A 56,723-nucleotide genomic window follows, 5' to 3' on the forward strand; every position below is an offset into this window, starting at 1 on the left:
CCGGATGCGCCATTTTCGAGGCCATTCGGCGGGCTTTTCCCTGTGAGCGATTGCGCGTGGCCGATCGGGGCCTGCGCGAAGGATTATTGGTGCAGATGATGCAGGAGGATCGCGTCTGGCGTCACAACGGTGCGGGGCGCAACCCGTGAGTGGTGGAGCAGGCAAGGGCGGAGGTCCCGGCAAGGGCAAGAACAGTTCCGGCCGGGGCAGCGGTGCGCGCGAACTCGGTGTGCGGCTGAAGACGGCGCGCGGGCGCACGCATTCCTCGCAGCTCTGGCTCGAACGCCAGCTCAACGATCCCTATGTCGCCCGCGCCAAGCGCGAAGGGCGGCGCTCGCGCGCGATCTACAAGCTGATCGAGATCAACGACAAGGCCAAGCTCCTCAAGCCGGGCCAGCGCGTGCTCGATCTCGGTGCGGCCCCGGGCGGATGGTCGCAATTGGCGGCGGAGATCACCGATTCCGTCAATGGCCGCGGCAAGGTGGTGGCGATCGACCTGCTGCCCATCGATCCTATCCCCGGCGTCGATTTCGAGCAGATGGATTTCATGGACGACGCCGCGCCCGACCGGCTGAAGGCGATGCTCGGCGGCCCGGCCGATCTCGTGCTCTCCGACATGGCTGCCAACACGGTGGGCCATCGCGCCACGGACCATCTGCGTATCATCGCTCTGGTGGAAGCGGCAGCCCATTTCGCCGTGGAAGTGCTGGCCCCGGGCGGGGCTTTCCTCGCCAAGGTCTTCCAAGGGGGCACGGAAGGCGACGTTCTTGCCTTGCTCAAGCGTGACTTCGCGGTGGTGAAACATCTCAAGCCGGCGGCGAGCCGCGCGGGCTCCAGTGAGATGTATGTGCTGGCCACGGGTTTCCGCGGCCGGAAGGAAACTGTTTCCGCCGATTGAGCGCCGGTCCCCTGCATGTCGGGAGGTCCGTTCTTTTCGGCGCAGGCGGTGTTTTCAGGAGCGGACAGGATGTCCGCGCTCCGGCAGGAGTGAGGCGCTATCCATCAAAGTTGGAAAGTTCATCGCGAGAAATCCCTGTCCGGATGACTTGATCCCGGCGGCGCGCCATTGCACAAGTGCGCAATCTCAAGTTCGGACTGATGATGGCTGACCCTCTCAAAATCGGTATTGCCGGCCTTGGCACCGTCGGTGCCTCTACCATTCGCCTTCTCGATCGTCGTGCCAATGCCCTTGCCGCCAGTTGCGGTCGGGGTGTGACGGTCACCGCCGTTTCCGCTCGCTCGCGAACGCGCGACCGCGGCCTGCCGATGGAGCGTTTCCGTTGGTTCGACGATCCGATCGCGCTGGCCCGCGATCCCGGGATCGATGTCTTCGTCGAATTGATGGGGGGCGAGGAAGGAGCCGCGCACGAAGCGGTGAAGGCGGCCCTCGATGCCGGCAAGCCGGTGGTCACGGCCAACAAGGCGCTGCTGGCGCGTCACGGCGTCGATCTCGCCAGGCGGGCCGAGAAGGCCGGCGTCGCGCTCAATTTCGAGGCGGCCGTCGCCGGCGGCGTGCCGATCATCAAGACGCTGCGCGAGGCGCTGATCGGCAACAATATCGATCGGGTCTATGGCATCCTGAACGGCACCTGCAACTACATCCTGACCAAGATGGAGGCCGAGGGGCTGTCCTTCGACGCCTGCCTGAAGGAGGCGCAGCGCCTGGGCTATGCCGAGGCCGACCCGACCTTCGACATTGGCGGCTTCGATACCGCTCATAAGCTGGCCCTGCTCACCAGCCTCGCTTTCGGGACACAGGTGAACGCCGAAGCCATTCATGTGGAAGGCATCGAGCGCATCACCACCGAGGACCTGCTGGCCGCCGACGAGCTTGGCTATCGCGTCAAGCTTCTGGGCGTGGCCACGCGCTCCGAAGCGGGCGTCGAGCAGCGTGTCCATCCCACCATGGTGCCCAAATCGACCCCGATCGCGCAGGTCGACGGCGTCACCAATGCGGTGGCGATCGATGCCGACGCCGTGCCGGAACTGACCTTGGTCGGCCCCGGAGCGGGCGGCGAGGCCACGGCCTCGGCCGTGGTCGGCGACATCGCCGATATCGCGCGAGGCCAGGCCGGAGCGCCGTTCGGGCGCAAGACCGGCGATCTCGAGCCCCTGCCGGCTGCTGCCATGCAGGCGCACAAGGGCGGGTATTATGTCCGTCTTTCGGTGGCGGACCGGCCGGGCGCGGCGGCGGGCATCGCCACGCGCATGGCCGAGCGCGGGATCTCGCTGGAGTCGATCGTACAAAAGCATCGGGGCGGCAAGGTCTATGGCGGCGACGACCCGAGCAAGGTCGCCGGTGCCGTGCCCGTCATCCTCATCACCTACGCCACCACCGAGGCAGATATTCGCGGCGCCGTCGATGCCATGGTCTCCGATGGCTACATCGTGGAAACGCCGCAGTTGATCCGCATCGAGCGCGAATAAGCAATATCCCAGGGCGTGTCGTCAGTTATGGTTTGATCGAGCGCCAAATCATAACTGACGACGCGCCGCAACAACGGAGGAAGCCATGTCGGAGATTATTCAGGTCAAGCCGACGGATGTCATCGAGCGCATCCTTTCACTTGAACTGGTCCGTGTAACCGAGCGCGCCGCCGTTGCCTCGGCATTGCTGCGCGGGCGGGGCGATGAGAAGGCCGCCGACAAGGCGGCGGTCGACGCCATGCGGCGCGAACTCAACAAGATGCCGATCGACGGTACCGTGGTGATCGGCGAGGGCGAGCGCGACGAGGCGCCGATGTTGTTCATCGGCGAGAAGGTCGGCAACGGCCTGGGCCCGAAGGTCGATATCGCGGTCGATCCGCTCGAAGGCACCACGCTGTGCGCCAAGGACATGCCGGGATCGATCGCGGTGATGGCGATGGCCAGCGCCGGTTCGCTGCTCAATGCTCCCGACGTCTACATGGACAAGATCGCCATCGGGCCCGGCTATTCCGAGGGCATCGTCGATCTCGATGCCAGCGTAGAAGACAATCTCCACGCCCTTGCCAAGGCCAAGGGCGTCAAACCGCGTGAACTGACCGCGCTGGTTCTCGATCGTCCGCGCCATGCTCCGATCATCGAGGCGATCCGCAAGGTTGGCGCATCCATCCGCGTCATCACGGATGGCGACGTCGCCGGCGTCATCTTCACGACCAATGCGCATGAGACCGGCATCGACATCTATCTGGGAACGGGCGGCGCTCCCGAAGGCGTGCTGGCGGCGGCGGCGCTGCGCTGCGTCGGCGGCCAGATGCAGGGGCGCCTCATCCTCGACACAGAGGCCAAGCGGGAACGTGCCCTGAAGATGGGTGTCACCGACCCGAGCCGCAAATACAAGATGGAGGAACTCGCCTCCGGCGACGTCATCGTCGCAGCGACCGGCGTGACCGACGGCGCACTGCTGCAGGGCGTGAAGTTCCGCGGCCCGGTGATCACCACCGAGACGGTGATCTACCGTTCGCTCAACGGCACGGTGCGCCGCATCCATGGCGAGCATCGCCAGATGTCGAAGTTCAATCTCGACTGATGGATATCCGCGCGCTCACCGCGGAGGAACGCCCTGCCTGGGAGCCGCTCTGGCAGGGCTATCTCACTTTCTACAAGGCGTCGGTGCCGGAGGAGACGACGGCGCTGACCTGGGCTCGCTTCCACGATCCCGCCGAACCGATGTCCGCTTATGGTGCCTTCATCGATGGCCGGCTTGCCGGCATCGTGCACCTGATCCTGCATCGCTCGACCTGGACGCCGGGCCCCTATTGCTACCTGCAGGATTTGTTCACCGCCGAATGGGCGCGCAGGAGAGGCGTTGCCCGCGCGCTGATCGAATGGTCCTATCAGGAGGCCACGCGCCTGGGCGCCAGCCGCGTCTATTGGCTGACGCACGAAAGCAATGTCGAGGCACAGGCCCTCTACGACCAGGTAGCCTCCCGTTCGGGCTTCATTCAGTATCGAAAGATGCTGCCGGCCTGACCGGCACGGCATAATTACTCACCTCCTGGTCATCCCGTGTCTGCGCCGCATCAGTCCGTGGTGCGGAGCGTCCGGGATGACCCGCCGTGTAATTCCGGCCGGCAGCGCCTGTATCGCCTCACGGCCTGGCTTCGAGGATGAGGTTGAACGGTGTTTCCGTGGCGCGGCGGAAGCGGGTGAAGCCGGCTTCGGCCGCGACCTTGCGCAGGCGCGCCTCGCCGGCCTGGGCACCGAGCGCTAGGCCGACCTCCTGATCCAGCGAAGCCGGCGTGCAGATCACGGTGGAGGCGGCGTAGTAGACGCGCCCGACGGGATTGAAATTGTCCTCGAGCCGGTCATTGGCGAAGGGTTCGACCAGCATGCAGGTTCCTTCCGGTGCCATCGTGGACCTGACATGGCGCAGGGCCCCGACGGGATCGCCCATGTCGTGCAGGCAATCGAAGAAGCAGACAAGATCGTAGCCGCGCGCCGGCACCGTCTTGGCCGTGCTCACCTCGAAGGTGATGCGATCGGCCATGCCCGCGGTTTCGGCGGCGGCCGTGGCATCGTCGATCGAGCCCGGGTGATAGTCGAAGCCATAGAAGCGCGAATTGGGGAAGGCTCGGGCCATGATCATGGTCGAGACACCGTGCCCGCAGCCGATATCGGCCACGCTCGCGCCTCGCTCCAGCTTTTCCACCACGCCCTCCAGGGCGGGCAGCCAGTCCTGCACGAGATGATGGCGATAGGCGGTGCGGAAGAAGCGTGCCGTGCCGCAGAACAGGCATTTGTCCCGCTTGTCCCAGCCGACGCCTCGGCCTGTGCGGAACGCATCGGAAATGGCGGGCTCGTCTCGCAGGGTCGCCGCGACGAGATCCCCCACGGCTCCCAGGAACACCGGGCTGTCCTCGTCGGCGAAGACCGCCGCCTGTTCAGGCTGCATGGAAAAACGGGCGGTTCCGGGATCATAGACCACATAGTCCGAGGCGGCCTGCGCCGCGAGCCATTCGCGTATGTAGCGCTCGGAGGTCCCGGTCTTCTCGGCAAGTTCCTGCGAGGTCAGCGGCCCGGCCTCGGCGAGGGCCTTGTAAAGGCCGAGCTTGTCGCCGATGAGCAGCAGCGACGCGTTCATCGCAGCACCGACATCATTGAGCATCTTGCCCATGAAGGCGTTGAGTTTGTCCGGATCTACCGTTCCATTCTGTAAGGCCATCGCTGCTCTCCTATCGTCGAATGCGGCCTGTCGTAGCCGGCATCGGACTCCCTTGACGATGCGATCCCTGCGTCCTTCGTTTCGAGACGGCCATGAGGCATCGCTGCCGGAAGACGGCGATCCGCGACGTGCACGATGAAAACTGCCGATGCCTGACCTGGCTCGATCCCGAGACGAAAGCGGAAGGCTTGCATGACGCCTGCGCCGGGAACCCATGCCGGCGACGATGACATCTTCGTCCTTGCTGGATCTTTCGTTACAACCCCAACGTGGGCACGATGAATATTACCACGACAGGAGGCGTGCCGCTCTTGGCCATTAGGCGGATGCCGCAGCGTCGCGAGGAACAAAATCACCGGCCCGCGGCCGACGGGCTGGCCATTTTTCGGGGCTTCGATTAGATCACCGCCATGTCGCCACCCGCATCACCGTCCGGGCTGCCCGGCCCGCCGCCATTGTCCGTCTTCATCATCGCCTTCAACGAGGCCGATCGCATCGGCGCGACCATCGAGGCCGTGCGCGGTCTCACGGACGATCTGGTCGTGGTCGATTCAGGGTCGACCGACGGGACGCAGACAATCGCCGAAAAGCTCGGCGCCCGGGTGATCCACAATTCCTGGCCGGGCTACGGTCCGCAGAAGCGCTTTGCCGAGACGCAGTGCCGCCATAACTGGATCCTCAACATCGATGCGGACGAAGTGGTGTCGCCGCAGCTCTCGGCGGAGATCCGTGCCCTGTTCGCGGGCGGGGAGCCCAAGGCCGACGGGTATGAGATCAACATCGCCGAGGTCTTTCCGGGGGAAAGGGAGCCTCACCCCTGGGGGTACACGCTGGCGCCGGTGCGGCTCTATCGATTCGATCGTGGCCGTTATGCCGAATCGACCGTGCACGATCGCGTGCATTTCAGCGGTCAGCCGCGGATCGCGCGGTTGAAGGGGCGCATCCATCATTATTCGATCCGCTCGCTCGGCGATGAAATCGCCAAGTTGAACGCCTATACCGAGCAGCAGGCCGAAGATCTCGACAAGAGGGGCAAGACGCTCGGCAGTTGGCGAATTCTGACTGAATTCCCCCTCAACTTCCTCAAGGCCTATATAGTGCGTCGTCATTTCGTTCGCGGTCTTTACGGCATCGCGACGGCGACGAACTATGCTTATTTCCGTTTTCTTCGCCTGGCCAAGCATATGGAAAGGCGGCGCCTACGCAAACTTCGGGGATGACGCATCATTTGGCTTGTCTTCGGGAAGCGAAGGGGGGACAGTCCGCCTACATCATTCTCGAGGGGCGATGCGATGAGCGGCAAACCCGAATTCGATGCGCAGGCGGTCATCGATGCGATGGCACCGATGATCGGAATCGAGATCGATCCTGATTTTCGCGAAGGCGTTGCCGCCAATCTGAAGCTGACGGCCGATCTGGCACAACTGGTGCTGTCCTTCCCGATCGAGGACGGCGATCAGCCCGCTGCGGTCTTCGAAGCATGACCAGCCTGCTCGATCAGGGCTGCTCGCCGCAACTGGGCATTCTGGAAATCTCCACCGGCATCCGCAGTGGGCGTTTCACGGCGCGCGCGGCGATCGAGCATACCCTGGCGCGCATCGAAAGGCTGGACGGCAGGGTAGGGGCATTCACGGCGGTGCTCGCCGAGCGTGCCCTGGCGCGAGCCGATGCCATCGATGCCCGTCATGCCGCCGGCAAGCCTGTCGGAGCCCTGGCCGGCGTCCCCTTCGCCGTGAAGAACCTCTACGACATTGCCGGCCTCGTCACCCTCGCCGGTTCCAGGATCAATCGCGACAATCCGCCAGCCACGCGGGATGCGGCGCTGATCGAACGCCTGGAAGGGCAGGGGGCGATCTGCGTGGGTGCGCTCAACATGGGCGAATACGCCTATGATTTCACCGGCCAGAACACGCATGGGGTGCCCTCGCGAAATCCTCATGCCCTCGACCACTTGGCCGGCGGGTCTTCCAGCGGCCCCGCAAGCGCCGTGGCGGCGGGCTTCGTGCCGTTGGCCCTGGGCAGCGATACCAATGGCGCCATCCGCGTGCCGGCCTCCCTATGCGGGCTGTTCGGCATGAAGCCGACCTTCGGGCGGCTCAGCCGCGCACGCAGTTTTCCTTTCGTCGCCAGCCTCGACCACATGGGCCCGCTGGCCCGTTCGGCTCGCGACCTCGCCTTTGCGTATGATGCCATGCAAGGACCCGATCCGGACGACCCGAGTTGCGCTCAACGCCCGGCGCAGCCGGCCCTGTTCGAACTCGGCCGCGGCATCGAGGGGCTGCGTATTGCCGTGGCGGGCGGCTATTTCCACCCGGAGGGCAACCGCGATGCGCTGGACGCGGTGCGGCGCTGCGCCAAGGCGCTCGACGCCAGCGAAACCATCGAGATCCCGCAGGCGGCGGTTGCCCGGGCAGCGGCCTTCCTGATCACCATTACCGAGGGCGGGGCACTGCATCGCAACAGGCTGCGGGAGCGTGCCAAGGATTTCGCGCCAGGGGTGCGGGACCGGCTGATCGCGGGCAACATGGTGCCGGCGACCTGGGTGAATGCGGCGCATCGCTTTCGCCATTGGTTCCGGGCCGAGATGCATCGCATCTTCGAGCGAATCGATCTGATTCTAGCGCCGGCGACGCCCTGTCGTGCCCCCAGAATCGATGCGACCACCATCGAGGTCGGTGGCCAGGCTATGCCGCTTCGTGCGAATCTGGGGCTGTTCACGCAGCCGATTTCCTTTATTGGACTGCCTGTGGTCACGGTACCGCTCTGGAACGAGGGCGAGAAACTCCCGATCGGCGTGCAGATCATCGCTCCCGCCTGGCGGGAGGATCTTGCCCTGCGGGCTGCCTGGGCGCTGGAAACGGCGGGAGTCGTGCGGGCTCCGGTTGCCGATATCGAATAAAGGTCGATTCGCCGGGCCTTGGCCGCAGCGCCGGGAACGCCGCGACGCGCGGTATCAAAGAGTGAGAGCAAACAAACGCCAAGCGAGCTTCGCTCGAAGGAAAAGCAGACATAATGGTTAGGTCTTTGTTGCGTGCCATCGGGTTGGGGGCGCTTGCGGTGGGGCTGTGCTGGAGCGCCTCGTCGCGGCCGGCTCTTGCTGCCGCCATGGATTTCAAGGTGGTGAGCCTCTCCTTCGGCACCAAATGCAGCAAACGCTGCCCCAGCCTGATGGTCGCCAAGGGCGAGATGACGAGCGGCACGGTGGAGCGTTTCCTCGCCTTCGCCCAGCAGGCTTCCAAACTCGGCGCCAGCAACGTGCTGATCATCGATTCGCCCGGCGGCCATCTGGTCGAGGGCGTCAATCTGGGTCATGTGCTGCGGAAATTGCGCACCAGCGTCTTCGTCGGGCAGGTCGTCACCCTGGGCGGGCAGCCAATTGCGGTCAACGGCTCATGCATGTCGGCCTGCGTCTATGCGCTGATGGGGGGCAATAAGCGATTCGTCCCCGCGGGATCGCGAGTCGGCGTGCATCGCGAATATCTGCCCAACAGTTCCGGGAGCGATCCAATGTCGGTTCTGCGCAGCACGCGGCGATTCCCCGAGGTGACCGAGATGCTGCGGAGCTACTCGAAAAAAATGGGCGTGAATCCCGCTCTGATCGATCTGGCCGAGCAATATGGCGTCGGAAGTATCCGAATTCTGACGCCCGAGGACATCCGGCGCTTCCGGCTGGCGCGCATTGCGAACTGAATTTCGGGTGCGTTGCGAATTGACGCTTGACACTGTGCGGGAGGCCCTCTAATCACCGCGCCACGCCAGCACGGTTCGCCGCCGCTGGCGAGAGACGGGGGTGTAGCTCAGTTGGTTAGAGCGTCGGCCTGTCACGCCGAAGGTCGCGGGTTCAAGTCCCGTCACTCTCGCCATTTTGTGACAAAAAGCCAGCCTTCGGGCTGGCTTTTGCATTTTCAGCCCGGCAAGTCGCGGATGGGGTTGGTTGTAACCAGGTCATGTCTTGCAACTCATACCCGCTATGCGCCAAGATCATGCCAGAATCGCCCGGTATTCTGCCGCACTGCGGTAGGAATCTCTTGGCTGGAACGCTTCCAAGCTTGCGCCTCCCATAGCCGTGGTTTAAGGCTCGCTGCAGGTCGTCCACGACGCAGCGCGAAGGTGCTTTTCCAAAGCGCTGTGGAGGGATGGCCGGCGTGAGCACCGCTTTCAAGCGCACTCATGCCCGTATCGTCCAAACGTGGCGGCCGCGAGTCCAAGCGCTCCTGGTCGATCACAGCTGGAGCAAAGCGCGTTTCAGCGGAAACGCTGCAGTGTTCCAACTCTTTGTCTCGACGCGTTCTTGCGAGTGCTGGTGAACCCACCGGATCGCAAAACGCTATTGGGTTCGTGCTGATGGACAACCTTCTCGCCGGCTATCTGCCGCTTATCATCTTCATCGGGGTCTCGGCCGTCATCGGCCTGGCGCTTCTGGTGGCGCCGTTCCTCGTGGCGTATCAGCGCCCGGATCCGGAAAAGCTCTCGGCCTATGAGTGCGGGTTCAACGCCTTCGACGACGCACGCATGAAGTTCGACGTGCGCTTCTATCTGGTGTCGATCCTGTTCATCATCTTCGATCTCGAAGTGGCATTCCTGTTCCCCTGGGCGATCACGTTCAAGGAAGTCGGCCTGTTCGGCTTCACCTCGATGATGATTTTCCTGGCCGTGCTGACCATCGGCTTCGTTTATGAGTGGAAGAAGGGTGCTCTCGAATGGGATTGAACCTGGAGACATCAGGCGGCACGCTGGTGGCGCCGGCGCCCAAGGGCATCATCGACCCGAACACCGGCAAGCCGGTCGGGTCGACGGACCCGTTTTTCGTCGACATCAACGCCGAGCTGGCCGACCGCGGCTTTCTCGTCACCTCGGCTGACAATCTGATCAACTGGGCCCGCACCGGCTCGCTGATGTGGATGACCTTCGGCCTTGCCTGCTGCGCGGTCGAGATGATGCAGGTCTCCATGCCGCGCTACGACGTCGAGCGCTTCGGCTTCGCCCCGCGTGCTTCGCCGCGCCAGTCCGATGTGATGATCGTGGCGGGCACGCTGACCAACAAGATGGCGCCGGCCCTGCGCAAGGTCTACGACCAGATGCCCGAGCCGCGCTACGTCATCTCCATGGGCTCCTGTGCCAATGGCGGCGGCTACTACCACTATTCCTATGCTGTGGTGCGCGGCTGCGACCGCATCGTGCCGGTCGACATCTATGTGCCTGGCTGCCCGCCCACGGCCGAAGCGCTGCTCTATGGCGTGCTGCTGCTGCAGAAGAAGATCCGCCGTACCGGCACCATCGAGCGTTGAGCGGAGCTGACATGGCAAACTCTGAAACTCTGCAGGCGATCGGCGAGGCCCTCCAGGCCGTCTTTCCGCAGGCCGTCTCCAGCGTGGTACATGCGTTCGGCGAACTGACCGTCACCACCGATCCCGACAACATCCTGGCCGTGCTCAAGCACCTTAGGGATGACGCCGGCACGCGTTTCGTCTCGATCATCGATGTCTGCGGGGCCGACTACCCGGCGCGCGAAAAGCGCTTCGACGTGGTCTATCACCTGCTGTCGCCGACCAAGAACGTCCGCATCCGCGTGAAGGTGGAAACCGACGAGGCGACCCCGGTTCCCTCCGCCGTCCAGTTGTTCCCCGGCGTGCTCTGGTTCGAGCGCGAAGCCTACGATCTCTATGGCATCCTCTTCACCGGCCATCCGGACCTGCGCCGGCTGCTGACCGACTACGGCTTCGACGGCCATCCCTTGCGCAAGGACTTCCCGATGACGGGGTTCGTCGAGGTGCGCTGGGACGACGAAGCCAAGCGTGTGGTCTATGAGCCCGTCAGGCTCAACCAGGAATTCCGCAACTTTGATTTCCTCTCGCCATGGGAAGGCACGGATTATGTCCTGCCCGGCGACGAGAAGGCGAAGGCGGGCTGACGCGCTCCCGCGCGCCGGATCAGGACTAGCAAGACTCTCGAAATGGCTCCGAACCAGCTGGCCAACTCGGAAAGTTTGGAAACGACATGAACGACCAACCGCATCTGCGCAATTTTGCGATCAATTTCGGCCCGCAGCATCCGGCGGCCCACGGCGTGTTGCGTCTGGTCATGGAGCTCGACGGCGAAGTGGTCGAACGTGTCGATCCCCATATCGGCTTGCTGCATCGTGGCACTGAGAAGCTGATCGAGGCCAAGACCTTCATGCAGGCCATCCCCTATTTCGATCGGCTCGATTACGTCGCGCCGATGAACCAGGAGCATGCCTATTGCCTGGCCATCGAGCGCCTGCTCGGTATGGAGGTTCCCAAGCGGGGGCAGCTCATCCGCGTGCTCTATTCCGAGATCGGGCGCCTGCTCTCGCATCTGCTCAACGTCACCACGCAGGCCATGGACGTCGGTGCGCTGACGCCGCCGCTGTGGGGCTTCGAAGAGCGCGAGAAGCTGATGATCTTCTACGAGCGTGCTTCGGGCAGCCGCATGCACGCCGCCTATTTTCGCGCCGGCGGCGTCCATCAGGACCTTCCGCCGGAGCTGATCGACGATATCGAGGCCTTCTGCGATCCTTTCCTCAAGGTTTGCGACGACCTCGAGGGCCTGCTCACCGACAATCGCATCTTCAAGCAGCGCAATGTCGATATCGGCATCGTCTCGCTGGATGACGCCTGGGCCTGGGGCTATTCGGGCGTGATGGTGCGCGGCTCGGGCGCCGCCTGGGACCTGCGCAAGTCGCAGCCCTATGAATGCTATGCCGAGCTCGATTTCGATATTCCGATCGGCAAGAACGGCGACAATTACGATCGCTACTGCATCCGCATGGAAGAGATGCGCCAGTCGATCCGCATCATGAAGCAGTGCTGCACGCTGCTGCGCACGACGACCGGACCGGTTTCGGCCACCGACAACAAGGTCGTGCCGCCCAAGCGTGGCGAGATGAAGCGCTCGATGGAAGCGCTCATCCATCACTTCAAGCTCTACACCGAGGGCTACCACGTGCCCGCCGGCGAGGTTTACGCGGCCGTCGAAGCGCCCAAGGGCGAATTCGGCGTCTACCTGGTCTCCGACGGCGGCAACAAACCCTATCGCTGCAAGATCCGCGCGCCGGGCTTTGCGCATCTGCAGTCGATGGATTGGCTGTGCCGCGGCTACATGCTGGCCGACGTCTCCGCCATTCTCGGTTCTCTCGACATCGTGTTCGGCGAAGTCGATCGTTGATTTTGGGTCGCAGCCGGCTTCCAGGCGGCTGCAAAAGCGTCTTGCGATTTGAGGGGGCACCACGAATCGCAAAGACGCGTCGAAACCAGGAGTGAGAGTAAAAGTGCGTTTGCCAAAACGCACTTTGCTCTAGCAGTAAAGAGGTATGCGCATGTCCGTCCGCAGGCTCGCGCCCCAGGAACTTCAGCCGGCAAGCTTTGCCTTCACGCCCGAGAACGAGGCGTGGGTGGACCAGCAGATCGCCAAATATCCGCCCGGCCGCCAGGCGTCGGCGGTGATTCCGCTGCTGTGGAAGGCGCAGGAACAGGCCGGCGGCTGGGTGTCCCAGGCGGCGATCGAAGTGATCGCGGCGCGCCTGGGCATGGCGAAGATCCGCGTCCTGGAGATCGCGACCTTCTACACCATGTTCAACCTGGAACCGGTGGGCAAGTATTTCATCCAGCTCTGCGGCACCACGCCCTGCCAGCTGCGCGGCGCCGAGGCGATCCGCGACGTCGTCAAGAAGCGCATCGGCCCCGAGCGGCACGTGACGGAAGACGGCAAGTTCTCCTGGCTCGAGGTCGAGTGCCTGGGCGCTTGCTGCAATGCGCCGATGGTCCAGATCAATGCCGATTTCTACGAGGATCTCACGCCTGAGATCATGGAACGCATCATCGACGATCTTGCCGCCGGCAAGGAAGTGAAGCCCGGCCCGCAGAACGGCCGCTTCTCGTCCGAGCCGGAAGGTGGTGCGCAGACCCTGACCGATCCGGCGCTCTATGACGGCTCGGTGATCGGCTCCTGGAAGCAGCGCCTCGCCGAGGAGAAAGCCAAGCTCGAGGCGGCCAAGGCCGCTGCTGCCGAAGCCGCCGCGGCGGCGCCGGCCAAGTCTTGAATTCAAGGGGAGGGCGCCGCAAACGAGGCTTCCTTCCCGACAACAGGTCCTGCCGCCAGCCTCCGGCCAGCGACAGGGCGCTCCCCACTCTCAGATTTCCGGATCCGCCATGCTTGCTGATCGCGACCGCATCTTCACCAATCTCTACGGCCTCCAGTCGCCCGGACTGCAGGCGGCCATCAAGCGTGGCTCGTGGGATGGCACCAAGCAGATCCTCGAGATGGGCCAGGACTGGATCATCAACGAGATGAAGGCGTCGGGCCTCAGGGGACGCGGCGGCGCTGGCTTTCCCACCGGCCTGAAATGGTCGTTCATGCCGAAGAAGTCCGATGGCCGGCCGAGCTATCTCGTCGTTAATGCCGACGAATCCGAGCCCGGCACCTGCAAGGACCGCGAGATCATGCGGCATGACCCGCATCATCTGGTGGAAGGCTGCCTGATCGCCTCCTTCGCCATGAATGCGCATGCCTGCTACATCTATATCCGCGGCGAATATATCCGTGAGCGCGAGGCCCTGCAGCGCGCCGTCGACGAGGCCTACGAGGCCGGCCTGATCGGCAAGAACAACAAGAACGGCTGGGATTTCGACCTCTACGTGCACCACGGCGCCGGCGCCTATATCTGCGGCGAGGAGACCGCGCTGCTCGAAAGCCTCGAAGGCAAGAAGGGCATGCCGCGCATGAAGCCGCCCTTCCCGGCGAATATGGGCCTCTATGGCTGCCCGACCACGGTGAACAATGTCGAGTCGATCGCCGTCGCCCCCACCATCCTGCGCCGCGGCGCAGGCTGGTTCGCCGGCATCGGCAATCCCAACAATGTCGGCACCAAGCTCTTCTGCGTCTCGGGCCATGTGAACAAGCCGTGCAACGTCGAAGAGGCGATGGGCATTCCTTTCCGCGAGCTGATCGAGCGCCATTGCGGCGGCATCCGCGGCGGCTGGGACAATCTGAAGGCCGTGATTCCGGGCGGCTCGTCGGTGCGCATGGTACCGGCCGAGCAGATCATCGACACGCCGATGGATTTCGACTCGCTGTCGAAGCTGCGCTCGGGCCTCGGCACCGCCGCCGTCATCGTGATGGACAAGTCGACCGACGTGGTGCGCACCATCGCTCGGCTTGCCTATTTCTACAAGCATGAGAGCTGCGGCCAGTGCACGCCGTGCCGCGAGGGCACGGGCTGGATGTGGCGCGTGCTCACCCGCATGGCCGAAGGACGCGCCCAGAAGCGCGAGATCGACATGCTGCTCGACGTTACCAAGCAGGTCGAAGGGCATACGATCTGTGCTCTCGGCGATGCGGCCGCCTGGCCGATCCAGGGGCTGATCACCCATTTCCGTCATGAGATCGAAGCGCGCATCGATCAATATGCCGCAAACCCCCATTCCACCCCTGTTCTGCAGGCGGCGGAATAACAGGCCGGCTCCCGTCGGCTGCAATTTATCAGGGCCGGGATCGCCCCCGTTTCCGGCCTGTCACAGCGCTGAATTTTCGTGTTCCCGATGTTGATCGCGGCGCGGAATTTTGCGAAGTCGAGTTTGGAAAGAGTCTGGATTGCGTCTCGCTATCCAGGCCTGATCGTCAAGGTTATCCATGGCCAAGTTGATCGTCGACGGACAGGAAATCGAGGTCCCGGCGGAGTACACGCTCCTCCAGGCCTGTGAGGTCGCGGGTGCAGAGATCCCGCGTTTCTGCTTCCACGAGCGCCTGTCAATTGCCGGCAATTGCCGCATGTGTCTGGTCGAGGTGAAGGGCGGCCCGCCCAAGCCGACGGCGTCCTGTGCCATGGCGGTACGGGACCTGCGTCCGGGCCCGAACGGCGAGCCACCGGTGGTGCTCACCAAGAGCCCGATGGTCAAGAAGGCCCGCGAGGGGGTGATGGAGTTCCTCCTCATCAACCATCCGCTGGATTGCCCGATCTGCGACCAGGGCGGCGAGTGCGACCTGCAGGACCAGGCCATGGCCTACGGCGTCGACAAGAACCGCTATGCCGAGAACAAGCGCGCGGTCGAAGACAAATATATCGGCCCGCTGGTCAAGACGGTGATGAACCGCTGCATCCATTGCACGCGCTGCGTCCGCTTCACCACCGAGGTGGCCGGCGTCTCCGAGCTCGGCGCTATCGGCCGCGGCGAGGACATGGAGATCACCACTTATCTCGAACGGGCGATGAGCTCGGAGCTGCAGGGCAATGTGATCGACCTCTGTCCGGTCGGCGCCCTGACCTCCAAGCCCTATGAATTCCATGCCCGCCCCTGGGAGCTCTCCAAGACCGAATCCGTCGACGTGATGGATGCGGTGGGCTCCGCCATCCGCATCGATGCGCGCGGCCGGGAAGTGCTGCGCATCGTGCCACGCACCAATGAGCTGGTGAACGAGGAGTGGATCTCGGACAAGACCCGCTTCATCTGGGATGGCCTGCGCACCCAGCGCCTCGACCGGCCTTATCTGCGTGTCGACGGCCGCCTCAAGCCGGTGAGCTGGCAGGACGCCTTTGCCGCCGTCGCCGCCAAGGTGAAGGCCGCCAAGCCCGAGCGCATCGGCGCCATCGCCGGCGACCTCGCCGCGGTGGAGGAACTGTTCGCGCTCAAGGATCTCATCGGCAAGCTGGGCTCGAAGAACCTCGACGCCCGCCAGGACGGCGCCAAGATCGATCCTGCCCTGGGCCGCGCCGGCTATCTGTTCAACCCGACGATCGCCGGTCTCGAGGAGGCGGACGCGATCCTGCTGGTCGGCACCAATCCGCGCAAGGAAGCCTCGGTTCTCAATGCCCGCATCCGCAAGCGCTGGCTGCGTGGCGTCAAGATCGGGCTGATCGGCGAGCAGGCCGATCTGACCTACACCTATGATTATCTGGGCGCCGGACCTGATAGTTTGGCCGAGCTGGCTGCCGGCAAGGGCGCCTTCGCCGAGCTGCTGAAGGAGGCCTCCAAGCCGGTCATCATCGTGGGTGGCGGTGTCTATGCCCGCGCGGACGGCGCGGCGCTGCTGTCGCTGGCCGCCAAGGCGGCCCAGGCGCTCGGCGTGGTCAAGGACGGCTGGAACGGTTTCGGCGTGCTGCACAATGCCGCCTCGCGCGTGGGTGCCCTCGATGTCGGCTTCGTGCCGGGCGAGGAGGGGCTCGACGCCGCCGGCATGGCCAAGGCCGGAGCGCTTGACGTGCTCTTCCTGCTGGGTGCCGACGAAATCACCGTCGAGCCGGGTGCCTTCGTGGTCTATCAGGGCAGCCATGGCGATCGCGGCGCGCATCGCGCCGACGTCATCCTGCCGGCCGCTGCCTATCCCGAGCGCTCGGGCCTGTTCGTCAACACCGAGGGCCGGGTCCAGCTCGCCAACCGCGCGGCGTTCCCGCCTGGCGAGGCGCGCGAGGACTGGGCGATCCTGCGGGCATTGTCGGAAGCCCTCGGCGCCAAGCTCGGCTATGACTCGCTCACTGCCCTGCGCAAGGCGCTGTTTGCCGCCATTCCCCATCTCGGCCAGATCGGTCAGGTTGCCGCTGCCGATGCCGCCGGCATCTCGGCTCTGGCGAATGTCGGCGGCGAGGTCGACAAGGCAGCTTTCGCGGCTGCGATCAGCGATTTCTATTTGACCAACCCCATCGCGCGCGCTTCGGCCGTGATGGCGCAGTGTTCGCAGCTCGCCTCGGGCGCGCTGCCGCTGGCGGCGGAGTAAGGACGGGCCATGACGATCTGGGAAACACTCCTGTGGAAGGTGGGCCTGCCGGCGCTGCAAAGCGTGGTTCTGCTGGTCTGCCTGCTTGTCTTCATCGCCTATTACCTGCTGGCCGACCGCAAGGTCTGGGCGGCCGTGCAGCTGCGTCGCGGTCCCAATGTCGTCGGGCCGTTCGGGCTGTTCCAGTCCTTCGCCGACCTGATCAAGTTCGTGCTCAAGGAGCCGGTGATCCCGGCGGGCGCGAACAAGGGCGTCTTCCTGCTCGCGCCCTTCGTCACCTGCGTTCTGGCGCTGGCCGGTTGGGCTGTGCTGCCGGTCGCGGCCGGCACGATGATCGCCGACATCAATGTCGGCATCCTCTATGTCTTCGCCATCTCCTCGCTCGGTGTCTACGGCACCATCATGGCGGGCTGGGCCTCGAACTCGAAATATCCCTTCCTCTCGGCCCTGCGCGCCGCGGCCCAGATGGTGTCCTATGAAGTCTCCATCGGGTTCGTCATCATCACCGTGCTGCTCTGCGCCGGCTCGCTGAACCTGACGGCCATCGTCGAGGCGCAGCACAGCCGCGGCCTCGCCAGCCTGATCGGTCTGCCCTGGCTGACCTTCCTGAACTGGTACTGGCTGCCGCTCTTCCCGATGTTCATCATCTTCTTCATCTCGGCCCTGGCCGAGACGAACCGGCCGCCCTTCGATCTGGCCGAAGCCGAGTCCGAGCTCGTGGCCGGCTTCATGGTCGAATATGCCTCGACGCCCTACCTGCTGTTCATGCTGGGCGAGTATGTGGCGATCATGACCATGTGCGCCCTGACCACCATCCTGTTCATGGGGGGCTGGAGCGCGCCGATCGACCTGCCGCCCTTCACCTGGATCCCGGGCTTCATCTGGTTCCTGGTCAAGGTGACGTTCGTGTTCTTCATGTTCGCGATGGTGAAGGCCTTCGTGCCGCGCTACCGCTACGACCAGCTGATGCGTCTCGGCTGGAAAGTCTTCCTGCCGCTGTCGATCGCCATGGTCGTGATCGTCGCAGGCTTCCTCCAGATTACCGGATGGGCACCATGACCGCAGCCAATCCCAGCCGGCCGCGTGTCGGCTTAGATCAGGCCGCCAAGGCCCTGTTCCTGAAGGAATTCGTTTCGGCCTTCTTCCTGTCGATGCGCTATTTCTTCAAGCCGAAGGCGACGTTGAACTATCCCTTCGAGAAGGGCCGGCTGTCGCCGCGTTTCCGGGGCGAGCACGCTTTGCGGCGCTATCCCAATGGCGAGGAACGCTGCATCGCCTGCAAATTGTGCGAGGCGATCTGCCCGGCGCAGGCAATCACCATCGAGGCGGGGCCGCGCGGCAATGACGGTACGCGGCGCACCACGCGCTACGACATCGACATGGTCAAGTGCATCTATTGCGGCTTCTGCCAGGAAGCCTGCCCGGTGGATGCCATCGTCGAGGGGCCGAACTTCGAGTTCGCCGTCGAGACGCGCGAAGAGCTGTTCTATGACAAGGACCGTCTTCTGGCCAATGGCGACCGCTGGGAGCGGGAAATCGCCAAGAATATCGCCAAGGACGCGCCTTATCGCTGACGCGCTTTGCTCTAGGGCATAAGAGACCGGCCCGGCCGGAGTTTGTTTTTGCTTCAGCCAGGCTGGAGCGGTTGAGACTAGACGGCACGGAAACGGGCCGGAGAGGGGTTTGAACATGAATGTGGCGACAGCCTTCTTCTACCTGTTCGCCTTTGTTTGCGTGGCATCGGCCTTGATGGTCATCCTGTCGCGCAACCCTGTGCATTCGGTGCTCTATCTGATCCTGGCCTTCGTCAATGCGGCCGGCCTGTTCATGCTTACCGGGGCCGAGTTTCTCGCGCTGATCCTGATCGTGGTCTATGTCGGTGCCGTCGCCGTGCTCTTCCTCTTCGTGGTGATGATGCTCGACGTCGACTTTACCGAGCTGCGCCAGGGCTTCCTGCAATATCTGCCGATCGGCTTCCTGGTCGGCCTGATCGTTCTGATCGAATTGCTGATGGTGGTGGTCGGCTGGGCGATCTCCCCCGGCATCGTCGTCAATCCGCAGACGCAGATCGATACCTCCGTCACCAACACCGAGGCGCTCGGTCGCGTGCTCTACACGCAATATGCCTTCTTCTTCCAGGGCGCCGGCCTGGTGCTGCTGGTGGCCATGATCGGCGCCATCGTGCTGACGCTGCGCCACAAGGAAGGCGTCAAGCGCCAGAATCCGGCCCTGCAATCGGCGCGCACCAAGGCGCAGTCGGTTGAGGTCATCAAAGTTCAGCCAGGGCAGGGGATCTGACACATGGCCGTCGATCTTTCCCATTTTCTCGCTGTCGCCGCCGTTCTCTTCACCATCGGCGTGCTCGGGATTTTCATCAACCGCAAGAACGTCATCGTCATCCTGATGTCGGTGGAACTCATCCTGCTTGCGGTGAACATCAATATGGTCGCCTTCTCCGCGGCGCTGCACGACATTACGGGCCAGGTCTTCACCCTCCTGATCCTGACGGTCGCCGCCGCCGAGGCCGCGATCGGTCTGGCCATTCTGGTGGCGTTCTACCGCAACCGCGGTTCGATCGCCGTCGAAGATATCAACGTGATGAAGGGCTGAGGGCGTGTATAACGCAATTGTCTTCCTGCCGCTCCTCGGCTTCCTGATTGCCGGCATCGCCAACATGCTGACGTGGCGCCTGGCGCCGGCCGATGCTGCCGAGACCTCCGGGCATGGTCACGACGACCATGGCCATGGTGCTCACGCCGCGCATGGCCATGATGACCATGCTCATGACTCCCATGGTCACGACGATCACCACGCGGTCGAGGAATCCCCGCATTCGCCCGGCAAGATCCGCTTTGCCGAATATGTCACGACCGGCCTGCTGTTCGTGTCCTGCCTGCTGTCCTGGGTCGCGTTCATCAATGTCGGCTTCAACGGCGCCACCACCACGGTGCCGGTGCTCGACTGGATCCATGTCGGCAAGCTGCAGATCGATTGGGCCCTGCGCGTCGACACGCTGACCGCGGTGATGCTGGTGGTTGTCACCACCGTGTCCTCGCTCGTTCACCTCTATTCCATCGGCTATATGGAAGAGGACCCCTCGCGGCCGCGCTTCTTCGCCTATCTGTCGCTGTTCACCTTCGCCATGCTCATGCTGGTGACCTCCGACAATCTGGTGCAGATGTTCTTCGGCTGGGAAGGCGTGGGTCTGGCCTCCTATCTCCTGATCGGCTTCTGGTACAAGCGCCCCACGGCCAACGCCGCCGCCATCAAGGCCTTCGTGGTCAACCGCGTCGGCGATTTCGGTTTCTCGCTCGGCATCTTCGCGGTGTTCGTCATCTTCGGCCAGGTCGGCTTCGAGGGCATCTTCAAGGAAGCCGCCAGCAAGGCGGAGACCAGCATCCACTTCCTCGGCTATAACCTGCCGGCCCTGGAAGTTGCCTGCTTCCTGCTGTTCATGGGGGCCATGGGCAAGTCCGCCCAGTTCCTGCTGCACACCTGGCTGCCGGACGCGATGGAAGGGCCGACGCCGGTCTCCGCGCTCATCCATGCCGCCACCATGGTCACGGCGGGCATCGTGATGGTGGCGCGCCTGTCGCCGCTGTTCCAGCATGCCGAGCACGCCCTGGCCTTCGTCACCTTCATCGGCGCCACCACGGCCTTCTTCGCCGCCACGGTGGGCCTCGTCCAGAACGACATCAAGCGCGTCATCGCCTATTCGACCTGTTCGCAGCTCGGCTACATGTTCGTGGCCCTGGGCGTGGGCGCCTACAATGTCGGCGTGTTCCACCTGTTCACGCACGCCTTCTTCAAGGCGCTGCTGTTCCTCGGTGCCGGCTCGGTCATCCATGCCATGCACCACGAGCAGGACATGCGCCACATGGGCGGCCTGAAGTCGAAGATCCCGCTGACCTACTGGGCCATGGTGATCGGCACGCTGGCGCTCACCGGCGTCGGCCTGCCCTTGACGCAGATCGGCTTCGCCGGCTTCAACTCCAAGGATGCCGTGATCGAGGCGGCCTGGGCCGGCTACGCCGAGAGCGGCCACCTCATTCCGCTCTATGCCTTCTGGATGACCATCGTCGCGGCGCTGATGACGTCCTTCTATTCCTGGCGCCTGATCTTCATGACCTTCCATGGCCAGACCCGGGCCGATGCGCATACCTATGACCATGCGCATGAATCGCCGATGCCGATGATGATCCCGCTCGCGGTTCTGTCGGTCGGCGCGGTCTTCGCCGGCATGGTCTTCTACGGCCCCTTCGCCAGCGAGCACGGGCTCGAATCCTTCTGGCGTGAGGCCGTGTCGCTGGGCGAGGGCACCAAGATCCTTGAAGGCATGCATCACGCCCCGCTCTGGGTGAAGCTGTCGCCCTTCGTCATGATGCTGATCGGCTTCTTCACGGCCTATTACATGTATATCGTCAAGCCGACGGTGCCGGCGGCCATCGCCGCCCGCAACCCGCTGCTCTACAATTTCCTGCTCAACAAGTGGTACTTCGACGAGCTCTATGACTGGGCCTTCACCCGCCCGGCCAAGTGGCTCGGCCGCTTCCTGTGGAAGAAGGGGGATGGCGCCACCATCGACGGCCTCGGCCCGGATGGTGTCTCCGCCCGAGTCGTTGACGTCACCCGCGGCGTCGTCAAGCTGCAGACCGGCTATCTCTATCACTATGCCTTCGCCATGCTGATCGGCATCGCGGCCTTGTTCACCTGGTCCATGCTCGGAGGCACGCACTGATGTCCTGGCCGGTTCTTTCCGTCACGACCTTCCTGCCCTTGGTGGGTGTGGTGCTGATGCTGGTGCTTCGGGGTGATCCCGAAGGCGTGAAGCGCAATTCGCGCATCATCTCGCTGTGGACCACCATCGCGACCTTCATCGTCTCGCTATTGCCGCTGTTCGCCTTCGATCCGGCCAACACCAGCTTCCAGTTCGTCGAGAACACCAACTGGCTCGGCGGCACCACGGGTGGGGCGATCAACTATCGGATGGGCGTCGACGGCATCTCGCTGCCCTTCGTCATCCTGACGACCTTCCTGATGCCGTTCTGCATCCTCGCCTCCTGGCGCTCGATCCAGAACCGCGTGCGCGAATACATGATCGCCTTCCTCGTGCTGGAGACGCTGATGATCGGCGTGTTCTGCGCGCAGGACATCGTGCTGTTCTACCTGTTCTTCGAAGGCGGCCTGATCCCGATGTTCCTGATCATCGGCATCTGGGGCGGACAGCGGCGCATCTATGCCAGCTTCAAGTTCTTCCTCTACACGCTGCTCGGCTCGGTGCTGATGCTGATCGCCATCATGGCGATGTATTGGAACGCCGGTTCCTCCGATATCGCCGTGCTGCTCAAGCACCCGTTCCCGGTGCAGATGCAGACCTATCTGTGGCTGGCCTTCTTCGCCTCCTTCGCCGTGAAGATGCCGATGTGGCCGGTGCACACGTGGCTGCCCGACGCGCACGTCGAAGCACCCACGGCGGGCTCGGTCATCCTGGCCGGCATCCTCCTGAAGATGGGCGGCTACGGCTTCATCCGTTTCTCCCTGCCGATGTTCCCGGCGGCCTCCGAATATTTCGCGCCGCTGGTGTTCACCCTCTCCGTCATCGCCATCGTCTACACCTCGCTGGTGGCGCTGATGCAGGAGGACATCAAGAAGCTGATCGCCTATTCGTCGGTAGCCCATATGGGCTTCGTCACCATGGGCCTGTTCTCGATGAACGAGCAGGGCGTGCAGGGCGCGATCTTCCAGATGATCTCGCACGGCATCGTCTCCGGCGCGCTGTTCCTCTGCGTCGGCGTGGTCTATGACCGCATGCACACCCGCGAGATCGCGGCCTATGGCGGCCTGGTCAACCGCATGCCCTGGTATGCGCTGGTCCTGATGGTGTTCACCATGGCCAATGTCGGCCTGCCCGGCACGTCGGGCTTCGTCGGCGAGTTTCTCACGCTGGTCGGCGCCTTCTCGACCAATACCTGGGTGGCTTTCTTCGCTACGTTCGGCGTGATCCTGTCGGCGGCCTATGCGCTCTGGCTCTATCGCCGCGTCGTCTATGGCGCGCTGGAAAAGCCGAGCCTGGCCGGGATCGCCGACCTCACCGGCCGGGAGTTCATCATCCTGGCGCCGCTGGTTCTGCTCACGATCTATTTCGGCGTCTATCCCAAGCCGATCCTGAACATGAGCGAAGCCGCCGTCACCCATCTCATCCAGGCGGCGAAAGCTGCCAGCGTTGCGCTTAACTGATCCGAAGGCGAGCCATGTCTGCTTCTGAAATTGCAACGGCGCTTCCGGAAATCGTTCTGGTTCTTGGCGCCATCGCTTTGCTGATGATCGGTGTCTTCTCGGCGCCGCGTGGCTACGGCCTGGTCACCACCCTTTCGGTGGTGCTGCTTGCCGTGGTCGTGGTGCTGGTGGCCATGAGCACCGACGGCAAGGCCTTCAACGGTTCCTTCAGCGTCGATGCCTTCGCCCGCTTCACCAAGATCCTGGTCCTGATCGGCTCGGGCACGGCGATCGTGATGTCGAGCGACTTCCTGCGCTCGCGCGGCATCGAGAAGTTCGAATATCCGGTGATGATCCTGCTGGCGACAACCGGCATGATGATGATGCTGTCGGCCAACGACCTCATCGCCCTCTATATCGGGCTCGAACTGCAGTCGTTGGCCCTTTACGTCATCGCTTCCATTCATCGCGACGACCTGAAGTCCACCGAAGCGGGCCTGAAATATTTCGTCCTCGGCGCGCTCTCCTCGGGCATGCTGCTCTATGGCGCTTCGCTGATCTATGGCTTCGCCGGCACGGTGTCGTTCACCGGCATCGCCACGGCGGTGCAGGGGCATGTCGGGCTCGGCCTGGTCTTCGGTATCGTCTTCCTTCTCGCTGGCCTGGCCTTCAAGATCTCGGCCGTGCCGTTCCATATGTGGACGCCCGACGTCTACGAGGGTGCTCCCACGCCGGTGACCACCCTGTTTGCCGGTGCGCCGAAGATTGCCGCCATGGGGCTGCTGGTCCGCGTGATCATCACCTCCTTCCCGGCGGCGCTCGCCCAGTGGCAGCAGATCGTGGTGTTCATCGCTATCGCTTCGATGGCCCTCGGCTCCTTCGCGGCCATCGGCCAGAGCAACATCAAGCGCCTGATGGCCTATTCGTCGATCGGCCATATGGGCTTTGCCCTGGTCGGCCTGGCGGCAGGCACCTCCGAGGGCGTGCAGGGCGTGCTGATCTATCTGGCGCTCTATCTGGCCATGACGATCGGCACCTTCGCGGTGATCCTCTCGATGAAGCGCAAGGGCGCCTATGTCGAGAATGTCAGCGATCTCGCCGGCCTGTCGAGCACGCAGCCGATCATGGCCTATGCGCTCGCCGCGCTGATGTTCTCGCTGGCGGGCATTCCTCCGCTCTCGGGCTTCTGGGCCAAGTGGTATGTGTTCGTTGCCGCCGTGCATCAGGGCCTGTGGCCGCTGGCGATCCTCGGCGTGCTTTCCAGCGTGGTGGGCGCCTTCTATTATCTGCGCATCATCAAGGTGATGTTCTTCGACGAGCCGGCCGAGGCGTTCGAGCCGATGCCGACCCCGCTCGCCGGCGTGCTCGCCATCGCGACGATCGTGACGGTGTTCTTCATCGTCTGGCCGACGCTGGTGACCGGCCCGGCCGCGGCGGCCGCCGCCTCGCTCCTACCCTCGGGCTGATGCAACCGGGGCAATGAAACTCGGCGCAGGAGCACAGGCGGCAGGCTTCCGTCACCTTCACTTCGACTCGATTGGCTCGACCAATATCGAGGCTCTGCAGCGCGGGCAGGACCGCCTGTGGGTGACGGCCGGCGAACAGGTTTCCGGCAAGGGGCGGCGCGGCCGCCCCTGGAGTTCTCCTCGGGGCAACCTTTATGCCTCGCTCCTGCTGGTCGATCCCGCCGAGCCGAGGCGGGCGGCCGATCTTTGCTTCGTCGCTGCCCTCGCGCTCAGCGATGCCGTCATCGCCACCGCACCCAGGGCCGCCGTGGGCCTGGCCTTGAAATGGCCCAATGACGTGCTGATCGGCGGAGCCAAGCTTGCCGGTATCCTCGTCGAGGGCGCCCATGCCGGCGGGGTCTTTTCGGCAGTGATCGGCTGCGGGGTCAACATTGCCAGCCACCCGGAAGGCACACCCTATCCGGCCACCCATCTGGCGGCGAGCGACGCCGCCATCAATGTCGAAACCTTCTTCGCTGCGCTGACGGACGGCTTTGCCCGGCGCCTGGAGCAATGGCAGCGCGGTGCCGGCTTTGCCGCCATCCGGGAGGCCTGGCTGCAGCGGGCCGCCGGTCTCGGGCGCCGCATCGTCGTGCGTTTGCCCTCGGGGGATATCGACGGCGTGTTCGAGGCCCTCGATGCCGAAGGCGTGCTGATCCTGCGCGACGATGCCGGGGCGCGGCGCGAAGTTTCAGCCGGCGAAATCTTCTTTCCGGGCTTGTTCCCGAATTCATCCGATTCTTGAAGAGTTTGGCTGCCTTCGCTGCAGTCCGATACGAATAATAGGGCCACCGCGCCCGTAAGGAACCAGACATGGCACGCGATACCACCGATCTCGTCTTCTGCGCCTTGGGCGGCATCGGCGAGATCGGCATGAACATGGCTCTCTATGGCTATGGCCCGGCAAACAAGCGCCAATGGCTGATGGTCGATTGCGGCGTGTCCTTTGCCGATGACAACCTGCCCGGCGTCGACCTCGTAATGCCCGACACCCGCTTCATCGAGGCCCAGCGCAAGAATCTCGTCGGCATCGTGATCACCCACGCGCATGAGGACCATTTCGGCGCCTTGATCCATCTGTGGCCCAAGCTGCAGGTGCCGGTCTACGCCACCAAGTTCACGGCAGCGCTGCTGGAAGCCAAGCGGCTGCACGAGCCCGATGCGCCCAAGCTCGATCTGCGCATCATTCCGTCCCAGGCGCGCCTCAATCTCGGGCCGTTCGATGTCGAACTGATCAACGTCGCCCATTCCATTCCGGAATCCAACGCGCTGGCGATCCGCACCCCCGCCGGCATGGTCATCCATACCGGCGACTGGAAGATCGACGAGACGCCGGTGATCCCACCTTTGACCGATGCCGCACGTCTCAAGGCGCTGGGCGATGAAGGCGTGCTGGCGCTGGTCTGCGATTCCACCAATGCCATTCGCGAGGGGCGTTCGCCCTCCGAGCGGGACGTCGCCAAGAGCCTGGGCGAGATCATCGCCGCCAAGAAGGGCAGGGTAGCGGTGACCACCTTTGCCTCCAATGTCGGGCGCATCCGCTCGATCGCCGAGGCGGCCATGGCCAATGATCGCAGCGTGGTGATCGTCGGGCGGGCCATGGAGCGGGTCTGCCAGGTCGCGCGCGAATGCGGCCTGCTCGATGGCATTCCCGATTTCCTCAGCCCGGAAAGCTACGGCTTCCTGCCGCGCGAGAAGGTCGTGTGTGTGCTCACCGGCAGCCAGGGCGAGCCGCGCGCCGCGCTGGCGCGCATCGCCCGCGGCGAGCACCCCGAGGTGACCCTTGCCAAGGGCGACACGGTGATCTTCTCCTCGCGCACCATCCCGGGCAATGAGAAGGCTGTCGGCAACATCATCAACGGGCTCGTCAAGCAGGGCGCGGAGATCGTCACCGACCGCAACCAGCTCGTGCATGTCTCCGGCCATCCGCGGCGCGGCGAACTCACCGATATGTATCACTGGACGCGCCCGAAGATAGCCATTCCCGTGCATGGCGAGGCCTGGCACTTGGCCGAACATGCCGAACTCGCTCGTTCGCTCGGCGTGCCGGAAGTGGTCGCGGCCGGCGACGGCCAGATCATCGCGCTGCGCGAAGGCGACACCAGGGTGGTGGACGAGGCGCCGACCGGTCGTATCTGCCTGGATGGCGACGTGCTCATCAATGCTTCCGAGGAGACCATCCCCCAGCGCCGACGCCTATCCTGGTCCGGCGCGGTTTCGGTCGCGCTCGCTCTGTCGGAGAAAGGCGAGATCGTCAACGAGCCGGATGTGAAGTTCTCCGGCCTGCCGCTGCGTGTCGGCGATGGCCGCCTGATGGATGACGTCATCGCCGATGCCGCCCTGCTGGTGATCGACAGCCTGCCCAAGCCCAAGCGGCGCGATCCGGACGCCGTGGAACTGGCCGTGGAGCGCGCCGTGCGCTCGGCCGTGAACGCGGTATGGGGCAAGAAGCCGGTTTGTCATGTGATCGTGCTGGTGGTCTGATAGCCGGCCAGGAACCGCAGCATGGAAGCTCGCCGTGACAGCTGCAGATCGAACCAGTGCCGGCACCCGTCATAGTCGCAAGCCCGACGATGCCGAGGAGGGGCGCAACGGCTTTCAGCGCATCGCCCTGCTCTTGCAGGGCGGGGGCGCGCTCGGCGCCTATCAGGCCGGCGCCTATCAGGCGCTTGAGGAGCGGGGCGTTCAGCCCAACTGGATCGCCGGCATTTCGATCGGCGCCATCAACGCTGCCCTGATCGCCGGCAACGCACCCGGCGAGCGCGTTGCCAAGCTCCGGCGCTTCTGGGAGATGGTGACGGACCCGCCCTTCGAACCGGCCCTCGAGTGGGTTCGCCTATTCGCCCAGGAGGGGGATCGCCAGCACAAGCTGGTGAACCAGCTCCAGGCCGGCCAGGTTCTGCTGAAGGGCGCGCCGAAATTCTTCGAGCCCCGCTTTCCGCCGCCTTATTTCATGCCGGCCGGCTCGATCGGCGCCACCAGCTTCTATGATACCGCTCCCCTGAGGCAGACTCTGCTGCAACTGGTCGATTTCGATCGGCTCAACAGCGGCGAGACCCGCTTTGCCATCGGGGCCGTCAACATCGCCACTGGCAACTTCGCCTATTTCGACAATGGCAACGGCACGGCGCGCATCACGCCGGACCATATCATCGCAAGCGGCGCCTTGCCGCCGGGCTTTCCGCCGATCGAGATCGACGGGCAGTTCTACTGGGATGGCGGCCTGGTCTCGAACACGCCGCTGCAATGGATCCTGGAGCAGCAGGATCTCGATACGCTCGCCTTCCAGGTCGATCTGTGGAATGCCCGCGGCGACATTCCCAAGGACATGGCCGAGGTCGAGGTCCGGCAGAAGGAAATCCAGTATTCCAGCCGCACCCGTGCCGCCACGACCCGGGCCCGCGACGATCAGCGCTTGCGCGGGGCTCTCAAGCGTATCCTGGCCAAGCTGCCGGCGGATTTCGGCCTGGAGGAGGATGTCGGCCTGCTCAGCAAGGCGATCGACCGGAAGAGCTGCAATGTGGTGCAGTTGATCTATCGGGCCCGCAAATATGAAGGGGCCAGCAAGGACTATGATTTCTCCCGCCTGATGATGGAGGAGCATTGGGCTTCGGGTTACGAGGATGCCCGCCATGCCCTCGGCCATCCGGAGATCTTCCACAAGCCGCGCAATGCCGAAGCGTTCGCCAGTTATGATTTCGGGCAGGGATAGAGGACTCTGGTGGGCCGATCTTCAGATCGACCATCTTCATCGCCCAGCGCAGCGTTTCCAAAATGGTCAATCCGGAGATTGACGTACCAGGTCTGCGCTTCTCTCATCAAGTCGGGCCATGAGGCAATGTGCCGGCAGCCTCAAGATTTGCCCAAGATTTGCGGCTTGCCATTGCCGCCCTGGCGGCTCATATACGATCGCTTTCCCGCCTGATTTAACGAACGCACAGAGACGCCGATGCCTGCCTATCGTTCCCGTACCACCACCCATGGCCGCAACATGGCCGGTGCCCGTGGCCTGTGGCGCGCCACCGGCATGAAGGATGGGGATTTCGGCAAGCCGATCATCGCGGTCGTCAACTCGTTCACGCAGTTCGTGCCCGGCCATGTCCATCTCAAGGATCTCGGGCAGCTGGTGGCCCGCGAGATCGAGCAGGCCGGCGGCGTCGCCAAGGAATTCAACACCATCGCCGTCGATGACGGTATCGCCATGGGCCATGACGGCATGCTCTACAGCCTGCCTTCGCGCGAGCTGATCGCCGACAGCGTGGAATACATGGTCAATGCCCATTGCGCCGATGCCATGGTCTGCATTTCCAACTGCGACAAGATCACGCCCGGCATGCTGATGGCTTCGCTGCGCCTCAACATTCCCACCGTCTTCGTATCGGGCGGGCCGATGGAAGCCGGCAAGGTCATCCTCGGCGGGCAGAAGAAGGCGCTCGATCTCGTCGACGCCATGGTCGCCGCCGCCGACGACAAGGTTTCCGACGAGGACGTCAAGGTGATCGAGCGCTCGGCCTGCCCGACCTGCGGCTCCTGCTCGGGCATGTTCACCGCCAATTCGATGAACTGCCTCACCGAGGCCCTCGGCCTCTCGCTGCCCGGCAATGGCTCCACACTCGCCACCCACGCCGATCGCAAGCGCCTTTTCGTCGAGGCCGGACATCTCATCGTCGACCTGGCGCGGCGCTATTACGAGCAGAACGACGAGAGCGTGCTGCCGCGCAAGATCGCCAATTTCGGCGCTTTCGAGAATGCCATGACGCTCGACATTGCCATGGGCGGCTCGACCAACACGGTGCTGCACATCCTGGCGGCCGCCCATGAAGGCGAGATCCCCTTCACCATGGACGATATCGACCGGCTGTCGCGCCGCGTGCCGGTGCTGTGCAAGGTCGCTCCGGCCGTCAGTCATGTGCATATGGAGGACGTTCATCGCGCCGGCGGCATCATGGGCATTCTCGGCGAGCTCGACCGCGCCGGCCTGATCAACCGCGACCTGCCGACGGTCCATTCGGCCAGCATGGCGGAAGCGCTGGAACGTTGGGACGTCATGCGCACCAAGAGCGAGAGCGTGCGCGAATTCTTCAAGGCCGCGCCGGGCGGGGTTCCGACCCAGGTCGCCTTCAGCCAGGACCGGCGCTGGGACGATGTCGATGTCGACCGGGAGAAAGGCGTGATCCGCTCGGCCGAGCATGCCTATTCCAAGGATGGCGGCCTCGCCGTGCTCAAGGGCAATCTGGCGCTCGACGGCTGCATCGTGAAGACGGCCGGCGTCGATGAATCGATCCTGAAATTCGCTGGCCCGGCCGTGGTGTTCGAGAGCCAGGACGCGGCCGTGGACGGCATTCTCAACGGCAAGGTCAAGGCCGGCGATGTGGTCGTCATCCGCTATGAAGGACCGCGTGGCGGGCCGGGCATGCAGGAAATGCTGTATCCGACCAGCTATCTGAAGTCGAAGGGCCTCGGCAAGGCCTGCGCCCTGATCACCGATGGCCGCTTCTCCGGCGGCACGTCGGGCCTGTCGATCGGCCATGCCTCACCGGAAGCCGAAGAGGGCGGCACCATCGGCCTGGTCGAGCCGGGCGATCGCATCGAGATCGACATTCCCAACCGCTCCATCGTGCTGGCCGTGCCGGAAGCCGAGCTTGAGCGCCGCCGTGCCGCCAAGGGCGCCGCACCCTGGCGCCCGGCCGCGCCGCGCAAGCGCAAGGTCACCACGGCGCTGCGGGCCTATGCCGCCATGGCCACCAGCGCCGCCAAGGGTGCCGTGCGCCAGGTGCCGGATTTCGACTGAATCTGATGTGCCGGTTTCCTGACCGGCACTTTCTTCCTGGGACCGCCGGCTTCTAGAGCAATAAGCATTCACGCTTGAACGCGCTTTGCTCTAGAAGCCGGCGGTCCCAGGAAGTCCTCAGCTTCCCTTCGCCAGTCTCTCCAACGCCTCGCCCGCCAGCCGGCAGCCGATCCATTCCTTGCGCAGCACGGCCCCCTGTCTTTCATAGAAACCGATGGCCGGCTCGTTCCAGTCGAGCACGGACCATTCGAGGCGCCCCAGATTCTCGGAGACGCAGCGCTGGGCGAGATGGCTGAGCAGGGCTTGGCCGATGCCGTGGCCGCGATAGGCGTCACGGACGAACAGGTCTTCCAGATAGATGCCGTGGCGCCCGAGGAAGGTCGAGTAGCTATAGAACCACAGGGCAAAGCCGGCCGTCTCCCCTTGCCATTCGGCGATCTCGCAGAAGACGCGTGGATTGGAGGCGAACAGGCTGGCGCTGATGTCGCCTTCGGTGGCGACAGCCTCGTGCTCGAGCTTCTCGTAGAGTGCCAGGCTGCGGATCAAGGCCAGGATGGTCTTGGTGTCTGCCGGTTGCGCCCGGCGGATGGTCAGGGACATGTCGTGCTCCAACAATAGCTCGCCCAACAAAAAGCCCGCCGTGGAAGGCGGGCTGGCTGTGTGGCCTCAAATCAGGATCTCGTCAGCCCTTAGGCCGCGTCGATATCGTTCAGGCCGAGGCGCTTGTCGAGATAGGACGAACAGGACGCGATCAATTCGTCCGTCTTGTTGTCGAAGAAATGGTTGGCACCGGCGATGACTGACTGCTCGATGACGATGCCCTTCTGGGTCTTGAGCTTGGAAACCAGCGTTTCGACATCCTTGAGCGGCGCCACGCGATCGGCATCGCCATGCACGATCAGGCCGGAGGACGGGCAGGGGGCGAGGAAGGAGAAGTCGAAGCGGTTGGCGGGCGGGGCCACCGAGATGAAACCTTCGATTTCCGGGCGGCGCATCAGGAGCTGCATGCCGATCCAGGCCCCGAACGAGACACCGGCGATCCAGCAGGACTTGGCGTCGGGCGTCACCGCCTGCACCCAGTCGAGCGCGGAGGCGGCATCGGAAAGTTCACCGGCGCCATGGTCGAAGGAGCCCTGGCTGCGGCCAACGCCGCGGAAGTTGAAGCGCAGGGCCGAAAAACCGCGCTGCACGAAGGCATAGAACAGATCGTAGACGATCTTGTTGTTCATCGTCCCGCCAAATTGCGGATGCGGATGCAGGACGATCGCAATGGGGGCTCCACGCTGCTTGGACGGCTGGAAGCGGCCTTCGATGCGGCCTGCCGGGCCGGTGAACGTAACTTCGGGCATATATTGAGTTGCCTTTTCGTGTGCCAGAGCAGAGCTCGGTTGATCCGAACGGTTCTCATCAGTCGAGTTTCGCGAGAACTTCGAAACCTCGCAGATATCCGGGCCCTCCCTGGGACGGACCACGAAGTCCCGCCTGGGATTCGCGCTCCGGCTCCGATGACTGGCCTTGACGGCTGAGGGAGGCAGGAGTATGACTTTAGAATAATTCTAATGGCTTAGAATCGTTCTAAAGTAGCTCATCGCTTTGATGCGATGCGCTCTGATCCATGCGCCGATGAGGACGCATTGCACCCAGCCCGCGTTCGGGTAGCGCTTCTTAACACGAAGAGCAGGGCGTTTTGCAAGCTTTTCCGCATTGGCAGAGCGGCAAAACAACGGATTTTTGAGGTTTGACCAGGTCGCGCACCTATCTGGACCACAATGCAACCACGCCGTTGCGGCAGGAGGCTCGCGCCGCCATGCTGTCAGCGTTGGATCTTTGCGGTGCGCCGTCTTCCGTCCATGCGGATGGCCGCGCAGTACGCAAGGTGGTGGAGGCGGCGCGTCATGACGTCGCCGATCTGGTCGGTGCGTTGCCCAAGAATGTGGTTTTTTGCGCCTCCGCGACGGAAGCCAACAATCTGGCCCTCAATCTCGACTGGCAACGCCCCGGCAAGCCTCCCCTTCGGCGCATGGCTGTGTCCAGCGTGGAGCATGCCAGCGTGTTGAGTGGCGTGCATCCGCAGAACACGGAACTCGACCTGCTTCCGGTTGACGGGAATGGAGTACTCGACCTCCGCGCGCTCGAGGCCCGGCTTGACGCCTGGCGCGAACGCGGAGAGACGGGTCTCGTTTCGGTGATGCTGGCCAATAACGAGACCGGCGTGGTGCAACCGGTGGCCGAGATTGCCGCTCGCGTGCGTGAAGCTAGCGGTCTGTTTCATTGCGACGCCGCGCAGGCGGCAGGAAAGATTTCATTTTCAATCAATGAGATCGGGGCCGATCTTCTAACGATTTCGAGCCATAAGCTCGGTGGCCCCCTCGGCGCCGGTGCTCTGGTGCTGGGCAGCGATGGTTTGCACCAGCCCAATGCCCTCATCCGCGGCGGCGGCCAGGAGAAGGGATTGCGGGCCGGGACCGAGAACGCGCCGGCGCTGGCCGGATTCGGCGCCGCGGCGCGCGCTGCGGCGCGCGATCTCGCCCATTATGGCGAGGCCAGCCTTGCGCTGCGTTCCCGCCTGGAGCAGGCCCTGCGCGAAACCTCGCCCGATTTGGTCGTGTTCGGCGGAGGGGCGCGGCGCCTGCCCAACACGCTCAATTTCGCCGAGCCGGGGATGGCGGCGGAAACGACATTGATCGCGCTGGATCTTGAGGGTATTTCCGTCTCCTCGGGATCTGCCTGCTCGTCGGGCAAGGTGAAGGTCAGCCATGTGCTGACGGCGATGGGCGTGGCGCCGGCGCTGGCCGGTTGCGCCTTGCGTGTGTCGCTGGGACGGGAAACCACAGTCCAAGAGATCGAGTTTTTCGTCGCGGCCTGGAAAAGGCTGCGCAAGAACTTACATGACAGAAGGCATCGGGCGGCTTAAATCCCTGTCCGATCTGTAAAATTTGCTGCTTTCGGGCAGCGCCAGGAGACCAACATGCCTGCAGTCCAGGAAACCGTCGAACAGGTCCGGGCGATCGACGTCGACCAGTATAAATATGGCTTCGTCACGGACATCGAGATGGAGCTTGCGCCCAAAGGCCTGTCCGAAGAGATCGTACGTTACATCTCGGCCAAGAAGGGCGAGCCTGGCTGGATGACCGAATGGCGCCTTGACGCCTACCGGCGCTGGATCACCATGCAGGAGCCGACCTGGGCCCGTGTCGAATATCCGCCGATCGATTTCCAGGATCTCTACTACTATGCGGCGCCCAAGCAGAACGCCGCGCCGAAATCGCTCGACGAGATCGATCCGGCCATCCTCAAGACCTATGAGAAGCTCGGCATTCCCCTGCGCGAGGTCGAGATCCTCGAAGGCGTGGCGCCGGCCAACCGCATTGCCGTCGATGCGGTGTTCGACTCGGTGTCCGTCGTCACCACCTTCAAGGAGGAATTGAAGAAGGCCGGCGTGATCTTCTGCTCGATCTCCGAGGCACTGCGCGAGCATCCGGACCTGGTGAAGAAATATCTCGGCACCGTTGTGCCGACCACCGACAATTTCTACGCGACGCTGAACTCGGCCGTGTTCTCGGACGGTTCCTTCGTCTATGTGCCGCCGGGCGTGCGCTGCCCGATGGAGTTGTCGACCTATTTCCGCATCAACGAGGAAAAGACCGGCCAGTTCGAGCGCACTTTGATCATTGCCGACAAGGGCGCCTATGTCTCCTATCTCGAAGGCTGCACGGCACCGCGCCGCGACGAAAACCAGTTGCACGCCGCCGTGGTCGAGCTGATCGCGCTCGATGACGCGGAGATCAAATATTCCACGGTGCAGAACTGGTATCCGGGCGACTCCGAGGGCAAGGGCGGCATCTACAATTTCGTAACCAAGCGCGGCGATTGCCGCGGTGCGCGCTCTAAGATCTCCTGGACGCAGGTCGAGACCGGCTCCGCCATCACCTGGAAGTATCCATCCTGCATCCTGCGCGGCGAGGGCTCACAGGGCGAGTTCTATTCGATCGCCGTGTCGAATGGCCGCCAGCAGGTCGATAGCGGCACCAAGATGATCCATCTGGGCAAGAACACCAAGAGCCGGATCATCTCCAAGGGCATTTCGGCCGGCCACTCCAACAACACCTATCGCGGTCTCGTCTCGGCCCATCGCAAGGCCACGGGCGCCCGCAACTTCACCAATTGCGATTCGCTGCTGATCGGCGAGCACTGCGGGGCGCACACAGTGCCCTATATCGAGTCGAAGAACTCGACCGCCGTGTTCGAGCATGAGGCCACCACCTCGAAGATCTCCGACGACCAGCTGTTCTACTGCCTCCAGCGCGGCCTGTCGGCCGAGGAGGCCACGGCGCTGATCGTCAACGGTTTCGTCAAGGACGTGCTTCAGCACCTGCCGATGGAATTTGCGGTCGAAGCGCAGAAGCTCATTTCCATCAGCCTCGAAGGTAGTGTCGGCTGAGCCGGCGCATCACATCTTTCACGCTGCGGCGTCACTATTTCTAGGAACTCTACGATGCTCGAAATCAAGAACCTCCATGCCGAAATCGACGGCAAGCCGATCATCCAGGGGCTGAGCCTCACGGTGAAGGATGGCGAAGTCGCGGCGATCATGGGCCCGAACGGCTCCGGCAAGTCGACGCTGTCCTATATCCTGGCCGGCAAGGAAGACTATGAGGTTACCGAGGGCGAGATCCTGCTCGACGGCGAGAACATCCTCGAGATCCCGGTCGAGGAGCGCGCCGCGCGCGGCGTCTTCCTGGCCTTCCAGTACCCGCTCGAAATTCCCGGCGTTGCAACCATGACCTTCCTGAAGGCCGCCTTGAACGCCCAGCGCAAGGCGCGCGGCGAGGCCGAGCTCTCGACGCCGGACTTCATCAAGCGCGTGAACAGTGCGTCCGATGAGCTTAAGATCTCGAAGGAAATGCTCCGCCGCGCCTTCAATGTCGGCTTCTCCGGCGGCGAAAAGAAGCGCATGGAGATCCTGCAGATGGCGCTGCTGCAGCCGAGCCTCGCGGTGCTCGACGAGACCGATTCCGGCCTCGACATCGACGCGCTGCGCATCGTGGCCGACGGCGTCAATGCGCTGCGCTCGCCCAAGCGCTCCTTCATCGTCATCACCCACTATCAGCGCCTGCTCAACCACATCGTCCCCGACAGCGTGCATGTCCTCTCCAAGGGCCGCATCGTGAAGTCGGGCGGCAAGGAACTGGCGCTCGAGCTCGAAGCCAACGGCTATCGCGACTACGAGGAAGCTGCGTAACCATGGCCAATATCGTTGCTGTGAAAACTTCGGCCGAGACGGCATTGGACGAGGCCTTCGGCGGCCTGCGCGAGGCGCTGCCCGGCGCCGCGGCTGTGCGTGGCCTGCGCGACGGGGCCATTGCGCGTTTCCGCGAGAGCGGCTTGCCTCATCGCCGGGTCGAGGAATGGAAATATACCGATCTGCGTAACCTGATGCGCGACGCCAATCCCGTCGCGACCAGCCCGCAGGGCACGCCTGCTGCGGCAGGCCGGGCGGAGGATTTTCTCGCCGGGCTCGACCATATTCGCCTGGTCGTCGTCGACGGTGCCTATTCTCCGACGCTGTCGAACATTGCCGCACTGCCGGCCGGGCTGAAGGTGACTTCCCTCGCCGAGGCGCTCGCCTCGACCGACGATGCGCTCATCGCCGATCTCAGTGCCGGAGCGCCTGACAACGCGGTGCTCGATCTCAACACCGCCTTCATGAGCGACGGCGTGGTGGTGAGCGTCGAGGCAGGCGTCGAGATCGGTCTGCCGGTCGCCATCGAGACCCGTCATACCGGTGCCGTGCCGCAGGCGACCTTCACGCGCTCGCTCGTGGTGCTGGGCGCCGGCGCCAAGCTGACGCTGATCGACAGCTATGAGGGGCCGGAGGGCGTCGCCCATCAGACCAATGCGGCCCTTGCCGTCAAGGTTGGCGACGGGGCCGAGCTGCAGCGCATCAGCTTCCAGGTTCAGGGGCTGGAAGCGCAGCATATCTCCACCGTGCTGGCCTCGCTCGGCAAGGAAGCCGTGTTGCAGAGCTTCGCCCTGGAGGCGGGGGCCGCCGTTGCACGCAACCAGCTCTTCGTCACCTATCGGGGCGACGATGCCAAGATCGTGCTGTCGGGCGCCACGCTGCTGGCCGGCAAGCGCCATGCCGATACCACTTTGGTGGTGGATCATACGGCACTTGGCGGTGAGAGCCGCGAGCTTTTCCACGCGGTGATCGACGACGAGGCCCGCTCGGTGTTCCAGGGCAAGATCGTGGTTCGCCCCGGCGCGCAGAAGACCGACGGCCGCATGATGAGCCGGTCGCTGCTGCTGTCTGAAACGGCAGAGGCAAACGCCAAGCCGGAACTCGAAATCTTTGCCGACGACGTGGTGTGCGCCCATGGCGCAACCTGCGGCGCCCTGGACGAGGATCTCCTGTTCTATTGCAAGGCCCGCGGCATCCCGCAGAAGGAGGCCGAGGCGATCCTCGTCCAGGCCTTCGTCGGCGAGGCCATCGAGACGGTGGAGAACGAGGACCTGCGCGATCGCCTCAATGCGCTCACGCTGGCCTGGCTCGACAAGCGGGTCTGACCGGAGTGTCGACCTCTGGTCGGCATTCTCTGCCATGTTCTTGAAGGAAAACATGGCGGCCTCGCTCCGTCGACCGATGGAGCCGGGGCGCCACTCCCAAAGAGGAACTCTTGCCGTGAACAAGCCCGTCGCCGCACTTCCTTATGACCTGACCAAGGTCCGTGCCGACTTTCCGGCCCTGTCGCTGCAGGTTCACGGCAAGCCTCTGGTCTATCTCGACAATGGTGCCTCCGCGCAGAAGCCCCAGGCGGTTCTCGATCGCATGATGCACGCCTACACCCATGAATATGCGAATGTTCACAGGGGCTTGCACTATCTGGCAAATGCGGCGACGGAGGCCTATGAGGCTGGACGCGAGAGTGTGCGCAAATTCCTCAACGCCCCCTCGGTCGAGCAGATCGTCTTCTCGCGCTCGGCCACGGAATCGCTCAATCTGGTCGCCGCCTCCATGGGGCGGCTGCTCGAGATCGGCGAGGGGGACGAGATCGTGCTCTCGATCATGGAGCATCATTCCAACATCGTGCCCTGGCACTTCCATCGCGAACGGGCCGGCGCCGTGCTGAAATGGGCGCCGATCCGCGAGGACGGCTCCTTCGATCTCGAGGCTTTCGAAAAACTCTTGGGGCCGCGCACCAAGATGGTGGCGATCACCCATATGTCGAACGTGCTGGGCACGGTGACCCCGCTCAAGGACATCGTGGCCCTGGCCCATGCCCGCGGCATTCCGGTATTGGCCGACGGCAGCCAGGGCGCCGTGCATCTCGACGTCGACGTGCAGGATCTCGACGTCGATTTCTATGCCTTCACCGGCCACAAGGTCTATGGCCCGACCGGCATCGGCGTGCTCTACGGCAAGAAGGAATGGCTGGAGCGGATGCCGCCCTTCAACGGTGGTGGCGAGATGATCGGCGAGGTGACCGAGGACAACATCACCTATGCCACGCCGCCCCATCGCTTCGAGGCCGGCACGCCCCCGATCGTGCAGGCGATCGGCTTGGGTGCAGCCCTGGACTATATGATGGCGCTTGGGCGGGACAATATCCGGGCTCACGAGGAGAAGCTTCTCCATTATGCCCAGGAGCGACTGTCCAAGCTGAATTCGATCCGGATTTTCGGCGAGGCGCCGGGCAAGGGCGGTATCGTCTCCTTCGAGTTGAAGAACGCCCATGCCCATGACGTGGCGACCGTGCTGGACCGCTATGGTATCGCGGTGCGCGCAGGAACGCATTGCGCTCAGCCGCTTTTGGCGCGATATGGCGTAACTTCGACCTGCCGCGCATCCTTCGGGCTTTACAATACGCTCGACGAGGTAGATGCACTGGTCGAGGCGCTGATCAAGGCGCAGAGCTTTTTCGCATGACGGAGGCAGTGATGGCCGACGGAAATCTGGCCGAGACCCGGCCCAATGAACCGGCTGTCGCAGGGGCGACAGCCTTGCCGCCGGAAGAGATCGACCGGCTGACCGACGCAATCGTGGCTGCTCTCAAGACGGTGTACGATCCGGAAATCCCGGCCGACATCTACGAACTTGGCCTGATCTACCGTGTCGAGATCGGCGATGATCGCAAGGTCAGCATCGACATGACGCTGACGGCGCCCGGCTGCCCGGTCGCGGGCGAAATGCCCGGCTGGGTCGAGAATGCCGTCGGAAGCGTTCCCGGCGTTTCCGAAGTCCAGGTGAAGATGGTCTTCGATCCGCCGTGGGACCAGTCGCGCATGTCCGACGAAGCGCGGGTCGCGCTGGACATGTGGTGATCGGTGGGCTGGTCTTCAGACCAGCCTGAAACGCCATGCGTGTTAAAGAGGCTAAGCGGGTCTGAAGACCCGTCCCCCAACCCTCTCGCATTCGAGCCGAGTCGCGCTTATATTCGTGGGGTAAACCGAGCGCCGGGCCTTGAACCCGGTGTTGTTGGAGTGTTCCAGTGAGCAAGATCCGTCCGAAGTTCAAGGTCGTTTCGCTGACCGATGCCGCGGCCGAGAAGATCAAGGCCATCATGGCCACTGCTGAGCGGCCCTATGAAGGTGTGCGCGTCGGCGTCAAGAATGGTGGTTGTGCCGGCATGTCCTACACGATGGAATATGCTGAAGCCGCCAACCCGCTCGACGAAGTGGTCGAGGACAAGGGCGTCAAGGTCCTGATCGATCCCAAGGCCGTGCTGTTCCTGCTCGGTACCGAGATGGACTACAAGACCGACAAGCTGTCGGCGCAGTTCGTCTTCAACAACCCGAACCAGACCTCGGCCTGCGGCTGCGGCGAGTCGGTCGCGATCACGCCGGCATCGAGTGGCGCGCTGGAAGCGACGGCCTGAGACCGTCGGCGCATGGATCACGAGCATCTGCGCGACCTCTTCGCTGGCATGCCGCGTCTATCCATCCGCCGCATGTTTGGTGGGGTCGGCCTTTATTCCGACGGCGTGGTCTTCGCGCTCGGCGCTTTCGATGAGATCTGGATCAAGGTGGATGCCGAGGTCCAGCCCTTGTTCGAGCAGGCGGGTTCTCGCCCCTTTCGCTATCGGGGCAAGAACCGCGACGTGCAGCTGCCTTATTGGAGCTTGCCGGACGCTGCACTCGACGATCCGGACGAAGCCCTGAAGTGGGGCCGTCTGGGTTTGGCTGCGTCCTTGCGCGCTCCGAAGCGGGCGTCTAAAGCAAAACGTTCCAGGAAGAGCGCGCCGCAGCCCGCGTGAGTGCCCTCCTTTTCGTCGATATCGGACCATTGCCATGTCCATCGTGCTCTCGATCGCCCTGTTCTTCGTCATCTGGTGGATGACCTTGTTCGCCGTGCTGCCGCTTGGCGTGAAGAGCCAGTTCGAAGGTGGCGAGGTGGTGCCGGGCACCGAGGCCGGGGCGCCGCAAAGGCCGATGCTGCTGAAGAAGGCGGGCATCACGACGGTGATCGCCGTGGCGATCTTCACCTGCGTCTATCTCGTCGTGTCGAAACATTGGATGCCGCACCAGATCTTCGACATCGTACCGGACCTGAAGCAATAATGGCTGTGCTCTCACGCGATGTCGGCCCGCAGGATCATGTGAAGGGGCCTGCCGACGCCCCGGTCACCCTGGTCGAATATGGCGATTTCGAATGCCCCTATTGCGGGGAGACCGTTGGCGTGATCGACGGCGTGCAGCGTTTGATGGGCGACAGGCTGCGCTATGTCTTCCGCCATTTCCCCTTGGTCGAGCCACATCCCTTTGCCCTGCATGCCGCCGGCCTGGCCGAGGCGGCGGCCGAAGTCGGCCGATTCTGGGAGGCGCACCGCATCCTCTACGACAACCAGCATGCGCTTGATGACAGGGCCCTGCGCAGCTACGGACGCCGGCTCGGTCTTGGCCAGGACGCCGTCGAGGCTGCCTTGGGCGGGCGCTACGCCGCCAGGATCGAGCTCGATTTCCAGAGTGGCATCGCCAGCGGCGTGAATGCGACGCCGACCCTGTTCATCAATGGCGTTCGTCATGATGGCCGTCGCGACCTCCGCGGGCTGCATGCGGCGCTGCTGGCTGCTGCAGAAAACGGAAACTGAACCCGCTGCCGCGGCACCTCAATGCTGCAGCACGATCTTGCCGAAATGCGTGCCGCCGGCGAGATGGCGCAAGGCTTCGCCGATATCCATCCAGGGATAGCAGCGATCGATCACGGGCCGGATCCGGCCGGCGTCGATGGCCCGCGCCATCGCCTCGAAGGAGGCGCGTGAACCCACTGGAATGCCCCGCACCGTCACCTGGCGCCGGAAGATATCGAGCGGATTGATGGTTCCCTCGGTGCCGCCGAGATAGCCGATCACACTGATCTGGCCGCCGCGGCGTACGGCCTTCAGCGATTGCGCGAAACTGTCGGGACCACCGACCTCCAGGACATGGTCGACACCTCGCCCCTGCGTGAGCTCGATCACGGCGTCGGCCCATTGCGGGTGCCTGCGGTAGTTCACTCCGGCCGCCGCCCCGAGCGCCCTGGCGCGCTCGATCTTTTCGTCGCTGCTCGATGTAACGATGACGCGGGCGCCGGCATTGACGGCAAATTGCAGGGCAAAGATCGAAACACCACCGGTACCGAGCACGAGGATGGTGTCGCCTGCATGGACGCGGCCCTCGGTGACCAGACTGTGCCATGCCGTCACGCCGGCGCAGGGCAGGGTGGCTGCTTCGAGGTCGGTAAGGTGGGCGGGTGCTGGCACGACAGCCTGTTCGTCGAGGGCGGCATATTCGGTCAGCAGCCCGTCGAGGGGGCCGCCGCGCTGGTAGCTCGGCTCGGCCATATCGAAACTGCCGCCGACCCAGCGCTGCCAGAAGGTGCTGCAGACCCTGTCGCCGATCGCAACGCGGCTGACATCCTCCCCGATCGCCACCACTTCGCCGACGCCGTCCGAGATCGGGATCAGCGGCAGGGGGAAGCGGGTGTGATAGCTGCCGCGGATGATCTCGAGATCGCGGTAGTTGAGAGCTGTCGCCCTGATGCGCACGATTACTTCCTGGCGTCGCGGGGTCGGCATCGGCCGCTCGACCAGTCGCAGATTGCCGATGCCCGGCTCGCCTTCGATGATGATGGCTTTCATTCTTGTCTCCTTGCCCATTTGCCTTGGCAAGGATGCGGATGCGGCACATAATGTTCAAATTCATAATGATCAAAATCAATATGCAAGGAATGTATAATGTTGAGCGAGATGCGCACTTTCGTTCTGTTCGCCGAAGAAGGTTCGATCCAACGGGTAGCCGAGCGCCTGCCCCTGACGCAGCCGGCGGTCACCCGGCAGATCCAGCGGCTCGAACAGCTCCTCGGCTTCGAATTGCTCGACCGTCGCTTAAAGCCGCCAACCCTGGCGCCGCTGGCTATCGAGGCGCTTGCCCGGTGTCGAAAGGTGCTGGCCGCCTATGACGAGTTCACGCAGATGGCAAGGCAGCGCGAACCCGAAGGCATGCTCAGGCTTGGTGTCGCCCATGGTATTGCCGGCAGCGCCCTCGCGCCGATCATTCGCGATCTGCGCCGACGATTTCCGAACGTAATGCTGCGCTTGATCACGGGCTGGAGCCAACCTCTGTCCGAGCAGCTTGCCCGCGGCAATCTCGATGCCGCCGTGCTGCTCTCTGCCGAGGTTGTCAGCGATCGTTTGAGCATCCTGGGAAAGGAGTATCTGTCGATCATCACCGCGAGCGCCGAAACTGCCGGGAAAGCGGATGGTTCGATCGCCGAGGCCGGCTGGATTCTCAGCCCCGAACCATGCGATGCCCGCCGGCTCCTGGCTTCGGCAATGGTCCGGCGGGGGCAGGCGTTGCAGGTGATCGCCGAAGTTCAGGATTCAGGCCTGCAACTGGCCCTGGTGCGGGAGGGACTCGGGCTCAGCCTGCTGCCGCGGCGGTTCCTGGAACGAGCCGCCATTCCGGGGATTGCCGCGCTCGAGGATGCCGATGATCTCCGCCTGGTTCTCGATGTCCAGATGCAACGCTCGCCGCATCTTCGCTTGCTGGACCCTGTCGTCGATATCCTGGCGCAGGCGATCGGCGCCCAATTGGGTGATGGCGAGCGCTAGCTTCTGTCCTTCGGCTTGCTCCCGGGCTTTTCCATCCATTTGATGATGAGCATGGCCGGGAAGATCCAGGCAAGGCCCAGAATGGCATAGAGAATGGGTTGCAGCCAGGCGGGGGCGTCGGTGATGCGGCCTTCCGCCAGGGCCATGGCGAGGAGGGCATAGACCACGACCAGCACCAGCATCGCCAGCGAACCGACCAGTTTGCGCAGGGACGGGGCCTTGTAGTCCTGGGCCATGATCTCGAACTCCGTAGCCAGCGCCGGCACGCGGCGGCGAGGCGTATTGCCTTTGAAGTGCGACGCGAGCGCGCGTTGCTCCAGCCAGGCGATTTCTATATCTGTGCGCCCTAGAGCAAAGCGCGTTCGTGAACGAACGCTTGTTTGCTCTAACTCCTTGTTTCGACGTGTCTTTGCGATTCAAGGTGATTCCATGTAATCGCAAAACGCTTTAGAACAAAGAGCGTTTCGACGGAAACGCTTCTTTCTCCCGGCTTCGTGTTTCGCAGCGCGTTCCAGATGTCGCAAAGCACGCGATGCGAGCCGGCCGACCAGGAAAGGCAATCCACGTGGCCGCCATTGCAGACAATCCCGCCACCAGCGGCATGAGCCGCGGCCATCTTGCGGCTATCCGCGCCTGGCTCGTCGTCGTAGCCGTGCTGGTGATTGCCATGGTGGTGGTGGGCGGCGCCACGCGCCTGACCGAATCCGGGCTCTCGATCACCGAATGGAAGCCGATCAAGGGCACCATTCCGCCGCTCTCCGCCGACGAATGGGCGGCCGAGTTCGAGAAATACAAACAGATCCCGCAATATGTGAAGCTGAACCTCGGCATGTCGCTCGAGGAGTTCAAGTTCATCTATTGGTGGGAGTGGAGCCATCGCCTGCTGGGCCGCCTGATCGGCATCGTCTTTGCCGTGCCTTTCCTGATCTTCTGGCTGCGCGGCTGGCTGACGCCCAGGCTCACCGTGAAGCTGGTCGGTCTGCTGGCGCTCGGCGGCAGCCAGGGACTGCTGGGCTGGTGGATGGTGAAATCGGGCCTGGCCGATCGGACGGAGGTCTCCGAATATCGCCTGGCCATGCACCTGACCCTGGCCTGTCTCATTCTCACGGCGATCGTCTGGGTGGCATCCTCGCTCAAGGAGGAACGCTTCAGCGGAGCCGTGCCGGGAACTGCGCGGGCGATTGCCTATCTCCTGGTGCCGCTCGTCCTGGTGCAGATCTTCATGGGGGGGCTGGTGGCGGGCCTGAGGGCCGGCATGGCCTACAACACCTGGCCGCTGATGGACGGCCATTTCATCCCGGCGCTGAACAATCTCTACATCATGGCCCCCACCTGGGTGAACCATTTCGAGAATGCGCTGACGGTGCAGTTCCAGCACCGGATGGTGGCCTATCTCATCGTGGCGCTGGCCTTGCTGCAGGCCTGGCTGGCCATGCGGGGCGGGAACGGCCCGGCGCGTGGCCGGGCCTTGCTGGTTGCGGCCGTGGCGCTGGCCCAGGCCGCCATCGGCATCATCACGCTCGTGCTGGTCGTGCCGCTCTGGGCCGGTATCCTGCATCAGCTCGGCGGCGTCCTGCTGCTCACCGCTGCGACGGTGCACGCGCAGCGGCTGGCCGCAGGTTCTGCGCCTCAGCTGGCGGCGAGGGCCTGATCGAGGTCGGCGATGATGTCCTTGACGTCCTCGATTCCGACCGAGATGCGCACCACGTCGGGGCCCGCGCCCGCTGCCTTCTTCTGCTCATCGGACAATTGCCGGTGGGTGGTGGAAGCCGGGTGGATGATCAGCGAGCGGGTGTCACCGACATTGGCGAGATGCGAGAACAATTTGACGTTCGACACCAGCTGGATGCCCGCCTCGTTGCCGCCCTTCAGGCCGAAGGTGAACACGGCCCCGGCGCCCTTGGGGCAATATTTGCGGGCGAGGGCATTGTAGCGGTCGGCATCGAGACCGGGATAGGACACCCAGGCCACCCCCGGATGCTCGGCCAAATATTGCGCGACGGCCAAGGCATTGTCCGAATGCTTCTGCATGCGCAGCGGCAATGTCTCGATACCGGTCAGGATCAGGAAGGCGTTGAAGGGCGACAGCGCCGGGCCGAGGTCGCGCAGACCGAGCACGCGCGCGGCGATGGCGAAAGCGAAGTTGCCGAAGGTCTCGCCGATGACGATGCCGTTATATTCCGGGCGCGGCGCCGACAGGAAGGGATAGCGCCCTGAGGAAAGCCAGTCGAACTTGCCGCCGTCGACGATCACACCACCGATCGAGTTGCCATGCCCGCCCAGGAATTTGGTGGCCGAATGGACCACGATGTCGGCGCCGAAATCGATCGGTCGGGTGAGATAGGGCGAGGCGAGGGTGTTGTCGACGATCAGCGGCACGCCGGCCTTCTTGGCAATGGCGGCGATGGCGGCGATATCCGTGATGATGCCGCCGGGATTGGCGATGGATTCGATGAAGATCGCCTTGGTCTTGGGGGTCACCGCGGCGGCGAAGCTGGCGGGATCGTTGGCATCGGCCCAGCGCACATTCCAGTCGAACGAGCGGAAGGAATGGTTGAACTGGTTGATCGAGCCGCCATAGAGCTTGTTGGAGGCGATGAACTCGTCGCCCGGCTGCAGCAAGGTGTGGAACACCAGCATCTGCGCGGCGTGTCCCGAGGCGACCGCCAGGGCGGCGGTGCCGCCTTCCAGGGCGGCGACACGCTCCTCCAGCACCGCATTGGTGGGATTGGTGATGCGCGAATAGATATTGCCGAAAGCCTGCAGCCCGAACAGCGAGGCGGCGTGGTCGACATCGTCGAAGACGAAGGATGTCGTCTGATAGATCGGGGTGGCGCGGGCGCCGGTGGTCGGGTCGGGCTGCGCGCCTGCGTGAACGGCAAGCGTTGAAAACCCTGGTTGTTGCCCAGCCGACATCATGATCCTCCTTGGATGGTCTTGTGGAATGCTTGGCCGCGATCGCGCGGCGTCGGTGAATTGGTGTCATTGCGAGCGCAGCGAAGCAATCCAGTTTTTGTAGGAGGCCTCTGGATCGCTTCGCTGCGCTCGCAATGACTGATGGTATCAGCAGCCTACCGGCGCAGGCCGAGGCGTTGGAAGCCACGATTGTCTCGGGTCGCCCGCTTGGAGGAAATCGCACCGGAATTGACGCCGGCCCAGCCGATTTCGCCGGAAAGCCGGCCATACTCGATCTTGGGGCAGCGGTTCATCACCACCTCGATGCCAGCGGCTTCCGCTTTCGCAGCCGCGGCATCGTTGCGCACCGTCAACTGCATCCAGATCACCTTGGGCAGCACCGGCAGGGCCAGGATCTCGTCGACGACAGCGCCGGCCGCCTCGGAATTGCGGAAGATGTCGACCATGTCGACCGGGCCGGGCAGGGCTGCCAGGCTGGCATAAACCGGCAGATCCAGGATGGTCTTGCCGGCAAGGCCCGGATTGATCGGGAACATCTGATAGCCGCGCAACTTGAGGTACTTCAGGACGAAATAACTCGGCCGGGCTTCATTGGCCGAAGCGCCGACCATGGCGATGCTGTGAACCTTGCGCAGGATGCCGCCGATATAGTCGTCAGAATAGCTGTCGTGGTTCATTCACAAATCCGCCGGTCGTCGTCCGGTCATCAATTGGCTTCGGCTATGGGTTTGAGCCTGTCGAGGAAGGGTTTCACCACCTCCGCATTGCCGGGAAGCGGTGTCAAGGCTTGCAGGGACGCGAACTGTTCGTCGAGCTGCTGCAGCGCTTCCTTTCTCTTCTCGGGAGTGAGGCTCTGATCCGCCTCGATCTCGGCCCGTGCCTTGGCCTTCTCTGCTTCGGGATCGTTCTGAGCGTTCTCGGCCGCATTGCCACCGCTATTGTCGGGGACATCGGCCTGATAGGCCAGCATCACCGAATTGGTGACGATATCGAGCGTGTCGAGATCCTTGAAATCATATTTGGTCAGGATTGCATCGGTGCGCGTCTTGGCCTCGGCGATATCCTGGAATGCCGGCAGGGAGGCCACGGGATCATCGCCGGGCGTGTCGGAACGATCGCCATATTTCTTGGTGAGATCGGCGGCGAGGACCGCCAACTCCCCACGTGCGGCGATGAATTTCTCCACCATCGGCGCGGTCAGCTTGACCTGGTCGTCGCTCGCGCCGGCGGAGCCGGACAGGAAACACGCCGATAGAGCCAGGCTGGAAGCAAGACATAGACGGCGGGCGAAGTGCCTGACGGTGTGGGCGTGCATGGTGGCTACCAATCGAATTGCTCGCGCAGGATGCGCTCGTCGAGCGAGTGCCCAGGGTCGTGCAGCATGACGAGGTCTTGCGACAAATCCATGGCTATCTCGACGCGCTGTACATCCTTGACCTCGACATTGTCGCCGACCGCATTGACCGGCCGCTTGCTCGCTTCCAGCACGTCGACGGTGACACGGGCGCGCTGCGGCAGGATGGCACCGCGCCAACGCCTCGGCCGAAAGGCCGAAATCGGGGTGAGTGCCAGCAAAGGCGCCTCGAGGGGCAGGATCGGACCATTCGCCGACAGATTATAGGCGGTCGATCCGGCAGGGGTCGCCACGATCAGGCCATCGCAGATCAGGCTCTCCAGCCGGACATGCTCGTCGATCGAGATCTTGAGCTTGGCCGCCTGGAAACGGGCGCGCAGCAGCGAAACCTCGTTGATGGCGTAGGACTTCGATTTATGGCCGCGTGTATCGACTGCGCACATCGCGAGCGGGTGCACCACGCTACGCCGGGCCTTGGCCAGGCGGTCATGCAGGTCGTTTTCGCGGAACTCGTTCATCAGGAAGCCGACCGAGCCGCGATTCATGCCATAGATGGGAAGCTTGCGGCCCATCAGCCTGTGCAGCGTCTGCAGCATGAGACCGTCCCCGCCGAGAGCGACGACCACGTCGGCTTCCTCGATCGGGACGTCGCCATAGTGCGCCGTGAGCGATTTGAGCGCCTTGCGCGCCGAAGCGGTGGCGGTGGCCACGAAGGCGATCTTCTCGAAATGGTGTTTGCTGGTCACGAATGGAATCGCAATGGGAATGTTCGCTGGACCAGGGCATGCCCGGGTCGATGGATGAGGCAGGCGACGCATGCCCGATGACAGCCTATCGCGAAAAATCGGCGACTGCCAATGCCCAAAGCGTCGTGCGGTGGAGAGAAACGCCGAGGGGCAAAGGCGCGGCTCCCGGCGCATGAGCCGGCATGAGAAAACGCCGCACTGACGATCAGCACGGCGTCTTCAAGATCCCGAAGCGTCTCGAAACGCAAGACGCATGAGCCGCCCCTGGGCGGCGATTGGTCTGGAAAGAAGAACTTGAGCAAGGGAGCGCTCAACCGCGAACGCCCTTTGCTCAAGTAGATCACATCATTTCTTGGACCACCATCCGGCCTTCTTCGGCTTGGCTGGATCGACGGCGTCGACATAGACATAGGCCGAGGGGTTGGACACCACGACTTCGCGCACCGCGGCGGATGCCACGGCTTCCTGACCCGGCTCGGGTTCCGACTCGGCGGCAGGAGCCGGTGCCGGAGGCTGCTCGGCCTGGACCGTCTCGGCCTGGACCGTCTCGGCTTGGACCGGTTCGGCTTCCGGGGCAGGGGCCGGCGTGGTCTCGCTCTCCGCTTCTGTCTTGATCGCCACCTGCTTGCGTCCGCGGCGCTTGGGCTTCGGCTTTTCTTCCGCGGCTATCTCGGGGACGGCCTCGGCGACAGCCGCTACTTCGGCGGCTTCCGCCGCAGCGGTCTCGAGCGGGGCGGTTGCGGGGGCGGAAGCCGCAACTGCCGGCGGTTCGACTTCGGCCTCGCGGCGGCCGCCACGACGCCCGCGGCGGCGACGCTTGCCGGCATCCGCGCCTTCGTCCTCGCTCGCGGCGACGGTTTCGGCGACCGCAGGCGGTGTCACATCCTCGGCCGTGGACGGCTCGGCTGCAGCCTGCTCGGCGGCGGGCGCGGCATCCTCGCCTTCACCTTCGCTGTCACCTTCGTTTTCATTGGCTGCGGCGTTCTGCGCATCGGCTTCGCCACCCGGGCCATTGCCCCGGCGACGACGACGGCGACGGCGGCGTTTGCGGCCGCCTTCCCCGGTTTCGGCTTCGCCATCCGCGGCTTGATGGCGCGACTTGCGGCCACCCTCGATTTCCTTTTCTTCCTCTTCCTCGACGTCGGTCTCGACCTCGGCCACTTCTTCGGCCGGCGGGAAGGAGTCGACCTGGACGGTGGTCGCCACCGGGCGCGGTTCCTGCGGTGTCGCGATATCACCGCGTTCGATCAGGTAGTTCTGGCTACCCACGATGGTCTCGTCGGCGCTCACGGTGATGGAAACGCCGAACCGGGCTTCCAGCGCATAGAGATGGCCGCGCTTGTGGTTGAGCACATAGAGCGCGGTGGCCGTCCGGGTGCGCAGCACCAGATTATGCGTGGCGCTCTTGAGAAGCTGGTCCTCGAGGGCGCGCAGGATATGCAGGGCCACGGAGGTGACGGAACGGACATGGCCGCTGCCGCCGCAATGGGCGCACACCTCGGTGGAGGATTCCAGCACGCCGGTGCGGATGCGCTGGCGCGACATCTCCATCAGGCCGAAATGCGAGATGCGGCCGACCTGAATACGCGCCCTGTCGTTCTTCAGGCAATCCTTGAGCTTGCGCTCGACCGAGCGGTTGTTGCGGCTCTCGTCCATATCGATGAAATCGATGACGATCAGGCCGGCAAGGTCGCGCAGGCGCAACTGACGGGAGATTTCCTCCGCAGCCTCGAGATTGGTCTTGAGGGCAGTGTCCTCGATGTTGTGCTCGCGCGTGGCGCGGCCGGAGTTGACGTCGATCGAAACCAGTGCCTCGGTCTGATTGATGACGATATAGCCGCCTGATTTCAGGCTGACCGAGGGCGAGAACATCGCGTCGAGCTGGGCTTCCACGCCGAAGCGCTGGAACAGCGGAGCCGCCTCGCGATAGGCCTGGACGTTCTTGGCATGGCTCGGCATGAGCATGCGCATGAAGTCCTTGGCCTCGCGATAACCCTCGTCGCCGGCGACGATCACCTCGTCGATGTCCTTGTTGTAGAGGTCGCGGATCGAGCGCTTGATCAGCGAGCCTTCTTCATAGACGAGCGTCGGAGCCGCGGATTTCAGGGTGAGATCGCGCACGTTCTCCCACAGGCGCAGCAGATATTCGAAGTCGCGCTTGATCTCGACCTTGGTGCGCGAAGCACCGGCCGTGCGCAGGATCACGCCCATGCCGTCCGGCACGTCAAGTTCGCCGGCCACGGCCTTGAGACGCTTGCGGTCGACGGCATTGGTGATCTTGCGGGAAATGCCGCCGCCCCGGGCGGTGTTGGGCATCAGCACCGAATAACGACCGGCCAGCGACAGATAGGTGGTCAGGGCCGCGCCCTTGTTGCCGCGCTCTTCCTTGACGACCTGAACCAGCAGCACCTGGCGGCGCTTGATCACTTCCTGGATCTTGTACTGCTTGCGCGGGCGGGCGACGCGCTCTGGGATGTCGTCGGCGACATCGCCGCCACCGAGTGCCTCGACATGCTCCTCGTCGGAACCGGAGCCGACCTCGACGATGCCGCCGGAGCCGCCTTCCTCACCGGCGCTGTCATCGGTTGCATCAGGTTCGGGAGCCGAAGCGACGACAGCGGCCGTTTCGGCTTCTGCAGCCTCGGTGCGGTTCTGCCCGCGGCCGCGACGACGGCGCGAGCCGCCCCGGCGACCCTCGCTCGCGCCATTGGCGTTGCCGTTTTCCTCGTCGTCTTCCTCGTCGCGATGCGAGCGCTGCTCCTCGGCCAGCAAGGCCAGGCGATCGGCGACGGGTATCTGATAGTAGTCAGGGTGGATTTCCGAAAAGGCAAGGAAGCCGTGGCGATTGCCGCCATATTCCACGAAGGCCGCCTGAAGAGACGGTTCGACTCGGGTGACTTTGGCGAGATAGATATTGCCGCGCAGCTGCTTGCGATTGGCTGCCTCGAAGTCAAACTCCTCGACGCGATTGCCGCGGACCACCACGACCCGGGTTTCCTCCGGGTGGGCGGCATCGATCAACATTTTGTTGGCCATTATTATTTTCTCTCTGGCAAGCGCGGCCGGGGTCATGCGCGGGGCTGCAGGCGACGAACACCGATACAGCCCTGCCGATGCGGCAGGCGCTTGCTCTGTTGGCTGGGACAAGGCTCGATGAGGGGCGAATGGTATGTCCCGAAGCCGAAAGCGGCAGTGTTCGTGCAAACCGCTCGGGGAGTGCACGCTGCTTCACTTCTCGACGTCCGGGGGATGCTGTTATTTGCATCGCTCCATCACCGGGTTCGGGTCTCGGGACGAATCCCGCGACGGCGCTCTCGGTCGATGGGCGGGACGGAATGTCCGACTGGCGCTCGCGCCAATCCGGATCGCTGGCGATCCGCACGCCACCCGTGATTCTCCTTATCCTCTAAGGACACATCAGCAGCCGGATAACCTCGGCTTGGCCGGCACCGCATACGATCGTCACGCTTTCACGGCGCAACCGGTCTGCAGGGACCATTCTGATGCTCGAATTCGGCATGGTCGGAGAACCATTCGAGAGCGAATTTGTTTTATCGAGTTCTTGTTCGATTTGGCAAGGATTTCCGTTGGCTGTTGCAGGAAGGACACGGACAATGTCTGGCCTGTGTTAACGCCGGAGACACCCTTCGGAGCCTTCATCATTGTTTCGCCACTTCCAAGCGGATATTGGCAGGATCGGGTTTCGCGCCGGTCCCCTGCCTTGCAACCGTCGGGACGTGCCGGCAATCCCCGCGCGGAATTGCAACGCTTCGGCACGGATATGTGCGACGGGGGCGTTCGACGGAATAATTTGGAGATGATGGGCGGAATGAGGCTCGCCGCGATAGGCATGCTGGTCTTGTTGGGGATAGGGCAGGCGCAGATGGCCCGTGCCGCCCAGGGCCCCGTCGCCCCTCCGGTTACGGCCGACCCCGTGGAGACGCAGCCCCCCGCGACAATGGCGCCGTCCACCCTGACGGCCAGTGACGCAAGGCTGGCGGGCGACGACAGGCGAACGCGCCTGATCGTTGATCTTCACGGCTCCGTGAGCGACCTGAATTTTCGCGTCTTCGTGCTGCCTGATCCCTATCGCGTCGTGGTCGACCTGCCGCAAATAGAATTCGGCATGCCGCCGGAGACCGGCAAGCACGGGCGCGGCGTGGTGAGCGCCTATCGGTTTGGCCTGATCGCGCCCGGCAAGTCTCGCATCGTCCTGGACCTGACCGAGCCGGTAGCGGTGGACAAATCCTTCCTTCTGGATGCGCTGGACGATCAACCGGCGCGGCTGGTGATCGATCTCGTCAAGACGGACAGGGCTGCCTTCATGCGCGCCGCCGCGAGCCAGAAGAGTTCGGACATGAGCGCGCATCCGCAGCCGCCGCCGTCCTCGCCGCCGCTTCTGCCGGAAAGCCAGCCCGGACGACCGGTGGTCGTGGTCGATCCCGGCCATGGCGGCATTGACATGGGCGCAACCTCCAAATCCGGCGAGCAGGAAAAGACCATCGTGCTCGAATTCGCCAAGCGGCTCGCCGACAAGATCAACGAGACGGGGCGCTACCGGGCCGTGCTGACCCGTGACGGCGATACTTTCATCTCCTTGGCCGGTCGCGTGCAGTTCGCGCGCGCAAACCGCGCCTCGCTGTTCATCTCGGTGCATGCCGATACGCTGCACGATCCGTTCGGCGTGAGGGGAGCGACGATCTACACGCTCTCGGACCGGGCTTCGGATGCCGAATCGGCTCGTTATGCCGAGCAGGAGAACAAGGCGGACGCGATCGCGGGCGTGGACTTGGCCTCGGAGCCCGGTGATGTCGCCGATATCCTGATCGACCTCACGCGGCGCGAAACCAAATCCTTCTCCAACGGTTTCGCCAAGGTTCTCATCGACCAGTTCCAGGCCGCTGCCACGCTCAACAAGAACCCGCATCGTTCGGCCGGCTTCAAGGTGCTGACCGCACCCGACATTCCCTCGGTGCTGCTGGAACTCGGTTATCTATCGAGCCGGGACGACGTGAAGCTGCTGACGTCGGACGACTGGCGCAACCGCGCCTCCGATGCGGTGGTGACGGCGATCGACGCTTTCTTCCAGCAGCGCCGCGCCAACCAGCCCGCGGCAGCCAGCGGTTCGGTGCCGGCAACCCCCTGAGGCCTCTCGCCCCCGGCCTCGCCCGATTTCGCAAAGAGGCATCGAAACGAGCTCCGGAGACAGGAGAACGCCCGCATCCCGCGGCTCTCTCGAAAGGCGCGCCTGCAGGCGTCATGCACAGGCATGTTGCCGGTGAGCCGCAGTTTCTCCACAAAAGCCCTGCAAAAGCGTCGAGGTGCAGTTGCCGCCCTTGGGTTCGGCCGGCCCGGCATGTTAGATGTCAACGAAACGAGCCGGGGCTGCCGGCATGAAAACGAACGGCTTCGGCCCACACCTGGCGACGGCAGGGCGGGGAAGATATTGCCGATGAAAGCGTTGTGATGAGACTTTTCGTTCGGTTCCTTGGATTTTTGTTCACAACGGCATCGATGTTGTTCCTTGTCGGGGGATCGTTCCTGGCCCTCTATGTCTGGGCCAACACGCGCGACCTGCCCGATACCGCAGCGCTCAAGGACTACGAACCACCGGTGATGACGCGCGTGCATGCGGGCGACGGCGCGCTTCTGGCCGAATATGCCCGCCAGCGTCGCCTCTATCTGCCGATCGAAGTGATGCCGCCGCTCCTGATCCACGCCTTCATGTCGGCGGAAGACAATGATTTCTACAATCATGTCGGCATCGATCCCAAGGGCGTGCTGCGCGCGCTGATCGCCAATGTCACGCATAAGGGCCGCCGCCAGCAGGGCGCATCGACCATCACGCAGCAGGTCGCCAAGAATTTCTTCCTCGCGCCCGACCAGAACATCGTGCGCAAGATCAAGGAAGCCATCCTGGCCCTGCGGATGGAGCAGACCTATTCGAAGGACAAGATCCTCGAGCTCTATCTGAACGAGATCTATCTGGGCATGGGCAATTACGGTGTGGCCGCCGCTGCCCTCAATTATTTCGGCAAGTCGGTCGACGAGCTCGGCGTCGCCCAGGTCGCCTATCTCGCCGCCCTGCCGAAGGGCCCCAACAACTACAATCCGATCCGCAATCACGATGCGGCCGTCGGTCGACGCAATTGGGTGATCGACCAGATGGTCTCCAATGGCTACATCTCCAAGGAGGAGGGGCGGAAGGCCCAGGCCGAGCCTCTGGCCGTGACGCCGCGTTCCTTCGAAGGCGCCCAGAGCTACGCGGCCAATTATTTCACGGAGGAAGTCCGGCGCGAGATCGCCGAGCGCTATGGCGAGGACAAGCTCTATGAGGGCGGCCTGTCCGTGCGCACCACGCTCGATCCCAAGCTCCAGCGCCTGGCGCGCGATGCCATGGTACAGGGGCTCGTGCGTTTTGACGAGCGCGGTGGTTTCCGCGGCCCGGTCAAGAATGTCGATCTCGGCGAGGATTGGGGCCTGACTCTCGGCGCGGAGAAGCGCCTGAGCGACATCAAGCCCTGGCAGCTTGCCATCGTGCTCGATTCCAGCGACAACTCCGCCCGCATCGGACTGCAGCCCCCGCTGGACCGGTTCGGCTCGATTTCAACCGAACGCCCGACCGGCACCATCAATCTGGACGGTGTGAAATGGGCGCGCAGCCGGGTCGGCAAGGTCAGCCAGATCCTGAAGGTCGGCGACATCATCTATGTCGAGCCCAAAACCGATGGCACCTACCGCCTGCGGCAGATCCCCGAAATCTCCGGCGCCATGGTGGTAATGGATCCCTATACGGGCCGCGTGCTCGCCATGGTGGGAGGTTTCTCATTCGACCAGAGCGAATTCAACCGCGCGACCCAGGCGCAGCGCCAGCCCGGCTCCTCCTTCAAGCCCTTCGTCTACGCCACCGCCATCGACAATGGCTATACGCCGGCCTCCGTGGTCATGGACGCGCCGATCGAGATCAACCAGGGCAATGGCGAGACCTGGCGGCCGGCCAACTACTCCAACAAGTTCTACGGCCCGCAGACGCTGCGTTTCGGCATCGAATATTCGCGTAACGTCATGACGGTGCGGCTCGCCCAGGACGTGGGCATGCCGCTGATCGCGGAATATGCCCGTCGTTTCGGCGTTTACGATGATCTGCCCTCCTATCTGTCGGGCGCGCTCGGTGCCGGCACCACCACCGTGATGCGCATGGTCGCCGGTTACGGCATGCTGGAGAACGGCGGACGCCTGATCAAGCCGACCTTGATCGACCGCATCCAGGACCGCTGGGGCAAGACCATCTACAAGCATGACGAGCGGATCTGCCAAGGCTGCAATGCCGATGACTGGAACAGCCAGGACGAACCGCGCCTGCTCGACCCGCGCGAGCAGGTCCTCGACCCGATGACGGCCTATCAGGTCACCTCCATGCTCGAGGGTGTGATCCAGCACGGTTCGGCCCAGACCCTGCGCTCGCTCAACCGCCCGATCGCCGGCAAGACCGGCACCACCAGCGACGAGAAGGACGCCTGGTTCATCGGCTATTCGCCCGATCTCGTCTGCGGCCTCTATGTCGGCTACGACACACCGCGCCACATCGGCAACAAGGTCACGGGCGGCAGCCTGGCGGCGCCGATCTTCGGCACTTTCATGAAGACGGCCCTGGCCGATAAGGCGCCGGTGCCGTTCCGCGTTCCGCCTGGCATCAAGCTGATCCGTATCGACCGCAAGACCGGCATGCGTTCGGAGGGCAGCGGCGCCATTCTGGAAGCCTTCAAGCCTGGCACGGCACCGCCCGACAACTACACCGTCATCGGTTCCGGCGGCGGCTCCGAAGGGGGAGGCGGTGGCGGCCCCGTCTCCATGGGAACGGGTGATCTCTACTGATTGTCCTTCCCCTGGCCGGCCGGCTTGCCTATATGAAGCCCGGCAAGAGCAAAGTGCGGTTTCTTCGAATCGCGCCTTTTCTCTAACTTCTTGTTTTGACGCATTTTCTTGACCGGGAAGCCTATCGGTTTCCTTGAAGATGCTCTGGTCAACCTCGAACGGGCGATTCATTCATGCGCGCTGAAATCCTGTCCCTGGCGGACGACATCAAGCAGTCTGCGGGACTGCTGAGGAGGCATCTTTGACTGGGATACTTCCTACGCCCGCCTGCAAGAACTGAACCACCTCTCCGAACAGCCCGACTTCTGGAACGATGCCGAGAAGGCCCAGAAGCTGATGCGTGAGCGCACCGATCTCGACGATCGGCTGTCCTCGCTCGTGCGTATCGAAAAGGACCTGGAGGAAACCCTCGAGCTCGCCGAACTCGGCGAGGCCGATGGCGACGAGTCGATCGTCGACGAGGCGCAAGGCGCCTTGGCCCGGCTCAAGGACGAGGTCGTCGAACGACAGTTCGAGGCGTTGTTCTCCGGCGAGGCCGACAACAACGACACCTATATCGAAATCAACTCCGGCGCCGGCGGCACCGAGAGCCAGGACTGGGCCAATATGCTGCTGCGCATGTATACGCGCTGGGGCGAGCGGCACCGTTTCAAAGTCGAGCTGATCGATTTCACGGACGGCGAAACCGCCGGCATCAAGTCGGCTACCATCCTGCTCAAAGGCAACAAGGCCTATGGCTGGGCCAAGGTAGAATCGGGCGTGCACCGCCTCGTGCGCATCTCGCCCTATGATTCCAACGCCCGCCGGCACACCTCTTTCGCCAGCGTCTGGGTCTATCCGGTGATCGACGACTCGATCAACATCGAGATCAATGAATCCGATTGCCGCATCGACACCTACCGCGCTTCCGGCGCCGGCGGCCAGCACGTCAACCGGACGGATTCGGCCGTGCGTATCACCCATATGCCCTCGGGCATCGTGGTGGCGTGCCAGCAGGACCGCTCTCAGCACAAGAACCGTGCCACGGCCTGGGCCATGCTGAAGGCCCGCCTCTACGAGGCGGAGCTCAAGAAGCGCGAAGAAGCGGCGATGGCGACCCATGCCGGCAAGACCGATATCGGCTGGGGCCATCAGATCCGTTCCTATGTCCTGCAGCCCTATCAGATGGTGAAGGACACCCGCACCGGCTACACGTCGGGCACGCCCGGTGATGTGCTGGATGGCGACCTCGACGACTTCATGAAGGCCGCCCTGGCCCAGCGCGTCTATGGCGGCGGGCCCGATGCGGTCGAGGACATCGACTAGCGGAAAGCCGGGGCCGCCCCGGCTTTTCCTTTTGACATGAGCATGTTGCCAAT

Annotated in this window: 53 protein-coding genes and 1 tRNA gene (2 of these 54 cut by a window edge); 44 read left to right on the plus strand and 10 right to left on the minus strand. The window is 63.7% G+C overall.

Annotated features, from left to right (window positions below; all coding sequences use genetic code 11):
* The 5 genes from C5L14_RS15505 to C5L14_RS15525 all read left to right on the plus strand — a co-directional run.
* A protein-coding gene (locus C5L14_RS15505) for a Ppx/GppA phosphatase family protein (protein ID WP_105862944.1) crosses the window boundary here: on the plus strand, window positions 1-149 show its final stretch. The gene continues 1,045 nt to the left of window position 1, outside the view; 149 of the gene's 1,194 nt are visible here — the last part of the coding sequence; its start codon lies beyond the left edge, outside the window; the stop codon is at window positions 147-149.
* Complete coding sequence (locus C5L14_RS15510) at window positions 146-898, plus strand: RlmE family RNA methyltransferase (protein WP_105862945.1); 753 nt, start codon at window positions 146-148, stop codon at window positions 896-898. The genes C5L14_RS15505 and C5L14_RS15510 overlap by 4 nt, the downstream gene beginning before the upstream one ends.
* Before the next feature lie 203 nt (window positions 899-1,101).
* Window positions 1,102-2,427: a homoserine dehydrogenase gene (locus C5L14_RS15515; RefSeq protein WP_105863241.1), complete on the plus strand. Its 1,326-nt coding sequence runs from the start codon at window positions 1,102-1,104 to the stop codon at window positions 2,425-2,427.
* An 85-nt stretch (window positions 2,428-2,512) separates the two neighbouring features.
* Window positions 2,513-3,511, plus strand: coding sequence for a class II fructose-bisphosphatase (glpX, locus tag C5L14_RS15520; RefSeq protein ID WP_105862946.1), 999 nt, complete (start codon window positions 2,513-2,515; stop codon window positions 3,509-3,511).
* Window positions 3,511-3,954, plus strand: coding sequence for a GNAT family N-acetyltransferase (locus tag C5L14_RS15525; RefSeq protein ID WP_105862947.1), 444 nt, complete (start codon window positions 3,511-3,513; stop codon window positions 3,952-3,954). The genes glpX and C5L14_RS15525 overlap by 1 nt, the downstream gene beginning before the upstream one ends.
* Window positions 3,955-4,072: 118 nt before the next feature.
* Here the strand turns inward: C5L14_RS15525 and C5L14_RS15530 are convergent, their stop codons facing one another.
* Complete coding sequence (locus C5L14_RS15530; protein ID WP_105862948.1) at window positions 4,073-5,146, minus strand: class I SAM-dependent methyltransferase; 1,074 nt, start codon at window positions 5,144-5,146, stop codon at window positions 4,073-4,075.
* 410 nt (window positions 5,147-5,556) lie between these two features.
* On the opposite strand from C5L14_RS15530, the gene C5L14_RS15535 reads away from it, so the two are divergent.
* The 23 genes from C5L14_RS15535 (at window position 5,557) to ilvD (ending at window position 30,385) form a co-directional block, all read left to right on the plus strand.
* Window positions 5,557-6,366, plus strand: a complete 810-nt coding sequence (locus C5L14_RS15535; RefSeq protein ID WP_105862949.1) for a glycosyltransferase family 2 protein — start codon at window positions 5,557-5,559, stop codon at window positions 6,364-6,366.
* A 72-nt stretch (window positions 6,367-6,438) separates the two neighbouring features.
* Window positions 6,439-6,630, plus strand: a complete 192-nt coding sequence (locus C5L14_RS15540; protein ID WP_105862950.1) for a DUF4089 domain-containing protein — start codon at window positions 6,439-6,441, stop codon at window positions 6,628-6,630.
* The gene (locus tag C5L14_RS15545) at window positions 6,627-8,045 is read left to right on the plus strand and encodes an AtzE family amidohydrolase (protein ID WP_105862951.1); all 1,419 of its coding nucleotides are present in this window, start codon (window positions 6,627-6,629) and stop codon (window positions 8,043-8,045) included. The genes C5L14_RS15540 and C5L14_RS15545 overlap by 4 nt, the downstream gene beginning before the upstream one ends.
* Window positions 8,046-8,158: 113 nt before the next feature.
* Complete coding sequence (locus C5L14_RS15550) at window positions 8,159-8,836, plus strand: hypothetical protein (protein WP_146126926.1); 678 nt, start codon at window positions 8,159-8,161, stop codon at window positions 8,834-8,836.
* 96 nt (window positions 8,837-8,932) lie between these two features.
* Window positions 8,933-9,009, plus strand: a tRNA-Asp gene (locus C5L14_RS15555).
* 481 nt (window positions 9,010-9,490) lie between these two features.
* Window positions 9,491-9,856, plus strand: coding sequence for an NADH-quinone oxidoreductase subunit A (locus C5L14_RS15560; RefSeq protein ID WP_068282520.1), 366 nt, complete (start codon window positions 9,491-9,493; stop codon window positions 9,854-9,856).
* Window positions 9,847-10,434 carry a NuoB/complex I 20 kDa subunit family protein gene (locus tag C5L14_RS15565; RefSeq protein WP_068282522.1) on the plus strand — a complete coding sequence of 196 codons (588 nt, stop codon included), beginning with the start codon at window positions 9,847-9,849 and terminating at the stop codon, window positions 10,432-10,434. Before C5L14_RS15560 ends, C5L14_RS15565 begins: the two co-directional genes overlap by 10 nt.
* 11 nt (window positions 10,435-10,445) lie before the next feature.
* Window positions 10,446-11,057 carry an NADH-quinone oxidoreductase subunit C gene (locus tag C5L14_RS15570; protein ID WP_105862953.1) on the plus strand — a complete coding sequence of 204 codons (612 nt, stop codon included), beginning with the start codon at window positions 10,446-10,448 and terminating at the stop codon, window positions 11,055-11,057.
* Between the two features lie 86 nt (window positions 11,058-11,143).
* Window positions 11,144-12,331: an NADH-quinone oxidoreductase subunit D gene (locus tag C5L14_RS15575; protein ID WP_105862954.1), complete on the plus strand. Its 1,188-nt coding sequence runs from the start codon at window positions 11,144-11,146 to the stop codon at window positions 12,329-12,331.
* Between the two features lie 151 nt (window positions 12,332-12,482).
* Window positions 12,483-13,205, plus strand: coding sequence for an NADH-quinone oxidoreductase subunit NuoE (gene nuoE / locus C5L14_RS15580; protein ID WP_105863242.1), 723 nt, complete (start codon window positions 12,483-12,485; stop codon window positions 13,203-13,205).
* A 109-nt stretch (window positions 13,206-13,314) separates the two neighbouring features.
* Complete coding sequence (gene nuoF, locus C5L14_RS15585) at window positions 13,315-14,616, plus strand: NADH-quinone oxidoreductase subunit NuoF (protein WP_068282532.1); 1,302 nt, start codon at window positions 13,315-13,317, stop codon at window positions 14,614-14,616.
* A 178-nt stretch (window positions 14,617-14,794) separates the two neighbouring features.
* Window positions 14,795-16,873 carry an NADH-quinone oxidoreductase subunit NuoG gene (gene nuoG, locus C5L14_RS15590; protein ID WP_105862955.1) on the plus strand — a complete coding sequence of 693 codons (2,079 nt, stop codon included), beginning with the start codon at window positions 14,795-14,797 and terminating at the stop codon, window positions 16,871-16,873.
* A gap of 9 nt (window positions 16,874-16,882) precedes the next feature.
* The gene (gene nuoH, locus C5L14_RS15595; RefSeq protein ID WP_105862956.1) at window positions 16,883-17,932 is read left to right on the plus strand and encodes an NADH-quinone oxidoreductase subunit NuoH; all 1,050 of its coding nucleotides are present in this window, start codon (window positions 16,883-16,885) and stop codon (window positions 17,930-17,932) included.
* Entirely contained in the window at window positions 17,929-18,447 is a 519-nt protein-coding gene (gene nuoI, locus C5L14_RS15600; protein ID WP_068282998.1) for an NADH-quinone oxidoreductase subunit NuoI, read from the plus strand. Before nuoH ends, nuoI begins: the two co-directional genes overlap by 4 nt.
* 115 nt (window positions 18,448-18,562) lie before the next feature.
* Window positions 18,563-19,171: an NADH-quinone oxidoreductase subunit J gene (locus C5L14_RS15605; protein ID WP_068282540.1), complete on the plus strand. Its 609-nt coding sequence runs from the start codon at window positions 18,563-18,565 to the stop codon at window positions 19,169-19,171.
* 3 nt (window positions 19,172-19,174) lie between these two features.
* Window positions 19,175-19,483, plus strand: a complete 309-nt coding sequence (nuoK, locus tag C5L14_RS15610) for an NADH-quinone oxidoreductase subunit NuoK (protein WP_068282543.1) — start codon at window positions 19,175-19,177, stop codon at window positions 19,481-19,483.
* Between the two features lie 4 nt (window positions 19,484-19,487).
* Window positions 19,488-21,611 (plus strand): NADH-quinone oxidoreductase subunit L, encoded by a 2,124-nt coding sequence (gene nuoL, locus C5L14_RS15615; RefSeq protein ID WP_105862957.1) that lies wholly within the window; start codon window positions 19,488-19,490, stop codon window positions 21,609-21,611.
* The gene (locus C5L14_RS15620) at window positions 21,611-23,110 is read left to right on the plus strand and encodes an NADH-quinone oxidoreductase subunit M (RefSeq protein WP_105862958.1); all 1,500 of its coding nucleotides are present in this window, start codon (window positions 21,611-21,613) and stop codon (window positions 23,108-23,110) included. Before nuoL ends, C5L14_RS15620 begins: the two co-directional genes overlap by 1 nt.
* Before the next feature lie 14 nt (window positions 23,111-23,124).
* Window positions 23,125-24,555 (plus strand): NADH-quinone oxidoreductase subunit NuoN, encoded by a 1,431-nt coding sequence (gene nuoN, locus C5L14_RS15625; RefSeq protein ID WP_105862959.1) that lies wholly within the window; start codon window positions 23,125-23,127, stop codon window positions 24,553-24,555.
* Window positions 24,556-24,568: 13 nt separating this feature from the next.
* Window positions 24,569-25,339: a biotin--[acetyl-CoA-carboxylase] ligase gene (locus C5L14_RS15630; RefSeq protein WP_105862960.1), complete on the plus strand. Its 771-nt coding sequence runs from the start codon at window positions 24,569-24,571 to the stop codon at window positions 25,337-25,339.
* 68 nt (window positions 25,340-25,407) lie between these two features.
* Complete coding sequence (locus C5L14_RS15635) at window positions 25,408-27,078, plus strand: ribonuclease J (protein WP_105862961.1); 1,671 nt, start codon at window positions 25,408-25,410, stop codon at window positions 27,076-27,078.
* A gap of 121 nt (window positions 27,079-27,199) precedes the next feature.
* Window positions 27,200-28,306 carry a patatin-like phospholipase family protein gene (locus C5L14_RS15640; protein ID WP_245443411.1) on the plus strand — a complete coding sequence of 369 codons (1,107 nt, stop codon included), beginning with the start codon at window positions 27,200-27,202 and terminating at the stop codon, window positions 28,304-28,306.
* A gap of 237 nt (window positions 28,307-28,543) precedes the next feature.
* The gene (gene ilvD, locus C5L14_RS15645) at window positions 28,544-30,385 is read left to right on the plus strand and encodes a dihydroxy-acid dehydratase (RefSeq protein ID WP_105862963.1); all 1,842 of its coding nucleotides are present in this window, start codon (window positions 28,544-28,546) and stop codon (window positions 30,383-30,385) included.
* A gap of 117 nt (window positions 30,386-30,502) precedes the next feature.
* Here the strand turns inward: ilvD and C5L14_RS15650 are convergent, their stop codons facing one another.
* Both C5L14_RS15650 and C5L14_RS15655 read right to left on the minus strand, forming a co-directional pair.
* Window positions 30,503-30,985: a GNAT family N-acetyltransferase gene (locus C5L14_RS15650; protein WP_105862964.1), complete on the minus strand. Its 483-nt coding sequence runs from the start codon at window positions 30,983-30,985 to the stop codon at window positions 30,503-30,505.
* Between the two features lie 89 nt (window positions 30,986-31,074).
* Complete coding sequence (locus tag C5L14_RS15655) at window positions 31,075-31,734, minus strand: alpha/beta hydrolase (RefSeq protein WP_105862965.1); 660 nt, start codon at window positions 31,732-31,734, stop codon at window positions 31,075-31,077.
* Window positions 31,735-32,123: 389 nt separating this feature from the next.
* Here C5L14_RS15655 and C5L14_RS15660 point away from each other — a divergent pair, with 389 nt between their 5' ends.
* The 10 genes from C5L14_RS15660 (at window position 32,124) to C5L14_RS15705 (ending at window position 40,473) form a co-directional block, all read left to right on the plus strand.
* Window positions 32,124-33,299: a cysteine desulfurase family protein gene (locus C5L14_RS15660; protein WP_105862966.1), complete on the plus strand. Its 1,176-nt coding sequence runs from the start codon at window positions 32,124-32,126 to the stop codon at window positions 33,297-33,299.
* 54 nt (window positions 33,300-33,353) lie between these two features.
* Window positions 33,354-34,826, plus strand: a complete 1,473-nt coding sequence (gene sufB / locus C5L14_RS15665) for a Fe-S cluster assembly protein SufB (RefSeq protein ID WP_105862967.1) — start codon at window positions 33,354-33,356, stop codon at window positions 34,824-34,826.
* Window positions 34,827-34,880: 54 nt separating this feature from the next.
* Entirely contained in the window at window positions 34,881-35,627 is a 747-nt protein-coding gene (gene sufC / locus C5L14_RS15670; RefSeq protein WP_105862968.1) for a Fe-S cluster assembly ATPase SufC, read from the plus strand.
* Between the two features lie 2 nt (window positions 35,628-35,629).
* Window positions 35,630-36,952 (plus strand): Fe-S cluster assembly protein SufD, encoded by a 1,323-nt coding sequence (sufD, locus tag C5L14_RS15675; RefSeq protein WP_105862969.1) that lies wholly within the window; start codon window positions 35,630-35,632, stop codon window positions 36,950-36,952.
* A gap of 115 nt (window positions 36,953-37,067) precedes the next feature.
* On the plus strand, window positions 37,068-38,312 hold the full coding sequence (locus C5L14_RS15680) for a cysteine desulfurase (protein ID WP_245443402.1): 1,245 nt from the start codon (window positions 37,068-37,070) through the stop codon (window positions 38,310-38,312).
* Between the two features lie 11 nt (window positions 38,313-38,323).
* Window positions 38,324-38,707 (plus strand): SUF system Fe-S cluster assembly protein, encoded by a 384-nt coding sequence (locus C5L14_RS15685; RefSeq protein ID WP_105862971.1) that lies wholly within the window; start codon window positions 38,324-38,326, stop codon window positions 38,705-38,707.
* 176 nt (window positions 38,708-38,883) lie between these two features.
* Window positions 38,884-39,261 carry a HesB/IscA family protein gene (locus tag C5L14_RS15690; protein ID WP_105863243.1) on the plus strand — a complete coding sequence of 126 codons (378 nt, stop codon included), beginning with the start codon at window positions 38,884-38,886 and terminating at the stop codon, window positions 39,259-39,261.
* Between the two features lie 12 nt (window positions 39,262-39,273).
* A complete protein-coding gene (locus C5L14_RS15695) occupies window positions 39,274-39,639 on the plus strand; it encodes a TfoX/Sxy family protein (protein WP_105862972.1) in 366 nt (121 codons plus the stop codon).
* A gap of 34 nt (window positions 39,640-39,673) precedes the next feature.
* A complete protein-coding gene (locus tag C5L14_RS15700) occupies window positions 39,674-39,943 on the plus strand; it encodes a DUF1467 family protein (RefSeq protein ID WP_068282581.1) in 270 nt (89 codons plus the stop codon).
* A complete protein-coding gene (locus tag C5L14_RS15705) occupies window positions 39,943-40,473 on the plus strand; it encodes a DsbA family protein (RefSeq protein WP_105862973.1) in 531 nt (176 codons plus the stop codon). Before C5L14_RS15700 ends, C5L14_RS15705 begins: the two co-directional genes overlap by 1 nt.
* Before the next feature lie 18 nt (window positions 40,474-40,491).
* Here C5L14_RS15705 and C5L14_RS15710 read toward each other — a convergent pair whose 3' ends face one another.
* The gene (locus C5L14_RS15710) at window positions 40,492-41,502 is read right to left on the minus strand and encodes a zinc-dependent alcohol dehydrogenase family protein (RefSeq protein WP_105862974.1); all 1,011 of its coding nucleotides are present in this window, start codon (window positions 41,500-41,502) and stop codon (window positions 40,492-40,494) included.
* 96 nt (window positions 41,503-41,598) lie between these two features.
* On the opposite strand from C5L14_RS15710, the gene C5L14_RS15715 reads away from it, so the two are divergent.
* Window positions 41,599-42,474, plus strand: coding sequence for a LysR family transcriptional regulator (locus tag C5L14_RS15715; protein WP_105862975.1), 876 nt, complete (start codon window positions 41,599-41,601; stop codon window positions 42,472-42,474).
* Here the strand turns inward: C5L14_RS15715 and C5L14_RS15720 are convergent.
* On the minus strand, window positions 42,471-42,710 hold the full coding sequence (locus C5L14_RS15720) for a DUF2842 domain-containing protein (RefSeq protein ID WP_105863244.1): 240 nt from the start codon (window positions 42,708-42,710) through the stop codon (window positions 42,471-42,473). The genes C5L14_RS15715 and C5L14_RS15720 overlap by 4 nt on opposite strands.
* A gap of 329 nt (window positions 42,711-43,039) precedes the next feature.
* Here C5L14_RS15720 and C5L14_RS15725 point away from each other — a divergent pair, with 329 nt between their 5' ends.
* Complete coding sequence (locus C5L14_RS15725) at window positions 43,040-44,125, plus strand: COX15/CtaA family protein (protein ID WP_245443403.1); 1,086 nt, start codon at window positions 43,040-43,042, stop codon at window positions 44,123-44,125.
* Here the strand turns inward: C5L14_RS15725 and C5L14_RS15730 are convergent.
* The 5 genes from C5L14_RS15730 to C5L14_RS15750 form a co-directional block, all read right to left on the minus strand.
* Window positions 44,104-45,390, minus strand: coding sequence for an O-acetylhomoserine aminocarboxypropyltransferase (locus tag C5L14_RS15730; protein WP_105862976.1), 1,287 nt, complete (start codon window positions 45,388-45,390; stop codon window positions 44,104-44,106). The two genes, C5L14_RS15725 and C5L14_RS15730, sit on opposite strands and share 22 nt — an antisense overlap.
* Before the next feature lie 155 nt (window positions 45,391-45,545).
* Complete coding sequence (locus C5L14_RS15735; protein ID WP_105862977.1) at window positions 45,546-46,067, minus strand: CoA-binding protein; 522 nt, start codon at window positions 46,065-46,067, stop codon at window positions 45,546-45,548.
* Window positions 46,068-46,096: 29 nt separating this feature from the next.
* A complete protein-coding gene (locus C5L14_RS15740; RefSeq protein ID WP_105862978.1) occupies window positions 46,097-46,705 on the minus strand; it encodes a hypothetical protein in 609 nt (202 codons plus the stop codon).
* A 5-nt stretch (window positions 46,706-46,710) separates the two neighbouring features.
* Window positions 46,711-47,562, minus strand: coding sequence for an NAD kinase (locus C5L14_RS15745; RefSeq protein ID WP_105862979.1), 852 nt, complete (start codon window positions 47,560-47,562; stop codon window positions 46,711-46,713).
* A 273-nt stretch (window positions 47,563-47,835) separates the two neighbouring features.
* Complete coding sequence (locus tag C5L14_RS15750; RefSeq protein ID WP_105862980.1) at window positions 47,836-50,526, minus strand: Rne/Rng family ribonuclease; 2,691 nt, start codon at window positions 50,524-50,526, stop codon at window positions 47,836-47,838.
* Between the two features lie 847 nt (window positions 50,527-51,373).
* Between C5L14_RS15750 and C5L14_RS15755 the strand changes: the two genes are divergently transcribed.
* From C5L14_RS15755 to C5L14_RS15770, 4 genes are all read left to right on the plus strand, one after another.
* On the plus strand, window positions 51,374-52,636 hold the full coding sequence (locus C5L14_RS15755) for an N-acetylmuramoyl-L-alanine amidase (RefSeq protein ID WP_210203247.1): 1,263 nt from the start codon (window positions 51,374-51,376) through the stop codon (window positions 52,634-52,636).
* A 320-nt stretch (window positions 52,637-52,956) separates the two neighbouring features.
* Window positions 52,957-55,365, plus strand: a complete 2,409-nt coding sequence (locus C5L14_RS15760) for a penicillin-binding protein 1A (RefSeq protein WP_105862982.1) — start codon at window positions 52,957-52,959, stop codon at window positions 55,363-55,365.
* A 173-nt stretch (window positions 55,366-55,538) separates the two neighbouring features.
* Window positions 55,539-56,670, plus strand: a protein-coding gene (gene prfB / locus C5L14_RS15765) for a peptide chain release factor 2 (protein WP_105862983.1) whose coding sequence is annotated in 2 segments (ribosomal slippage) — window positions 55,539-55,607 and window positions 55,609-56,670 — 1,131 coding nt in all. Because the reading frame shifts where the segments join, the coding sequence is not laid out codon by codon here.
* A gap of 51 nt (window positions 56,671-56,721) precedes the next feature.
* A protein-coding gene (locus C5L14_RS15770) for an inositol monophosphatase family protein (RefSeq protein ID WP_181161190.1) crosses the window boundary here: on the plus strand, window positions 56,722-56,723 show a 2-nt sliver of it. 784 nt of this gene lie beyond the right edge of the window; a 2-nt sliver of its 786-nt coding sequence is all that appears in the window; only part of the start codon is in view: it crosses the right edge, with 2 bases visible at window positions 56,722-56,723; its stop codon lies beyond the right edge, outside the window.

Origin of the sequence: Labrys okinawensis (assembly GCF_002982075.1) — a bacterium.
Classification (GTDB): domain Bacteria; phylum Pseudomonadota; class Alphaproteobacteria; order Rhizobiales; family Labraceae; genus Labrys; species Labrys okinawensis_A.

What these genes read in the sequence shown, in the direction of transcription:
- C5L14_RS15515 (WP_105863241.1), top strand. Translation starts at nt 1,102, where the DNA reads ATGGCTGACCCTCTCAAAATCGGTATTGCCGGCCTTGGCACCGTCGGT.
- glpX (WP_105862946.1), top strand. Translation starts at nt 2,513, where the DNA reads ATGTCGGAGATTATTCAGGTCAAGCCGACGGATGTCATCGAGCGCATC.
- C5L14_RS15525 (WP_105862947.1), top strand. Translation starts at nt 3,511, where the DNA reads ATGGATATCCGCGCGCTCACCGCGGAGGAACGCCCTGCCTGGGAGCCG.
- C5L14_RS15530 (WP_105862948.1), bottom strand. Translation starts at nt 5,146, where the DNA reads ATGGCCTTACAGAATGGAACGGTAGATCCGGACAAACTCAACGCCTTC.
- C5L14_RS15535 (WP_105862949.1), top strand. Translation starts at nt 5,557, where the DNA reads ATGTCGCCACCCGCATCACCGTCCGGGCTGCCCGGCCCGCCGCCATTG.
- C5L14_RS15540 (WP_105862950.1), top strand. Translation starts at nt 6,439, where the DNA reads ATGAGCGGCAAACCCGAATTCGATGCGCAGGCGGTCATCGATGCGATG.
- C5L14_RS15545 (WP_105862951.1), top strand. Translation starts at nt 6,627, where the DNA reads ATGACCAGCCTGCTCGATCAGGGCTGCTCGCCGCAACTGGGCATTCTG.
- C5L14_RS15550 (WP_146126926.1), top strand. Translation starts at nt 8,159, where the DNA reads ATGGTTAGGTCTTTGTTGCGTGCCATCGGGTTGGGGGCGCTTGCGGTG.
- C5L14_RS15560 (WP_068282520.1), top strand. Translation starts at nt 9,491, where the DNA reads ATGGACAACCTTCTCGCCGGCTATCTGCCGCTTATCATCTTCATCGGG.
- C5L14_RS15565 (WP_068282522.1), top strand. Translation starts at nt 9,847, where the DNA reads ATGGGATTGAACCTGGAGACATCAGGCGGCACGCTGGTGGCGCCGGCG.
- C5L14_RS15570 (WP_105862953.1), top strand. Translation starts at nt 10,446, where the DNA reads ATGGCAAACTCTGAAACTCTGCAGGCGATCGGCGAGGCCCTCCAGGCC.
- C5L14_RS15575 (WP_105862954.1), top strand. Translation starts at nt 11,144, where the DNA reads ATGAACGACCAACCGCATCTGCGCAATTTTGCGATCAATTTCGGCCCG.
- nuoE (WP_105863242.1), top strand. Translation starts at nt 12,483, where the DNA reads ATGTCCGTCCGCAGGCTCGCGCCCCAGGAACTTCAGCCGGCAAGCTTT.
- nuoF (WP_068282532.1), top strand. Translation starts at nt 13,315, where the DNA reads ATGCTTGCTGATCGCGACCGCATCTTCACCAATCTCTACGGCCTCCAG.
- nuoG (WP_105862955.1), top strand. Translation starts at nt 14,795, where the DNA reads ATGGCCAAGTTGATCGTCGACGGACAGGAAATCGAGGTCCCGGCGGAG.
- nuoH (WP_105862956.1), top strand. Translation starts at nt 16,883, where the DNA reads ATGACGATCTGGGAAACACTCCTGTGGAAGGTGGGCCTGCCGGCGCTG.
- nuoI (WP_068282998.1), top strand. Translation starts at nt 17,929, where the DNA reads ATGACCGCAGCCAATCCCAGCCGGCCGCGTGTCGGCTTAGATCAGGCC.
- C5L14_RS15605 (WP_068282540.1), top strand. Translation starts at nt 18,563, where the DNA reads ATGAATGTGGCGACAGCCTTCTTCTACCTGTTCGCCTTTGTTTGCGTG.
- nuoK (WP_068282543.1), top strand. Translation starts at nt 19,175, where the DNA reads ATGGCCGTCGATCTTTCCCATTTTCTCGCTGTCGCCGCCGTTCTCTTC.
- C5L14_RS15620 (WP_105862958.1), top strand. Translation starts at nt 21,611, where the DNA reads ATGTCCTGGCCGGTTCTTTCCGTCACGACCTTCCTGCCCTTGGTGGGT.
- nuoN (WP_105862959.1), top strand. Translation starts at nt 23,125, where the DNA reads ATGTCTGCTTCTGAAATTGCAACGGCGCTTCCGGAAATCGTTCTGGTT.
- C5L14_RS15630 (WP_105862960.1), top strand. Translation starts at nt 24,569, where the DNA reads ATGAAACTCGGCGCAGGAGCACAGGCGGCAGGCTTCCGTCACCTTCAC.
- C5L14_RS15635 (WP_105862961.1), top strand. Translation starts at nt 25,408, where the DNA reads ATGGCACGCGATACCACCGATCTCGTCTTCTGCGCCTTGGGCGGCATC.
- ilvD (WP_105862963.1), top strand. Translation starts at nt 28,544, where the DNA reads ATGCCTGCCTATCGTTCCCGTACCACCACCCATGGCCGCAACATGGCC.
- C5L14_RS15650 (WP_105862964.1), bottom strand. Translation starts at nt 30,985, where the DNA reads ATGTCCCTGACCATCCGCCGGGCGCAACCGGCAGACACCAAGACCATC.
- C5L14_RS15655 (WP_105862965.1), bottom strand. Translation starts at nt 31,734, where the DNA reads ATGCCCGAAGTTACGTTCACCGGCCCGGCAGGCCGCATCGAAGGCCGC.
- sufB (WP_105862967.1), top strand. Translation starts at nt 33,354, where the DNA reads ATGCCTGCAGTCCAGGAAACCGTCGAACAGGTCCGGGCGATCGACGTC.
- sufC (WP_105862968.1), top strand. Translation starts at nt 34,881, where the DNA reads ATGCTCGAAATCAAGAACCTCCATGCCGAAATCGACGGCAAGCCGATC.
- sufD (WP_105862969.1), top strand. Translation starts at nt 35,630, where the DNA reads ATGGCCAATATCGTTGCTGTGAAAACTTCGGCCGAGACGGCATTGGAC.
- C5L14_RS15685 (WP_105862971.1), top strand. Translation starts at nt 38,324, where the DNA reads ATGGCCGACGGAAATCTGGCCGAGACCCGGCCCAATGAACCGGCTGTC.
- C5L14_RS15695 (WP_105862972.1), top strand. Translation starts at nt 39,274, where the DNA reads ATGGATCACGAGCATCTGCGCGACCTCTTCGCTGGCATGCCGCGTCTA.
- C5L14_RS15700 (WP_068282581.1), top strand. Translation starts at nt 39,674, where the DNA reads ATGTCCATCGTGCTCTCGATCGCCCTGTTCTTCGTCATCTGGTGGATG.
- C5L14_RS15705 (WP_105862973.1), top strand. Translation starts at nt 39,943, where the DNA reads ATGGCTGTGCTCTCACGCGATGTCGGCCCGCAGGATCATGTGAAGGGG.
- C5L14_RS15710 (WP_105862974.1), bottom strand. Translation starts at nt 41,502, where the DNA reads ATGAAAGCCATCATCATCGAAGGCGAGCCGGGCATCGGCAATCTGCGA.
- C5L14_RS15715 (WP_105862975.1), top strand. Translation starts at nt 41,599, where the DNA reads ATGTTGAGCGAGATGCGCACTTTCGTTCTGTTCGCCGAAGAAGGTTCG.
- C5L14_RS15720 (WP_105863244.1), bottom strand. Translation starts at nt 42,710, where the DNA reads ATGGCCCAGGACTACAAGGCCCCGTCCCTGCGCAAACTGGTCGGTTCG.
- C5L14_RS15730 (WP_105862976.1), bottom strand. Translation starts at nt 45,390, where the DNA reads ATGTCGGCTGGGCAACAACCAGGGTTTTCAACGCTTGCCGTTCACGCA.
- C5L14_RS15735 (WP_105862977.1), bottom strand. Translation starts at nt 46,067, where the DNA reads ATGAACCACGACAGCTATTCTGACGACTATATCGGCGGCATCCTGCGC.
- C5L14_RS15740 (WP_105862978.1), bottom strand. Translation starts at nt 46,705, where the DNA reads ATGCACGCCCACACCGTCAGGCACTTCGCCCGCCGTCTATGTCTTGCT.
- C5L14_RS15745 (WP_105862979.1), bottom strand. Translation starts at nt 47,562, where the DNA reads ATGCGTCGCCTGCCTCATCCATCGACCCGGGCATGCCCTGGTCCAGCG.
- C5L14_RS15750 (WP_105862980.1), bottom strand. Translation starts at nt 50,526, where the DNA reads ATGGCCAACAAAATGTTGATCGATGCCGCCCACCCGGAGGAAACCCGG.
- C5L14_RS15755 (WP_210203247.1), top strand. Translation starts at nt 51,374, where the DNA reads ATGGCCCGTGCCGCCCAGGGCCCCGTCGCCCCTCCGGTTACGGCCGAC.
- C5L14_RS15760 (WP_105862982.1), top strand. Translation starts at nt 52,957, where the DNA reads ATGAGACTTTTCGTTCGGTTCCTTGGATTTTTGTTCACAACGGCATCG.